Consider the following 56,022-nt stretch of genomic DNA (forward strand, 5'->3'; position numbering starts at 1 on the left):
CGCGGCCAGCGCGGCCTCGGTGTCGAACAGGATGGCCGTGTGGAACAGTCCCGCCGAGCGCGGTTCGGGGTTCCTCAGCTCGGGGGCGTGCTGCAGCACGACGGCCGGCACCCCGCCCCGGCCGAGCACCGCGGAGTCGCCCTGCTGCGCGATCACGTCGAGGGTGACGGCGTCGCGGTAGTACGCGATCATCCGGTCGAGATCTCCGACGCGGAGGGTCACCGCGCCCATGGCGGTGTCGGGGGCGAGCAGGTCTGCGGTCGTCGTCATACTCGGTGAAACGGTTGTACCGACAACCTTATTCCCCCGGCGCTAGGGTGGTGCCGACGATTGGTGGGAGCGATGGGGACTGACCTGCGCAACTGGCTCTTCCTGGCGGCGGCGATCGGGCTCGAGGTGACGGCCACGCTGTCGCTGCGCGCCGCCGTCGACGACCCGTGGTGGGTGGCGCTCGCCGCCGTCGGCTACTCCGGCGCCTTCGTCGCGCTCGCCCTCCTGCTGCGTCGGGGAGCGCCGATCAGCGTCATCTACGGCATCTGGTCGGCCGCGGGCGTGGCGCTCACGGCCGTGCTGGCTTCGCTCGTCTTCGGCGAGCAGCTCACGCTGACCATCGGGATCGGCATCGCCATCGTCATCGTCGGGGTGGTGCTGGTCGAGACCGGCTCCCCGCATCCGGTTCAGGATGCGCGGCCGACCGCCCCGGACGCCTCGTGATCTGGCTGCTGCTGGCCGGCGCGATCGTCACCGAGGTCGCGGCGACACTGGCCCTCCGCGCCTCGGAGGGGTTCCGCAAGAAGCGCTGGATCGCTCCCGTGGTGGTGTTCTACGTGATCGCGTTCACCCTGCTCGCGGTCGCGCTCGCCGGGGGACTGCAGGTGGGGATCGCGTACGGCATCTGGGCCGCGTGCGGGGTCGCGCTCACGGCGATCCTCGCGCGCATCCTGTTCAAGGAGAAGCTCACGCCCCGGATGATCGTGGGCATCGCCCTGATCGCGGTCGGCGTCTTCGTGATCGAGCTCGGCGCCGCCCACTAGGTGCTGGGCGCTAGCCGGCGGGGGCGGGGGCGGTCGGGTCGGTGGGGGCCGTGCCGTCGGTGGGGGCGGCGGGGTCGGTGGCCGGCGGGTCGGCGACCTCGGTGTAGGTCTCGGTGATGAACGTCGACAGCGCCTCGGCGTCGTCGAGCGCCCCCGTGTAGGCCTTGCCGTCCACGATCAGGAGCGGCGCCGCGGTCAGCGTCTCGACGTCGGCGTTCGGGATGCCCGCCTCCGCCCGCGCGGTGGCGTCGGTCACCCAGTCCGAGAACTCGTTCCCGCGGATGCACGAGGCGATCGAGTCGTCGGCGAGCCCCGCATCCGACACCAGGGTGACCAGCTCGTCGTTCGAGAGCCCGCCGTCGGGCAGGTCGGCGATCTTGGCGATCAGCGCGTTGTGGATCGGGAGCACCGCATCCGGAACCGCGTTCGCCACGCACGCGATCGTGTTCGCGGCCCGCGCCGAGTAGCTGTCGGGGCCGTCGAGGGCCACGGGGTGCAGCTCGAGGCTCGCGTAGCCGGCGCTGACGTAGTTCTGCAGCGAGGAGCCGTTCGTCGTCTCGAAGGTGCCGACGTCGGCACTGCCGTAGTCGACGTACTCGGTCAGCCGCAGCACGCTCGCCGTGTCGAGCTCGGACGGCACCGGCTGCTCACCCGGCTGGATGGCGTCGGTCGTGGTGGCGGTGACCGCCGAGCTGCTGCCCGTCAGGATCACGCCGTCGCTCAGCATGTTCGCCGGCCCCGTGAAGCTCGCCCGCACCGAGGAGTAGATCGCCCAGCCGGCACCGGCGAGGACGGCGATCGCCACCACGACGACGGCCACGATCGCGATGACGCGGTTGCGCCGACGCCGCTTCTGCTCCTCGATGCGCCTGAGGCGCGCCAGCTCCCGCGACAGCGCCTGCCGGTCCTTCTTCGACATGCCGTCGTAGATGCTCTTGTCGCTCGTGGCGGGGCTCATGCCGTGGGTGCTCCTCGTTCCGCGTTCCGCGCCGCACGGCGCCGCGCCTAGACCCTATCGAGTCGGGCTATGAGAGCAAACCGGAACCGCGGGGCCCTGCCGTAGAGTCGACCCAGCGAGGGGGCGGCCGGATGGCGACGAGCAGGGGCATCGACGACGCGACCGCCTTCCCGGCCGAGCACCGGGCCGCGCGTCGCGGGAGGCTGACCCGGCGGCTGCTCCTGGCCGCGCTGATCGCCGTGCTATTGGTGGCGGTGCTGCAGGCGACGCCGTGGCCGGCCGCGCTCCTGATCCGCGGCGTCTTCGCCCAGGGGGCCGCCGGCACCGTCGCCGAGATGACCCCCTACGTCCCCGCCGCCGGGGTCGACGACCTCGGCACCGTCGCCTACGCCGAGGGGAGCCCCGACACGACCCTGTCGGCGTACTCGCGGTCGGGTTCGGGTGCGCTCCCCGCCGTCGTGTGGATCCACGGCGGCGCCTGGATCTCGGGCGACTCCGGCAACGTCGATCCCTATCTGCGGATCCTGGCCGCCGAGGGCTACACGGCCATCGGGCTGAACTACACGGTCGGGCCCGAGGCGGTCTATCCGACCGCCGTCGGCCAGCTGAACGAGGCCCTCGCCTACATCGCCGCCCACGCCGACGAGCTGCGGGTCGACCCGACGCGCATCGTGCTCGCGGGCGACTCGGCCGGGGCGCAGCTGGCCAGCCAGCTCGCGGTGCTCACGACGAACCCCGAGTACTCGAGCCTCGTCGGCATCGAGCCCGCCCTCGACCCGGAGCAGCTGGTCGGCACGGTGCTGGACTGCGGGGTCTACGACCTCGACCGCATGGCCGACCTCTCGGGCGTCGTCGCCTGGGGCTTCGACGCCTCGCTGTGGGCCTACACCGGCACGAAGGACTGGTCGGCGACGTACGAGGGCGCGACCATGTCGACGATCGACTTCGTCACGCCCGACTTCCCGCCCACCTACATCAGCGGCGGCAACGGCGACGGGCTCACCTGGCTGCAGTCGGTGCCGATGGCCGAGGCGCTCCGGGCGCACGACGTCGAGGTCACCGAGCTGTTCTGGGCCGAGGACCACGAGCCGGCGCTGCCCCACGAGTACCAGTTCCACCTCGACTATCCCGAGGCGCAGCAGGCGCTGCAAAAGACGCTCGACTTCATGGCGGTCGTGACGACGCGCTGACCCGTCGGCCTTTTTGTACTGAGTACAAGTATGTAGGATCAGGGCATGACGGATGTTCTGAACGAGGGTGTCGGCCACCGGCTCGTGCCCTACCCCGAGGGGCTCGCCCTGCAGGCCCGGCTCCACGACGAGGTCGTCGCGGGCGCCGCGCCCGACACCCTGGTGCTGCTCGAGCACGAGGCGGTCTACACGGCCGGCAAGCGCACCGAGCCGTCCGAGCGTCCGGTCGGCGAGGCCGGCGGCGGCACGCCCGTGATCGACGTCGACCGCGGCGGCAAGCTCACCTGGCACGGCCCCGGCCAGCTGGTCGGCTACCCGATCGTGCGTCTGCCCGACCCGATCGACGTCGTCGCCTACGTGCGGATGCTCGAGCAGCTCCTGCTCGACGTCGTCGCGTCCCTCGGGGTCGGCGCGCATCGCGTCGAGGGACGCTCCGGCATCTGGACCACGGTGGACGGGCTCGAGTGCAAGCTCGGCGCCATCGGCATCCGCGTCGCCTCGGGCGTCACCACGCACGGCTTCGCGCTGAACTGCAGCAACGCGCTGGAGCCGTACGACGCGATCGTGGCGTGCGGCATCCGCGACGCCGGGGTCACCACGCTGAGCGAGGTGCTCGGCCGGCGGGTCGAGCCGCGCGAGGTGGTCGAGGCGGTGGTCAGCCGGTTCGTGTCGCCGCGGGAGGCCGCGGGCGGGCATCCGCCGATCTCAGTCGGCTCGGGCGTGGCGCCGGCCCTGGCGGTGGCGTCGTGACCGCGGCCCCCGACGGTCGGCGGATGCTGCGCCTGGAGGTCAGGAACGCCGAGACCCCGATCGAGCGGAAGCCCGAGTGGATCAAGACGAAGGCGCGCTTCGGGCCCGAGTACAAGGCGCTGCAGGCGCTCGTGAAGACGCAGGAGCTGCACACGGTCTGCCAGGAGGCGGGCTGCCCGAACATCTTCGAGTGCTGGGAGGACAAGGAGGCGACCTTCCTGATCGGCGGATCGCAGTGCACGAGGCGCTGCGACTTCTGCCAGATCGACACCGGGAAGCCCGCCGACTACGACCGCGACGAGCCGCGGCGGGTGGCCACCTCGGTGCAGGCGATGGGCCTGCGCTACGCGACCGTGACCGGCGTCGCGCGCGACGACCTGCCCGACGAGGGGGCGTGGCTGCACGCGGAGACGGTGCGGCAGATCCACGCGCTGAACCCCGGCACGGGGGTCGAGCTGCTCGCGACCGACTTCTCCGGGAACGCGGCGCTGCTCGACCTCGTCTTCGAGTCGCGGCCGGAGGTGTTCGCGCACAACGTCGAGACGGTGCCGCGCATCTTCAAGCGCATCCGGCCGGCGTTCCGCTACGAGCGGTCGCTCGGGGTCATCACCCGGGCTCGGGATGCGCGGCTGATCACCAAGTCGAACCTCATCCTCGGCATGGGCGAGACGCGGGCCGAGATCTCGTCGGCGCTGCAGGACCTGCACGACGCGGGCTGCGACATCATCACGGTGACGCAGTACCTGCGGCCCTCGCCGCGGCACCTGCCGGTGGCGTCGTGGGTGCGGCCGGAGGAGTTCGTCGAGATCCGCGAGGAGGCGGAGGAGATCGGCTTCCTCGGCGTGCTCGCGGGGCCGCTCGTGCGTTCGTCGTACCGGGCGGGCCGCCTCTGGGCGCAGTCGCTGCGCCGCAAGGGCTGGCCCGTGCCCGCGGGCCTCGCGACCCTCGCCGACGCCCCGGCCCCCTTCGCCCAAGCCGTCTGACCCGTCCCGGCGGACTTCGCCAAGCGAACCGGCAATCGGCGCCCACTGCGGCGGGCAGGCGGCGCGGCGGGCAGGCGGCGCGGCGGGCAGGGGGATGCACCGCGTTCCGGGGCGGCGGCAGGGCCACACGTGAGGTGGGGGACATGCACGGGAGGAGCCGCGGTGCACCCGGAACGCGGTGCGGGATCAGGATGACAGCCTCACGGCCGGGGGCGTGATGAGCAATTGCTACTCCACTTCCGAGCGGGCGGGCGGGGCCGAGTTCTGCGGCGGGCGAACGGCGCGCGGGAATCGTGGGACGCCCCGCCCGGTTGGCCCCTGCATGACTGACACCAGCTCGCAGAAGCCCGCCGCCGCATCCGGAACCTTCGCCATCGGGGGCGATCTCAGCGTCGACCGCCTCGGCTTCGGCACCATGCAGCTCACCGGCCCCGGAGTGTGGGGCGAGCCCGCCGACCGCGCCGGCGCCATTGCGGTGCTGCGTCGCGCCGTCGAGCTCGGCGTGACCCTGATCGACACCGCCGACGCCTACGGCCCCTACGTCACCGACGGCCTGATCCGCGAGGCGCTGCACCCCTACGCCGAGGGCGTCACCATCGCCACGAAGGTCGGCTTCACCCGCCAGGGCCCGAACGAGTGGATCCCGGTCGGCCGCCCCGAGTACCTCCGCCAGCAGACCGAGCTGAACCTCCGCCACCTCGGCGTCGACCGCATCGACCTGCTGCAGCTGCACCGCATCGACCCGAAGGTGCCCCTCGAGGAGCAGCTCGGCGAGCTCAAGGCCCTGCAGGACGAGGGCAAGGTGCGCCACATCGGCCTGTCCGAGGTCTCGATCGACGAGGTGAAGGCCGCGTCGGCCGTCGCCCCGATCGCCTCGGTGCAGAACCTGTTCAACATCTCCAACCGCAAGTCCGAGGCTCTGCTGGAGTACGCGACCGCCGAGGGCATCGCGTTCATCCCGTGGTTCCCGCTCGCCACCGGCAAGCTGAGCGGCGAAGGTTCGCCCCTCGCCTCGCTCGCCGCCCGCCACGGCGTCTCGCCGAGCCAGCTCGCGCTCGCCTGGCTGCTGCGCCGCTCGCCCGTGATGCTGCCGATCCCGGGCACCAAGTCGGTCGCGCACCTCGAGGAGAACGTCGCCGCCGCCGCGATCGAGCTGAGCGACGACGAGTTCGCCGAGCTCGACGCCCTGAAGTAGCGCGGGCGGGCATCCGCTCTGCCGGCTTCTCGCCCGAGCGAGCGGATGCCCGGCCTGAGCGCCACCCGCAAGCCCCGCCGTGCACCCCCGCGGCGGGGCTACGCTTTTCTGGATGCACCGCACCGAGATGACGCCCCGCCCCGCCTGGCGCGACCGCCTGGACGCGGTCGGCTTCAGCTTCTACGACCTCGAGTCGGAGGGCGGCCGGCCGTACTGGAACGAATCCGCGGCGTACGTCTTCACGATGCCCGAGATCGAGCTGATCGAGACCGCCACCGCCGAGCTCTTCGCCCGCTGCATGGACGCCGTCGAGCACGTGGTGCGCCAGGGCCGGTTCGAGGAGTTCGGGATACCGGGGCGGTACCACGAGCTCGTCCGCGCATCCTGGGACGACGACGACCCCACGGTCTACGGCCGCTTCGACCTCGCCTACGACGGGGCAGGCACCGTGACGATGCTCGAGTTCAACGCCGACACCCCCACTTCGCTGGTCGAGACGGCCGCCGCGCAGTGGCAGTGGCTCGACGAACGGCGCCGCGACGGCTCGCTGCCGGCCGGGGCCGACCAGTTCAACGGGCTGCACGAGCTGCTCGTGGAGCAGTGGACGCACATCCGTTCGGCCCGCTGGGGCCTCGCGCCGGGAGCGCGGCTGCACCTCGCCTCGCTGCACGACTCGGGCGACGGCTCGCTGATCGTCGAGGACTTCGACACCGTCGCCTACATGGCCGAGACCGCCGCGGCCGCCGGCTTCGACCCGAAGCTGATCTTCATGGAGGACGTGCGCTGGAGCATGGACCGGCAGATCTTCCTCGACGGCTCCGACGAACCGATCCGCCACATCTTCAAGCTCTACCCCTGGGAGTGGATGATCACCGAGCAGTTCGGCGGCTTCCTGCCCGTCAGCCGTGGCGCCACCCAGTGGGTCGAGCCCGCCTGGAAGCTGCTGCTCAGCAACAAGCAGCTGCTCGTCGTGCTCTGGGAGCTCTTCCCGGGGCACCCCCATCTGCTGCCCGCGTTCGCGACTCCGGATGCTCTGTCCGGCCGTCCTTTCGTGTCGAAGCCGCGGCTCGGCAGAGAGGGCGCGAACGTCTCGGTGCACGACGCCACGGGGGCCGTCGTCGCTGCCGCCTCCGGGGAGTACGGGTCGGAGGGCTTCGTGCACCAGGAGCTCGCCCGGTTCGCGCCGATCCCGGGGAAGACCGCGGTGATCGGGAGCTGGATCGTGGGGGAGACGCCCGCGGGCATCGACCTGCGCGAGACCAGCGGGCCGATCACCGGGGACCTCGCGGAGTTCGTGCCGCACTACATCGCTTCTGAGGAGACATCGTGAGATCTTCTGCGTCGACGTCGCTGTCGCTGACCGGGATCGCCGCGGCCAACCGGCCGGGCCTCACCTCCCTGTCGCCCGGGGTGGCCCGGGGTGTCGCGGTCGCATCGATCGCGGGGGCCGTGCTCGCCCTGTCGGGCTGCGCGCCGACGGAGGAGGGCGTCGTGCTCGAGGGTGCCGATGGTCAGAAGTACGTCGTGCCCTCCGACGCCGAGCGGCCGATGTACTCCTCGAAGGAGGACTGCATCGCCGACGTCACCGAGCAGATCGCCGTGCTCGAGAAGCAGGGCCAGGACATCGTCGACACCCCGGAGGAGCTCTGCGAGCCCTCCTCCCGCTACCCCACCGCCGGCTACGCCGGGCTCTGGCTCGGGCCGCTGCTGTTCGCGGGCTCGCGCTGGAACTCGCCCCGCGTCTCGGGCTGGGCCCCCGTGCCGTCGGCCGGCTTCGCCGCGCCGGGCACTCGCCTGCAGACCGACGTGGTCTCGCCCGCACCCGCCGGCGCCACCACGGGCGAACGCGCCCCCCTCAAGGCGGGCTTCGGCTCCTCGGGCAAGTCCGGCTTCGCCTCCTCCTCGGCCGGCGGCTGAGGCCGGCTGACCTCGGCTGACGCGGCTGCGCGCCCGGTGTCGGAGGTGGCTGCCACAGTGGGGGCATGAGCGAACAAGGGCCGGCGGGCGACGGGACGTGCGGGTGGGCCACCGGGTCGGAGGCGATGCGGCGGTACCACGATGACGAGTGGGGGCGGCCGCGGCGCGATGACGCGTACCTGTTCGAGATGCTCGTGCTCGAGGGGGCGCAGGCCGGGCTGTCGTGGGCGACGATCCTGGGGCGGCGCGAGGGGTATCGGGCGGCCTTCAAGGGGTTCGACGTCGAGGCCGTCGCGGGCATGGGCGACCAGGAGCTCGAGGCACTGATGAACGAGTCGGCGATCATCCGGAACCGTCTGAAGATCGTCGGCACCCGCAAGAACGCCCTCGCCTTCATCGCGGTGCAGCGCGAGTTCGGCGGCTTCGCCGAGTACCTGTGGGGGATGGCCGGCGGGGCGCCGATCGTGAACCACCCCGCGTCGACGGCCGAGCTGCCGGTGACGAGCGAGCTGAGCGACCGCCTCAGCAAAGAGCTGAAGAAGCGCGGCTTCACCTTCGTGGGCTCGACCATCGTGAACGCGTACCTCGAGGCCGTGGGGGTCTTCGACGATCACGTGGTGGGCTGCCCGGCGAAGACACCCGAGGTCGCTGTCGGAGGACAGGCCGCTGTCGGGGGAGAGGCCGCCGTCGGGGGAGAGGCATAGGCTCGAAACATGGTCACGACCGAATTCACCGTCGCCCAGGAGCGCAAGCTCGTCACCGAGCTGCCCGGCCCGAAGTCGCGCGAGCTGCACGAGCGCCGCCGCAAGGCCGTGTCCCGCGGGGCCGGCACGCTCGCCGACATCTACATGGACCACGGGTCCGGCGCCATCCTGGTCGACGTCGACGGCAACCAGATCATCGACCTCGGCTGCGGCATCGGGGTCACCACGGTCGGCCATGCCCACCCCGAAGTCGTCGCGGCCGCCGCCGAGCAGGCCGCGAAGCTCACCCACACGCTCTTCACGGTCACGCCCTACGAGCCCTACCTGAAGGTCGCCGAGAAGCTCGCCGAGATCACCCCGGGCGACTTCGAGAAGCACTCGATCCTCGTGAACTCGGGCGCCGAGGCCGTCGAGAACGCCGTGAAGATCGCCCGCAAGTACACGGGCCGCCGCGTCATCGCGACCCTCGACCACGCCTTCCACGGCCGCACCAACCTCACGATGGCGATGACCTACCGCCCCTGGCCCGAGCGCGCGGGCATGGGCCCGATGCCGGGCGACATCTACAGCGTGCCGATCAGCTACCCCTTCCGCGACCCCGAGGGCATGACGGGAGACGAGGCGGCCGAGCGCACGATCGACTACATCGTCACCCACATCGGCGCCACCGAGCTGGCCGCGCTCTTCGTCGAGCCGATCCAGGGCGACGGCGGCATCATCATCCCGGCGCCCGGTTACTTCAAGCGGCTCAGCGAGTTCTGCACCGAGAACGGCATCGTCTTCGTCGCCGACGAGATCCAGGCCGGCATCGCGCGCACCGGCGCCTGGTACTCCATCGAGCACCACGGCGTCGTCCCTGACCTCGTCACCAGCGCGAAGGGCATCGCGGGCGGCTTCCCGCTCGCGGCGGTCACCGGCCGGGCCGAGATCATGGATGCGGTGCAGCCCGGCGGCATCGGCGGCACCTTCGGCGGCAATCCGGTCTCCACCGCGGCGGCGCTCAAGGTCTTCGAGATCATCGAGCGCGACGACCTGATCGGCGAGGCGCAGCGCGTGGAGCGCGCGTTCCTCGCCCGAATCGGCGACTGGGCCGAGCGCTTCCCGATCGTCGGGGAAGTGCGCGGCAAGGGCGCGATGTTCGGCGTCGAGCTGGTGCAGCCCGGCACGAAGAAGCCCAACCCCGAGGCGCTGGCGGCGGTCATCGAGCATGCCACCTCGAACGGCGTGATCGTGCTCGACTCCGGCAGCTGGGACAGCGTGCTCCGCTTCCTCCCCAGCGTCGTCATCTCCGAGGCCCTCATCGACGACGCGGCGACGGTCATCGAGCATAAGCTCGCCGAGCTCTCGGCGTAGCACCGGGTCGGAGGCGCGCACATGTCGGCACGAACGAACCGCCTCGGCACGGGGCTGCTGCTCGTTCTCGCCCTCTCGGCGACGGTCTCCGGATGCGCGGGCGAGCGCGACCCGTCCACCGGCGCCGAGGCGCCGACCCCGCCCGCCGCCTCCGCCCCATCGAGCGGTGGGCCGGCGACCCCGACACCCGCGGGTACCGACGCCGCATCGTCGGAGCCCCCCTTCGTCGTGCCCTACGTCGGCGACTACGACCCCGCCGAGTACGGCTCGGGCGACGCCGAGGACGACATGGCCATGATCGGGCCGGAGCTCGTGGCCGGTGTCGAGGCAATCCGCGGATACGCGCCGGGCCGCTATCCCGACGTCTACACGGGCCTCGCCAGCGGAACCCGCGGCGACCCGAACGTGCTGCGCATCTACCTCACCGAGCTCGACCCGGCGATCGAGGACGACCTGGTGAGCGTCTCGGGCATGAAGCGCGATCAGGTGCTGTTCGAGCAGTCCTACGTCTCGGCCCGCGACGCGCAGGCCGCGTCCGACGCGGTGACCGCCGACGTCGACGCCGGCGACCTCGAGGGCGTCGACCTCGTGGGTTGGGGCAGCGGCGTCGACGGCCTGCTCGAGCTCTCGCTCGAGGGCCACGACCAGACGCAGATCGACACCCTGCTCGCCCGCTACGGCCCGGCGGTCCGCATCCTCACCGACGCCCCGCCGGCCTCGGCGACCGACGGCTCCGCCGACGGTCCCACCGACGGGGACGTCACCCGCTGACCCTCTCGCCCGCCCGCGGGTCCCCCTTCATCCTCCGCGAGTGGTCACTTCTGGCGCCATAACGGGGTGTTTCGCGCCGAAAGTGACCACTCGCCAGGGGAGAGGAGGGGTGGGTGCCCGCGGGTCAGCCCGCGGGGGTCGCGGCGGGGGTGGGCGCCGGGGCGTCCGGGACGGCCGGCGCGGGCGCCGGCGCGGCCGGGGCCGGCGCCGTGGGGGCCGGCACGGCAGGCGCCGGGGTGACCGGCGCCGGCGCCGTGGTGACGGTCGGCGACGGGGTGTCGTCCGAGTCCGAGTCGGACGAGTCCGTCGACGGGGAGTCGAAGCGCTCCGACGTGCCGTCGACGAGCGTCTCGTCGGGCTCCGGGAACTCGTCGCCGCCCAGCACGTCGTCGTTGACCGTCATCATCCCGTTCCAGATGCGGTGCCGCACCGTCGAGCCGAGGTACCCGTTCGGGTACACGTCGGTCATCGAGACGTCTCCGGTCACGTTGCCCACCCAGACCGCGGTGGCGGCCTTGGTGGAGGCGCCGACCATCCAGGTGTCCTTCTCGTTGTCGGTGGTGCCCGTCTTGCCGATGTGGGTGATGCCGTCGTCGGGGTTCGAGGCGACGGCGGTGCCGTTCTCGATCGGTCCGAGCATCGCGTAGGCGAGGGTCGAGGCGATCGCCGGGTCCATCGTCTGCTGGCAGTTCGCCTGCGGAGCCTGCACGTCCTGCCCGTCGGGCCCGACGATGCGGTCGATGGCGACGGGCGCGCAGTACACGCCGTTCGCCGCGATGGCCGCGTACGACGCCGCCATCGTCAGCGGCGCGATCTCGTTGGTGCCGAGCACCGAGGAGGGCTGCGTGTCGAGCGGGTTGCCGTCGGCGCGGTGCACGCCGAGCGACTCCGCCGTGGCCTTGATGGCGCAGAGGTCGAGCTGCTGCGCCATGGCGATGAAGGCGTTGTTCACCGAGTTGGTGAGGGCGTTCTGCACCGACATCGTCCCGGGGCGCGCGCTGCCGTCGTTCGCCGGCTCCCACGGGCCGCCGAGGGCCTGGCAGCTGTTCGGGAACGTCGACTGGTCCCACTCGCGCTCGTTGCCGCTGACCCGGTCGGAGAGGCTGTGCCCCTGCTTCAGCCACTCGGCCAGCGCGAACACCTTGTAGGTCGACCCGACCTGGAAGCCCGAGGAGCCGCCGTAGTCGATGTCGGTGTTGTAGTTCAGCGCGGTCGACCCGGCCACCGGGGTGTCGGGGTCGGAGGCGTAGTTCGTGTTCTGGGCCATGGCCAGGATGCGCCCCGTGCCCGGCTCGACCGTGACGATCGTCGAGCCGAGATCGGCCTCGTCGCTCGTGGCCGGCACGTACTCCTTCATCAGGGCGTCGGCGTTCCACTGCAGGTCGGTGTTCAGCGTCGTGTAGATCTTGTAGCCGCCGCGCTTGAAGTTCGACCAGCGCTCGTCGGAGGTGTCGCCGAAGGTGGCGTCGTTCCGCACGATGTAGGTGACGTAGTCGCAGAAGTAGGCGGCGCCGCTGGCGGCGGCCTGGCAGCCGGTGGTGGGCGCCGTGATCACGGGGGTGACCGGCGTGGCGATGGCCTCGTCGTACTGCTGCTGCGTGATGGCCTGGTGCTTCAGCATCGACGCGAGCACGTCCTCGTCGCGGCGGGCCTGATTGTCGGCGATGTTCTCGGGCTCGTCGATCCGCAGCCCGTTCGGCTCGTTCACCGTGGCGGCGAGCGAGGCGGCCTGGGCGACCGAGAGGTCTTTCGCGCTGACGCCGTAGTAGTACTCGGCCGCGGCCTGGATGCCGTAGACCGAGCCGCCGAAGTTCGCGATGTTGAGGTAGCCGAGCAGGATGTCGTTCTTCGAGTACTGCTTCTCGAGCGCGATCGCGAGCCGCATCTCGGTGAGCTTGCGGTCGACCGACTCGGTGGTCGCGGCCTCGTAGGCGGCGTCGCGCTCGGCCTTGGTGTCGAGCGACTCCGCCTGCTGCACGAGGATGTTGCGCACGTACTGCATCGTGATCGTCGAGGCGCCGCTCTCCACGCCGCCCGAGGCGACGTTGCCGAGGGCCGCCCGCAGCGTCGAGGCGATGTCGACGCCCGCGTGCTCGTAGAAGCGCGGGTCCTCGGTGGTGACCACCGCATCCTTCACATAGGGGGAGATGTCGTCCCAGCCCACCTCCTGGCGGTTCTGGTCGAACACCGTGGCGAGCAGCACCTGGGTGCCGTCGCTGTTGGTGGCGTAGATCTCGGAGTTCTGCGCGAGCGTCGACGGCCGGATGTAGTCGGGCAGCGTGTCGAGCACGTCAGCGGTGCGCGAGGCGTAGACCCCGGTGACGGCGACGGCGGGCACGGCCATCACCGTGACGAGCAGGGCAGACGCCACGCCGAGGGCGAGCATCATGCCGACGGGACGCTTGGTGCCGTCGATCAGGCGCTGGAAGGCGCTGGTGAGGCGGTGCGGTGCTTCGGGCATATCCGCCAGATTACGACGGATGCTTCGGAAGAGCCTGAAAGCGGGTCACGGCCCGCCGCGGCGGGTGAGGCGTCCCGTGTCTAGGGTGGTTCGCATGACGACGAGCATCGACATCCTCGACGACGGCTTCGGCCGCATCCGCGACACGGTGGCGGCCGCCCTCGACGGTATCGACCCCGGGCTGCTGACCGTCCGGGTCGACCCCGACGCGAACACGATCGCCTGGCTGGTGTGGCATCTCACCCGGGTTCAGGATGACCATGTGGCCGACGCGGCCGGCTCCGAACAGGTGTGGCACGCGGGCGGGTGGGCCGAGCGCTTCGCCTTGCCCTTCGCCCCGGATGCGACGGGCTACGGCCAGAGCTCCGCCGACGTCGGCCGGGTGGCCGGCCCCGGCGTCACGGCCGAGAGCCTGCTCGGCTACCACGACGCCGTGCGCGCGGCGACGGGCGCCTACCTCCGCGCGCTCGACGCCGCCGCCCTCGACCGCGTGGTCGACGAGAACTGGGACCCGCCGGTCACGCTCGCGGTGCGCCTGGTCAGCGTGCTCTCCGACGACCTGCAGCACGCCGGCCAGGCGGCCTACGCCCGAGGCGCCCTGGAACGCCGCGCCTAGAACTCGAAGCGGGCCGCGGCCTCGCCGGCGACCGCCGCGTCGATGCGCGCGCGCATCTCCGCACTCATCGTCGGCAGCGCGTCGAGCGCGAACCACTGCGCCTCCGTGTTCTCCCCGTCGGCCGGGAACGGCTCGCCCGAGACGTAGCGGAACAGGAAGCACAGGTCGAGGTACAGCGTGCGGTCGCCGTTGTCGTAGACCACCTCGGGAAGCGTGTGTACCCACGCGAGGCTGACCGGCTCGGCCACGACGTCGGCCTCCTCGAGCACCTCGCGGGCGCCCGCGACGGCCGGTTCCTCGCCGGGGTCGATGATGCCGGTCACGGGGGTCCAGGCTCCGTTGTCGCTGCGTCGCACGAGCAGCACGGAGGCCGGAGCATCCGGAACCGTCGACGGCCGCAGCACCACGGCGGTCACCCCGGTCAGCCAGAGCTGGTCGTGGCCGATCTTCTCGCGCAGCGACAGGACGAAGTCAGGGGTAGGCATGCGACAAGCCTAGGAGAGCTGGTTCTTCTCCACCCACGCGAGGTACTCCGGCGTGACCGTGCCGGTGACGTACTCGCCCGTGAAGCAGCTCATCTCGAGGTCGTGCACGTCGGGAGAGCCCTGCGTGATGGCCTTCCGCATGTCCTCCACCTCCTGGTAGATGAGGTGGTCGGCGCCGATGGCCGCCGCGATCTCGGGGATCTTGCGGTCGTGCGCGACGAGCTCGTGCCGCGACGGCATGTTGATGCCGTAGACGTGCGGGTAGCGCACGGGCGGCGCGGCCGACGCGAAGGTGACCTTGTTCGCCCCGGCCTGGCGGGCCATGTCGACGATCTCCTTCGAGGTGGTGCCGCGCACGATCGAGTCGTCGACGATCAGGATGTTCTTGCCCTTGAACTCGCTCGACATGGCGTTCAGCTTCTGACGCACCGACTTCTTGCGCGCCGCCTGCCCGGGCATGATGAACGTGCGACCGACGTAGCGGTTCTTGTAGAAGCCCTCGCGGTACTCGACGCCGAGCTTCTGCGCCACCTGCATCGCGGCGGGGCGCGAGGAGTCGGGGATCGGCATGACCACGTCGATGTCGCCCATCGGCGTGTAGCGGGCGACCGTGTCGGCGAGGTAGTCGCCGAGGCGCAGCCGGGCCTCGTAGACTGAGATGCCCGAGAGCACCGAGTCGGGGCGGGCGAGGTAGACGTACTCGAACGAGCACGGGATGAGCCGTGCGTTCGGGGCGCACTGCTTGGAGATGAGCTCGCCGTCGAGCGTGATGAAGACGGCCTCGCCGGGCTCGACGTCGCGCACGATCTGGTAGCCGAGGCTCTCCATCACGAGCGACTCGGAGGCCACGACGTACTCCATCTGGCCGCTCTGCAGCAGGCGGCTGCCGATGGTCAGCGGGCGGATGCCGAACGGGTCGCGGAACGCGAGCAGCCCGTGCCCGGCGATCATCGCGATGGTGGCGTAGGAGCCCTCGACGCGCTCGTGCACGCGCGAGACGGCGGTGAAGATCTGGTCGGGGTCGAGCGAGAGGCCGGTGATCTGCGACTGCAGCTCGTTGGCGAACACGTTCAGCAGCACCTCGGTGTCGCTGCTGGTGTTCAGGTGCCGGCGGTCGATGTTGTAGAGCTCGTTGGTGAGTTCGCGCGTGTTCGTGAGGTTGCCGTTGTGCACCAGGATGATGCCGTACGGCGCGTTCACGTAGAAGGGCTGCGCCTCCTGCTCCTGCGAGGCCTGGCCCTGGGTGGCGTAGCGCACGTGGCCGAGCCCCATGGTGCCGAGCAGCGACCGCATGTCGCGCGTGCGGAAGGCCTCCCGCACCTGGCCCTTAGCCTTCACGATGTGGAAGACGCTGCCCTCGGCGGTGGCGATTCCGGTCGAGTCCTGCCCGCGGTGCTGGAGCAGCAGGAGGGAGTCGTAGACGAGTTGGTTGACGGGCTCAGCCGAAACGATGCCCACGATGCCGCACATTGCAACGATTCTACCGGTCGTTCGGGGCCCTCGGGTCGGGCGGTTCCGTCGCCAGGGGGAGGGGGTTCCCCCGGCCGCCGGATGCGCATCCGGAGCCCCCTCGGAAGGCTGGGGTCATGCCCACCACACCGCGCACCGCCCCGGCCCGCACGGCGCTCGCCGCCCTCGCCCTCACGACCGCTGCCCTGCTCGCGGGCTGCACGGGGAGCGGAGGCACACCCAGCGGCACCCCGGCGGCCTCCGCCGCCTCGACCGGATCGCCCACCGCGGTCGCCCTGCCCGAGACCCCGGTCGGCGAGCACGCCGCCTGGGTGATCGAGTCGATCAGCGCCGAGCCCACCGAGCCCGACCAGATCGAGGGCCAGGTCGCCGAGCGCCTCTCGCCGTCGGTGGCCTCGCAGCTGACGCCCGCTCAGCTGGCCGAGGTGTTCACGGGGCTCCGCGCATCCGGCCCCTGGGTGCCAACCTCGGTGCAGTCGGCCGAGAGCCAGGCGCTCATAACGATCGTCGACCGCGACGGCCAGAAGCTCGACCTGCAGCTCTCGCTCGACGGCGAGGAGCTGATCAACGGCATCCTGTTCAGCCCCTCGGCCGCCGACCGGGTGCCGGCCGCCTCGTGGCAGGAGCTCGACGACACGGTCGCGCAGTTCGCGGCGGACACCACGCTCGTCGTCACCGACGTGTCGAGCGGCGAGCGCATCCTCGAGGCCACGAGCCCCGGCCAGAGCGACGCCGACCAGTCGAAGCCCTCCGGCTCGATGTTCAAGCTCTACGTGCTCGGCGCGGTCGCCGACGCGGTCGCGGCCGGCACCCTCGCCTGGGACACCCCGCTGACCCTCACCGACGCCGTGAAGAGCCTGCCCTCGGGCGACCTCCGCACCGAGCCGAGCGGCACGGTCATCACGGTTCAGGATGCGGCTGCCGCGATGATCTCGGAGAGCGACAACACGGCGACCGACCTGCTGATCGCGACGGTGGGGCCCGAGGCGGTGGAGCGCTCGTTCGCGGAGCTCGGACACCACGACCCCGCCGAGAACACCCCGCTGCTGACGACGCGGGCGCTGTTCGAGCTGGGCTGGGGCTCGCCCTCGTCGGCTTCGGACTGGGCCTCGGCCGACGCGGACGGCCGCCGCGCCCTGCTGGCCGGCCTCCCGACGGGGCTGCTCGACGTCGACGCCGCCGCCGTGACGACCCCGGTCTGGGAGCAGGGGCTCGACTGGTTCACCACGCCCGACGACCTGGTCGCCGTGCACCGCGGGCTGCAGCAGAAGGCGGAGACGCCGACGGGGGCGCCGGTGCGGGAGATCCTGGCGATCAACCCCGGGCTCGGCGAGGACATCACGGGCAGCGACGCCTGGTCGTACATCGCCTTCAAGGGCGGCAGCTCGGTCGGCGTGCTGGCGGGCTCGTGGTACCTGGAGCGCTCCGACGGGCGGGCGTTCACCATCAGCATCCAGGGTTCCTCCGACGACCCGGCCGAGCTCACCGACCAGGCGCTGTTCTTCGGGCAGGTGGCCGACGCGGCGGCGCTGCTCGAGTCGCAGGACTGACCCCGGGCTGACCCCCGAACTGGGACGTCGGGCGGCCCCGATCGCGGGCCGCGGCCGACATAGTATGAGCACGATCCGAGCCGGGGGACTCGCGACCGTCAGTGGCGGCACCCCGGATGGCGACGTCCGCTCTCGGCCCGATCGAGAGGCCTCCCGTGCACCTGCGCGCTCGCCGCCCCCGTGTCCGCCGTGCCGGCGTGCTCGGCACCCTGACCGTCGCCGCCCTCGCGGCCGGCACCCTCCTCGGTGCCCCCGTCGCCGCCGGCGCCGACGAGCAGCCCGCCCCCGCCCCCGTCGCGCCCGCCCCCGCGCCCGCCGACCGCCCCGTGATGCCCGACCTCCCGCTCGAGTCCTACACCGCGGCCGCCGCCGAGCTGCCGCCCGAGCTCGTCGAGGCGCTCTCGGCCGACCTCGGCTCGACCCCCGAGGAGTACCTCGCGAACGCCGACGCGGCCGCCGCGGCCACGCAGGTGGTCGACGCGCTCACGCTCGAGGGCGTCGCGGTGGCCTCGTCCCGCCTGGAGGGCACCCGGCTCGTCGTGACGGTCGAGAGCGCCGCCGACGTGCCCGCCGTCGAGGCGGCGAACGCCGTCGCCGAGGTGGGCTCGGCTCCCGGCCGCGACCGCTACGCCGGCACCGAGCTCGAGTCGTTCGCCGACCTCGTGGGTGGACAGGGCTACTACTTCGCCGACTCCACCGGCGGCTACGCCTGCTCGACCGCCTTCAACGGCATCGACCGGGCGAGCGGCCAGGCGCGCTTCGTCACCGCCGGCCACTGCTCGCTCCCCGGCGACGACGGCCGGGTCGACCAGATCATCGAGAGCCACCCGAACGACCCGAACGGCCGCCTCGGTGCCCGTCTGGGGCAGCAGGTCGCGGGCAGCTTCCGTTTCGGCGGCGAGTTCGACGGAGGCCTCGTCGACACCGCGTCCGGCTGGGACTCCCGCGGTGTGGTCGGCACCTACAACTCCGGCGCCAACAACGGTCCGGTGACCTCGGGCGCGTCCCAGCCCGTCCGCGACTACGGCGATGCCATCGAGGGCCAGAGCCTGTGCAAGTCGGGCCGCACGACCGGCTGGAGCTGCGGCACCGTCGACGCGGTCGACCAGCTGATCCCCGTGAGCGGCGAGAAGGTCAACGTCGACATCGTGCGCGGGCTCTGCAGCGACCACGGCGACAGCGGCGGCGCCGTCGTGTCGGGTCCGTACGCCCTGGGTCTCATCTCGGGCGGCACCGCCGACTCCTGCACGCCGTCGGGCGTCACCGCGGTCTTCCCCATGATCGGCGGCTCCGAGGGCGACCAGCCCTACGGCTCGATCGTGACCCTGGCGACGAACTGGTGGCTGAAGGTCGAGGCCCCCCGGCCGCTGGTCAACGCCGTGACCGCGGTGGGCAAGCCGATCACCGGCACGCTCCCGGGCGGCACCGGCAACTACGCCGTCACCATCAGTGTCGACGGCGGCCCGTCCTACCTCGCCGACGTGTTCGACAACCGCTCCTGGAACGTCTCGGTGGCCGGCCTCACGCCCGGCGCCCACAGCTACACGGCGTACTCGACCTTCGGTCCCGACGACGCGCAGTCGCGTTCGGCCTCCGTCTCGGGCACTCTGTTCGTCGGCGACGTGCAGCGGATCGCCGGCGCCGACCGGTTCGAGGGTGCCGTGAAGGTCGCCCAGGCGTCCTTCCCGACGACCGCACCGGTCGTCTACGTGGCGACCGGTCTGAACTACCCGGATGCGCTCAGCGCCGCCCCGGCGGCGGTCGCCGAGGGCGGCCCGCTGCTGCTGGTCACCCCGACCGCGGTTCCGGCCGCGGTGGCGGACGAGATCCGCGCCCTGGCCCCGCAGCGCATCGTCGTGGTCGGGGGCACGACGGCCGTGTCCGCGGCGGTGGTCTCGACGCTCCGCGGCCTGGTCGACGGGGTCACGGTCGAGCGGCTCTCGGGGGCCGACCGCTACGAGGCGAGTCGCGCGGTGGTCGCCGCCGTCTTCGACGAGGCGACGCACGCGTACGCGGCCACGGGCGGCAACTTCCCCGACGCCCTCTCGGCGGGTGGCGCGGCCGGCTCGGCGCTCGAGCCGGTGGTGCTGGTGAACGGCGGTGCGAAGGCGGCGGATGCTCCGACCCTGTCGCTCCTGCGCTCGCTCACGACGACGAGCATCACCGTGGTGGGCGGCCCCAACTCGGTGTCCGAGGGAGTGAAGACCTCCCTCGGGGCGGTTCCCGCATCCGTCGACCGGGTCTCGGCGGCCGACCGCTACCAGACGTCGATCGCGCTGAACCGCTCGGCGTTCACCGCGAGCGACACCGTCTACCTCGCGACCGGCACCAACTTCCCCGACGCCCTCGCCGGGGCCGTGCTGGCCGGCACGTCGGATGCTCCGCTCTACGTGGTGCCCGGCGACTGCGTGCCGCAGGGTGTGCTCGCCGACGTGAAGACGCTCGGCGCGACGCGGATCGTGCTGTTCGGCGGCGTGAACGCCCTGAGCCCGGCCGTGGCGGCGCTGGCCCCCTGCGGGTTCTGAGCGGGGCGGTCGCCGGGCCCGTGGGGCGCGGCGGCCGCCGACGCGGTCGGCCCGCGGGGTTGACCGGGGCCGGAGTGCGCCCCGTACGATGAAGGGGATCCGAGCCGGGGGACTCTGATCGACTGGGGCGCCCTCGGGCGGCGGCACGCGCCCTCGGTCGACCGAGAGGCAGAGTCATGACCGTCCGCACCGCCGTCACCGGGTCGCTGACCGCCGTCGCCCTGCTCGCGGGGGCCCTCCTCGGGGTTCCGGCCCCGGCCGCGCGCGCCGACGAGACGCCCGCGCCCGTCGATCCCGGCCCCGTGGTGATGGGCGAGTTCCCGCTGCAGGCCTACGCCGCCGAGGCCGCCGAGGCCCCGCCCGAGCTGGTCGAGGCGCTCCGGCGCGACCTCGGCATCACGCCCGAGCAGTTCTTCGCCCAGGCCGACGCGGCCGCCACCGCCGGCGGAGTCGTCGACGCGCTCGAGGCCGCGGGCACCGTCGTGCTGGGCTCGCGGCTCGAGGGCACCGAGCTCGTGGTGTCGGTGCCGAGCGACGCCGACGCCGACGCCGTCGAAGAGGCCGGCGCGGTCGCCGAGGTGAGCGAGCAGCCGGGCACGCCCGGCGCACCCGCCCGGCAGACGGCCGACCTCCCCGACGCCGAGCTGCTGCGCGACCTCGTCGGCGGTCAGGGGTACTACGACCACAAGGGCCTCTACGACTACTTCTGCTCCGTCGGCTTCAACGGCATCGACACCACGAGCGGCGCCGCCCAGTTCCTGACCGCCGGTCACTGCGTCACGCCCGGCGCCGAGTACGGCGGCCGCGTCTTCTCGCTCGAGCAGCAGGCCCCGGGTCAGGTGCCGCCCGTCGCCGGCACCCACCTCGGCTCGCCCCTGCCCGCCTCCCTGCGCTTCGGCGACTTCTACGACACCGCCCTCTACGCGACGGCCCCGGCCTGGACCCCGCTCCCCGCCGTCGGCAGCTGGGGCGGCAACCAGGGCCCGGCCGACGCGGGCGAGGGCGTGACCGTGCGCGACTACACGCGCGCCGTCGTGAACCAGAGCATCTGCAAGTCGGGCCGCAAGACCGGCTGGACCTGCGGCACGGTGAGCGCCGTCGACGTCGAGTCGACGATCGGCTCGACCGAGGTGAACGCGTTCCTCTCGAACGTCTGCGCCCTCAGCGGCGACAGCGGCGGCGCGGTCGTCTCGGGCTCCTACGCGGTCGGCGTGATCTCGTTCGGCGACTACAAGACCGGCTGCGGCGAGGCCGGTCGCACCACCGGCTCCTTCCCGATCGACTCGAAGTTCTTCCAGAGCGCCCTCGACGTGCAGACCTCGTGGGAGCCCCTCGTCGAGGTGCCCGTCCCCACCAGCGACACCCTGCTCGGCGGCGTGCCGCTCTACCGCGGCGAGGCGGCCACCGGCACGGTGCCGGGCGGCGGCCTGCGCAACACGGTGCACCTCTCCGTCGACGGCGGCCCCGAGAAGCTGGTGCCCGTCGGCGCCGACGGGCGCTGGTCGATCCCCGATGCGGCCGGCCTCACCCCCGGCAGCCACGGCGTCAGTCTGTACACCAGCTACGGCGCGGGCATCCAGCGCTCGCCGGCCGTCACCGGCACCGTGCTCGTGGCCGATCGCCCCGCGGTCGACCGGCTCGACGGCGCCACGCGCTTCGACGTGGCCGTGGCGGTCGCCGACGAGGCCTTCCCGGGTACCGCTCCCGTGGTCTACGTCGCCACCGGCACGAACTACCCGGATGCGCTGAGCGCCGGCCCCGCCGCCGTCGCGAAGGGCGGCCCGCTGCTGCCGGTGCTCCCCGACACGGTGCCCGAGGTCGTCGCGGCCAAGATCGCCGCGCTGAAGCCGGCGCGCATCGTGATCGTCGGCGGCACCGACTCGGTGCGCGACTCGGTGCGGGCGGCGCTCCAGCAGCTGGTTCCGGATGCGCGGGTCGACCGCCTGGCCGGCGCCGACCGCTACGAGGCGAGCCGGTCCGTCGTGGCCGACGCCTTCTCGGTGGAGCCCCACGCCTACGTCGCCACCGGCGGAGGCTTCGCCGACGCCCTCTCGGCGGGCGGTGCCGCGGGCTCGAAGGGCGAGCCGGTCGTGCTCGTGAACGGGCCGGCGGCGGCGGCGGATGCGCCCACCCTCGAGCTCTTCCAGACCCTGAAGAGCGGCTCGCTCACCGTCGCGGGCGGCCGCTTCAGCGTCTCGGAGGGCGTGCTCGACTCGCTCAGCGCGGGAGTGCCGGCCACCGTCACCCGGGTCAGCGGCGACGACCGCTACTCGACCTCCGTCGCCCTGAACGCCGACGCCTTCGACCAGGCGGACACGGTCTACCTGGCGACCGGGCTGAACTTCCCCGACGCCCTCGCGGGCGGGGTGCTCGCCGGGCTCCGGGACGCTCCGCTGTACGTGGTGCCCGGCACCTGCGTGCCCCGCGGGGTGCTGGCCGGCATCGCCGAGCTCGGCGCGACCGACGTCGTGCTGCTCGGGGGCGGAACAGCCCTGACGCCGGCGGTCGAGCAGCTCGCGCCCTGCTCGTTCTGATCCCGGCGCCCCGACCTGGGAGAATGAGCGCATGAGCAACAGTTACGCCGCCGCCGGAGTCGACACCGAGGCGGGCGACCGCGCGGTCGAGCTGATGAAGGCGGCCGTGCAGCGGACGCACGGCCCCGAGGTGCTGGGCGGCGTGGGCGGGTTCGCCGGGATGTTCGACGTGTCGGCACTGAAGCAGTTCGAGCATCCGCTGCTCGCCACCTCGACCGACGGAGTGGGCACCAAGATCGCCATCGCGCAGGCCCTCGACAAGCACGACACCATCGGGCAGGACCTCGTGGGCATGGTCGTCGACGACATCGTCGTCGTGGGCGCGCGGCCGCTGTTCATGACCGACTACATCGCCTGCGGCAAGGTGGTGCCCGAGCGCATCGCCACGATCGTCGCGGGCATCGCCCGGGCCTGCTCCGAGACCGGAACGGCGCTCGTCGGGGGAGAGACGGCCGAGCATCCGGGGCTGATGGGCGACGACGACTACGACGTCGCGGGCGCCGCGGTGGGCGCGGTCGAGGCCGATGCGCTGCTCGGTGCCGAGCGGGTGCGGGACGGCGACGTGGTGCTGGCGCTGGAGTCGTCGGGGCTGCACTCGAACGGGTACTCGCTGGTGCGCAAGATCCTCGCGGACGCCTCGCTGTCCTACTCCGACCACTCGGCCGAGCTCGGCGGGGTCGTGGGCGAGGTGCTGCTCGAGCCGACCCGGCTGTACTCGGGGCCGCTCGTGCGGGTGCTCGCGCAGCCGGCGCTCTCGGGCGCCATCCACTCGCTCTCGCACGTGACGGGAGGCGGCATCGCGGCGAACCTCGCGCGGGTGCTGCCGCGCGGCGCGTGGGTCGAGGTCGATCGCTCGACGTGGTCGCCGGCGCCGGTGTTCCGCGTGCTGTCGTCGCTCGCGGGCTCGACGCTGGAGTCGGCCGAGGGCACCTGGAACCTCGGCGTCGGCTTCTTCGCGGTGGTCTCGGCCTCGTCGGCGACGGCGGTCGCGGCGGCGATCGAGGCGGAGGGCATCCGCACCTGGCCGGTCGGCACGGTCTCGACGGCGGCCCGCGCGTTCGCGGCGGCCGACGGCTTCGAGCAGGGCGCCAAGGGCGTCGACGGCGGCGCGGTGCGGCTCGTGGGGGCCTACGCCTCCTGACCCCTCACCCCGGCGCTCGCATAGGCGGGCGGGGCGCGAAACACGCGCGCAACGCGGGTGGGGCAGGATGGCGCGGTGGATGCTGCGCTGAACGAGTACGACGCCTACGACCTGCTGGGGGCGCTGCGGCGCCGGGAGGTGTCGGCCGTCGAGCTGGTCGAGGAGCACCTCGCGCTGATCGGTCGGCGGAACCCCGGGCTCGTCGCCCTGGTCACCGTCGACGCCGAGGGCGCGCGGGCGCAGGCCGCCGAGACCGACCGCCGCCGGGAGGCCGGTGAGCCGCTCGGCCCGCTGGCCGGGCTGCCCGTCACGGTCAAGGACTCCTTCGACGTGCAGGGCCTGCGCACCAGCCAGGGCCGGCTCAGTGACTCGCGGATGCCCGCCCACGACGCCCCCGCGGTGGCCCGCCTCCGCCGCGCGGGCGCCGTGCTGCTCGGCAAGAGCAACGTGCCCCTTCTCCTCGCCGACAGCCAGTCGGCCAACGACGACTTCGGACGCACCGCCAACCCGTGGGATCCCGCCCGCACCCCCGGTGGCTCCTCCGGCGGCTCGGCCGCCTCCGTGGCCGCGGGGTTCGCGGCGGGCGAGCTCGGCAGCGACCTGGCGGGCTCGATCCGCATCCCGGCGGCCTGGTGCGGGGTGTTCGGGCACCGGCCGAGCACGGGCACCGTCTCCAAGCGCGGGCACCTGCCCTGGCCCGGCGGCGGGCTGCTCGAACCGCCGCTCTCGGCCTCGGGGCCGCTCGCCCGGTCGGCGCGCGACCTCGCCCTGCTGATGGACGTCGTCGCCGGCCCCGCCGAGCCCGACGCCGAGGGCTGGCGGCTGGCGCTGCCGGCGTCCCGGGTGTCCGGCCTCGGCGGCACGCGGGTGGCGCTGTGGAGCGATCCCGAGCTGCCGGTCGACGCCGAGACGGCCGAGGCGATCGGCGCCTTCGCCCGCCGCCTCGAGGAGGCCGGGTGCGAGGTGGTGGGGCTCGAGCATCCGCCCGTCGCCGGGGCCGAGGCGCTCGAGTTCTTCGCGCTGCTGCAGCAGATCGAGCTGGCGAACACGGTGACGGATGCCCCTGACGACCCCCTTCCGGGCATCGGCGACGTCTGGCGGGCCTGGGAGAGGCAGCGGACGGTCACCGAGCGGTGGAGCGCCCTGTTCCGCGGGCCGGGGCGGGCGGACGGCATCGACGTCGTGCTCGCCCCGGTCGTGCCGACGACCGCCCCGCTGCACTCGGACGTGCCCGCCGCCCGGCGCACGATCGACGTGGACGGGCAGGCGCAGCCGTCGTCGCTCGTCGGCGACTGGAGCCGCCTGGCGGCCATCGGGCGGAACCCCGCCACGGCGATCCCCGTCGGGCTCGGCCGCCGCTCGGGGCTGCCGGTCGGCGCGCAGCTGATCGGGCCCTACCTCGGCGACCGCACCACGCTCGCGGTCGCGGCGCTCGCCGAGCGGGCCGGGCTGCTGCTGTCGGAGCGCCCGCCCGCGGAGTAGCATTCCGGCATGGCGGCGCCGGTCAGCTCGCAGGAGGCCCTCGAGGCGCTCGATCTCGTGGTGGCCGAGCTCGGCGATCCGGGCATCGTGCGCTCGCGCATGATGGGGCGGCCCGTGCTCACCCTCGCCGGCACGATGTTCGCGGTGCTGAACGGCGACGCGCTGGGGCTGAAGCTCGGCGCAGGCACTCCCGTCTTCGTGGAGGCCCGGGCGCTCGAAGGCGCTGCGCTGCTCGATCCCGGGGGGAAGGGCCGCCCGTTCAAGGACTGGGTGGCGCTGCCGCTCGAGCACGCCGCGCTCTGGCCGCGCTTCGCGGCCGACGCCCTCGACGCGGCGCGCCCTCGCTGACGCCTACGAGTCGGCGTCGAGCGCCACGCGCAGCAGCAGAGTGACCCAGGTGCGGTACGGCGCCCACCCGGCCGAGAGCGCAGTCAGCTCCTCGGGCGTCGGCGGCCGCGGCAGCCGGTACGCGTGCTGCGCCGCGAGCGCGAGGCGTCCCTCGTGCACGGGGGCGTGGTCGGAGTCGCCCGCACCCCGCAGCAGGATCAGCTCGGCCGAGAACGGCCCGATCCCCGGCAGCTCCTGCAGCGCGGCCAGCGCCTCGTCGCGCGGAAGGGCCCGCAGCCGGGCGCTGTCGAGCACGTTCGCGGCCGCCGCCGCTCCGAGGGCGCGCAGCCGTTCGACCTTCGGGCCGGGCAGCCCGCGGAACGACTCCAGCCCCGCCAGCACGCGGGGCGCAGGGAACGCCTGCTGCGGCCGCCCGTCGACGACCACCGTCTCGCCGAGCTCGGCGGCCATCCGCTGCTTCAGCGCCGCGGCCTGAGTCATGCGGGTGCGCTGCCCGATGATCGCCCAGGCCGCCGCCTCGTACCACGACCAGAACGCCACGGGCCGGAGCCCGGGGTACCGCCGCTGCAGCGAGCCCACGACCTCGTCCCGCTCGCCCACGGCGGCGAATCCGCTCCCGTCGACGTCGAGCGACAGGATGCGCGTGAGCTGCGCCGTGGCCGCCGAGAGCTCGGCGCGGCCGAGCGCGCGCTCCGCGAACAGGCGCCCGCGCACGCCGCCGCCGTCGTCCTGGGTGGCCGAGACGCCGACCGTGCGCCACGACCCCTCGAGCGCGAAGGCGGCGTCGAGCGACTCGGCGCCCACCGCGTCCCGGGCCGCCGGCGTGAACCCCTCGAGGAATCGGATGCCCGCCGCCAGCGAGAACGGGCCCCTCGGCTCGATCCGCACCGTGCCGCGCACCTGCCCGCGCTCCTGCTCCGCGTGCTCCTGTTCCCCACCCACAGCGACCCCCTCGCTCGCGACCAGTGTGCCCGAGCGCACCCGAGCCCACACCGGATGCCCAGCCGACGCCCAGACGACGAGCGGCCGCCCCGGGCATCCGGGTACCCTGGTCGCATGACTACACCCGCACTCGCGCACCTCACCGGCGGCCCGCTCGACGACCAGACCATCCCGCTCGACGACGGAGCGCCCGAGGAGCTCGTGCTCCCCTACAGCGACGGCCAGGTCGTCTACACGCTCGTTCCCGACGCCCCCGAGGCCGAGGGCCCCGCGACGGCGCAGTACCGCTTCAACGAGGTCTCCGAGATCCTGAATCAGGACGAGTACGACGAGATCCGCCCCGAGTCGAACCTCTGAGCGGCTCCGCGGGCGCGTAATACGCCCGTAACGGCGGGCCGCTAGCCTCGATCGCACGAACCCGGGCTCGTCGAGCCCCGGCGAAGGAGGCCCGCCATGACGTTCCAGGTACCCGTCGTCGACATCGCGCCCTACGTGACGGGCGGCAGCGCCGGCGAGCGCGCCGCCGTCGCGCGGGCGATCGATGCGGCGTGCTCCGAGGTCGGGTTCATCCAGATCCTCGGTCACGGCATCGCGCCCGCCGTGCAGCAGGGCCTCGCCGACGCGCTCGACGAGTTCTTCGCCCTCGACCTCGAGACGAAGAAGACCTTCCGCACGCCGCCCGGGATCAACCGCGGGTACTCCGCGCCGAAGTCCGAGTCGCTCAGCCTCAGCCTCGGGGTGGAGTCGGCCAGCCGCATGAACGACTTCTTCGAGGCCTTCAACGTCGGCGCCGCGCAGAGCGACTACCCCGGCGTCGAGCTCGACGCCGAGAACTACGCCGAGAACCTCTGGCCGGGCGCCGCGGCCCCCGGCTTCGAGCCGCGCGTGCAGGCCTACTTCGCCGAGGCCCGCCGGGTGGCGAACACGATGACCGACATCTTCGCGGATGCCCTCGGCCTCCCCGCAGGGTTCTTCGACGCCTTCACGGGCCATTCTCTCGACGTGCTGCGGATGAACAACTACGCCCTCCCGCCCGGCACCGTCGACCTCGACGGCGAGCTCACCGGGATGGGCGAGCACACCGACTACGGCATCGTCACCGTGCTCTGGGCCGACCAGGTGCGCGGGCTGCAGGTGCTCGGCTCCGACGGCTCGTGGAACGATGTCAGCCCCGCCGACGGGGCCCTGCTGATCAACCTCGGCGACCTCACCGCCCGGTGGACGAACGAGCGCTGGATGTCGACCCTGCACCGCGTGAAGCCGCCCATCGTCGACGGCACGATCGAGCGCCGCCGCTCGGCCGCGTTCTTCCACGACGGCGACGTCGACGCGGTGATCGCGACGCTGCCGTCGTGCGTCTCGGCCGAGCATCCGAACCTCTACGAGCCCGTCACCGTCGGCGAGCACATCGCCGCGAAGCTCGCCGGCTCCCGGGCCGGCGTGAGCAACGCGGGGGCGGCCCGCGAGGCGGCCCGCGTCCTGGCGGCCGCCGCCCGCTGACCTCGGCCGCGACACGCTGACCCCGGGCCGCGTCAGGGCGCGGCGCTGCGGCCGGCCCGCCGCGTCTCGTCGGGGGTCTCGCCGAGCACCGCGGCGTAGCGACGCGAGAAGTGCGGGTAGTCGGTGTACCCGAGCTCGGCCGAGAGGTCGCTGAGCGGGGTCTCCGGATGCGCGTGCAGCCGTGTCGCCGCCTCCTGCAGCCTCCGGCACTCGATCAGCCACTTCGGCCCGACCCCCACCCGCTCGTGGAGCAGCCGTTCGAGCGTGCGCAGCGACACCCCAGCGCCCTTCGCCAGCTCGGCCGCGCGCAGGATCGAGGCGTCCTCCTCCGCCCGCCGGCACACCGCGTTCACCAGCCGGCCGCGCTCGTCCACCCCGGCGGCGAGCGGCAGCAGCCAGCGCCGCAGCGTGTCGACGAGGCCCTCGCGGGCCCGCTCGGCGGGCGCCTGCGTCATCAGCGCGCGCACCTCGCGCAGCGGACCCCCGGCGTAGGGGAGCTCTCGCCCGACCGCGTCCGCCGGCGGATCGTCGGAGAGCAGCACCGCGGCCGCGGGCCGGAACAGCACGCCGACCGCCCAGCCCGCTCCCGACAACCGCTGCACCGACAGCCGTGGATCGGGCCCCGCGAGCACCGTCCGGTGCGGTTCGACGACGACGTTCACGGCCGGGTAGCTCAGCACGCGCTGCGGCAGCTCCACGCCGTCGGGCAGGTTCCAGCGCACCACCCAGACGTGACGCACGAGCTCGCCGAGACCGGGGCCGAGCTCGAAGCGGTCGAAGGCGACGCCGGGCGCCCCGGGGTTCAGGTGACCCTTGGAGTGCGGTTCGGGCATCCGACCCCCTCCTGTCGCACTTGTACAAGACGCGGCCGGGCCGCAGTTCCTAGCATGGCGGCATGACCGATGAGACGACCACCCCGACCGCAGCCACCGGCGTGCACACCACCGACGGGCTGCCGCACGGCTCCACGTCCCTGACCCCGCACCTCGTGGTGTCGCCCGGCGAGGCGGCGCTGACCTTCTACCGAGACGTGCTCGGCGCGCGGGTCGTCGACGTCACCCGCTTCCCGACGGAGGACGGCACCGAGCTCGTCGCCCACGCCGTGCTCGACTTCGGCGCCGGGCAGCTCACCCTCAGCGACGCCCTGCCCGGCTACGGTCTCGTCGCACCCGACCCGGCCGCCGGGTCGTCGTTCTCGCTCGCGCTCTACCGGCCCGACGTGGACGCCGTGGTCGCCCGGGCGGAGGCGGCCGGGGCACTCGTGCGCGAGCATCCGGCTACCTTCGTCTCGGGAGACCGGTTCGCGTCGATCGTCGACCCGTTCGGCGTGCGCTGGTCGATCATGACCCGCGTCGAGGACGTCTCGCCCGAGGAGAGCGCCCGCCGGGTCGCGGAGTGGGCCGCGACGCAGTCGGCCTGAGCATCCGGCGGCGCCGGTCGTCGGCCCGGGTCCGCTGAGGGGTCACGGCAGACCCCCCGTCAGGAGCGCGGGTGCCCCGAGAGGGTGACATGCTGGAAGGGTCCCACCCGAACAGGAGACCCATGCTGACCGTCAACGCCTACGCCGCCCCCTCTGCCACCGAGCCGCTCGTCAAGACCACCATCGAGCGCCGCGACCTCGGCCCGAACGATGTGCTGATCGAGATCGCCTACTCGGGCATCTGCCACTCCGACATCCACACCGTGCGCGGCGACTGGGGCCCCCAGCAGTACCCGCTCACCGTCGGCCACGAGATCGTCGGAACGGTCACCGAGGTCGGCTCCGACGTCACCCTGCACCAGGTCGGCGACCGCGTCGGCGTCGGCTGCATGGTGAACTCGTGCCGCGAGTGCGAGAACTGCCTCGCCGGGCAGCAGCAGTACTGCCTGAAGGGCAACACCGGAACCTATGCGAGCGTCGACCGCGACGGCACCATCACGCAGGGCGGCTACTCGACCCACGTCGTGGTCGTCGAGGACTTCGTGCTGCGCGTGCCCGAGTCGATCCCCTTCGAGAAGGCCGCCCCGCTGCTGTGCGCCGGCATCACGACCTACTCGCCCCTCAGCCACTGGAACGCCGGCCCCGGCAAGCGCGTCGCCGTCGTCGGCCTCGGCGGGCTCGGCCACATGGCCGTGAAGATCGCCCACGCCATGGGCGCCGAGGTCACCGTGCTCTCGCAGACCCTGAGCAAGAAGGACGACGGGCTGAAGCTCGGCGCCGACCACTACTACGCCACGAAGGACGAGGCGACCTTCCGCGACCTGAAGAACTCCTTCGACCTGATCATCAACACGGTCAGCGCGGTCATCGACCTCGACGCCTACCTCTCGCTGCTCGCACTCGACGGCACCATGGTGAACGTCGGCGCCCCCGGCCAGGCCCTGCCGCTGCACGTGTTCACGCTGTTCGGCAACCGCCGCTCGTTCGCGGGCTCGGGCATCGGCAGCATCGGCGAGACCCAGGAGATGCTCGACTTCTGCGCCGAGCACGGCATCGCGCCCGAGACCGAGCTGATCTCGGCCGACTACATCAACGAGGCCTACGAGCGCGTGCTGAACTCCGACGTGCGCTACCGCTTCGTGATCGACGCGTCGACGTTCGCGTAGACCGCACTCCGGCCTCGGCCCGGTCGGCCCGCCGCCGCGGCGGCCGTCTCTCCCACCTCTGCCCGCTCTGGCGCCTCGTGCGCCGAGCGGGCAGAGTGGTCTGACGGATGCGCCCACCCGGGACGCACCCGCGACACGAGAGCGGGTGCCCCATGGGCCGGGTCGGCGACCTGATCGAGGGGCTCCGCGAGGCGCTGCGCGACCCGAAGGCCCCGCTGCTGCACGTGGCGATCGACACCGCCGAACCGGCGGTCGAGCATCCGGGGCCCGTCGTCGTGATGGTGCACGGCATCGCCTCGAGCGCCGCCACCTTCCACTTCGTGGTGCCGCTGGTCGAGCCGCAGCAGCGCGTGATCGCGATCGAGCTGCTGGGCTTCGGCGGCAGCCCCCAGCCCGAGGGCGCGGAGTACACGCTCGAGGAGCACGTCGCCGCGCTGGCGCGCACCATCCGCTCGCTGCACCTCGCCGAGCCGTTCGTGCTCGTGGGGCACTCGCTCGGCTGCCTGATCGGCGCGCGCTACGCCGCGACCCACCTCGAGCACGTGTCGAAGCTGGTGCTCGTGAGCCCACCGGTCTACCTCTCGCCGGCCGAGATCGGCGACCCGCGGGTGCGGCTCAGGATGGCGGGGTACCTGCAGGCGCTGCAGTTCTTCCGCGCGAACAAGGAGTTCACCATCGCGCGGGCCGCCTTCGTGGCGAAGCTGCTGCCGGTGGAGCACGTGATGGAGATCACCGAGCAGAACTGGACGCCGTTCGTGAAGTCGCTCGAGCACTGCATCGAGTCGCAGACGGTGATCAGCGACCTCGCCCGGGTCGAGCGGCCGATCGAGGTGGTCTACGGGCGGCTCGACGAGTTCCTCGTGCCGGGCAACCTGGCGATCATCGAGCGGATGCGCGGGGTCACCACGCACGTCGTCGCGGCCAGCGACCACATGATCCGCAAACCCATGGCCCGCGTGGTCGCGGCCGCCATCGCGTCGCCGCCCGCCCCGCCCGCCGCCTGACCTCGCCCGCCGCCTGATCCGCCCGAGCTCGTCAGTCGCGGGCGGCGTCCGCGAGGGCCGCGGCGAGGTCGGTCGGGCGGGTGAACTGGGGCCAGTGGCCCGTGGGGAGCTCGACGACCGTGAGGGACGCCAGGTGCGGGAGCTCTGCGAAGAAGGGGTGGCCGGCTGCGAGGTAGCCGTCGAGCTCCTCGCGGGTGAAGGTGCTCGCGACCAGGGTGACCGGCACGGCGTAGCGGCGCGGGTCGTGCAGCCGCTGCGGATCGCGCGCCACGTGCACCGGCTGCGGAATCGCGATGCCCCGGAACCACGCCCGCAGGTCGTCGGTCAGCCCCCGGAGGTCGGCCTCGCCGAACTCGCCCCAGCCGGGCAGCGGCACCTCGTCGCCCACCGCCTCGAGCTCCTCGTTGATCGCGACGCCGTCGGCCGTCGGCCAGCTGTCGACGTACACCGCCCGCCGGATGCGCTCGGGCCGCGCATCCACCACCGCATGGATGATCGAGCCGCCGCCCGAGTGCCCCACGAGCACGATCTCGCGCGAGGCGTCGACCGCGTCGACGAGCGCCACCACCTCGGCGACCTGCGAGGCCAGCGTGACACCGCTGCGGTCGTCGTCGACCGAGTGCAGCCCGCCGAGCGTGGGCGTGTGCACGGAGAACCCGGCGTCGCGCAGCGCGGGCGCCACGTCGTTCCACGAGTCGCCGTTCAGCCAGAAGCCGGGGATGAGGATGAGGTCCATGCAGCGACGCTACGCCCCACCGCCGACATCGGGAACCCCCGCTCGGGGAAGCCGGCGGCGGCTAGGCGGTGAGGCGCTGCAGGAGCTCTGCGTAGCGGGCCGCCGTGCGCTCCACGATCTCCTGCGGCAGCGTCGGCGGCGGCCCCACCTGGTCCCAGTTCGCCGCGAGCCAGTTGCGCACGATCTGCTTGTCGAAGCTGGCTGTGCGCTCGCCCGAGTCGTACGCCGCCGCATCCCAGTACCGCGACGAGTCGCTCGTCAGCACTTCGTCGGCCAGCGTGATCGCGCCGGTCTCGGGATCGCGCCCGAACTCGAACTTCGTGTCGGCCAGGATGACCCCGCGCGCCTCGGCGATCGCCGCCGCCCGCTCGTAGATCTCCAACGACAGCGAGCGCAGCGCCGTCGCGTCGGCCAGCCCGATCAGCTCCACGGTGCGCTCGAAGCTGATGTTCTCGTCGTGCTCACCGAGCGGCGCCTTGTAGGCGGGCGTGTAGATCGGCTGCGGCAGCCGGTCGCCGTCGTGCAGCCCGGCCGGCAGGCCGATGCCGCACACGCTCTGCGACGCCTGGTACTCCTTCCAGCCGCTGCCCGAGAGGTAGCCGCGCACCACGCACTCCACCGGGAACATCTCCAGCGACTTCACCACCATCGACCGCGCCTCAAGTTCCGGCGGCACCGGCGGCAGCCCGTCCCGCACGGCCACGAGGTGGTTCGGCACGGTGCGCAGCTGATGGAACCACCAGCGGCTCAGCTCGGTCAGCAGCTCGCCCTTGCCGTGGATGCCCGGCTCCAGCACGTGGTCGAACGCGCTCACGCGATCGCTCGCGACGACCAGGAGCGCCGCGGGACGCGCATCCTGAACCGTGTTCTCGGGCACGAACAGGTCGCGCACCTTGCCGCTGTAGACGTGCCGCCAGCCGGGCGCCACAGGGGCGGATGCACTGCTCACCGAAGCCATCACAGAACCTCCTCCGCGACCCGGGCCGCGATGTCGCGACGGTACTGAGACCCTTCGAGACGGATTCCCTCCAGCACCCCGTACACGCGATCACGCGCCACGGCGAACGAGGGCGCTGTCGCGACCACGTTGAGCACGCGCCCGCCGGTGGCCCGCAGGACGGGGCGACCCCCCGCATCCATCACCTCGTCGAGGTCGGTGGCCGCGTGCAGCACGCTCACGCCTTCGACGCCGACGGCGCCCTCGAGGCCGGTGATGCGGCGGCCGGTGACCGGCGAGCCGGGGTAGTTCTCGCTGGCGAGCACGACGGTGACCGCGACCTCGTCGGAGAAGACGGGGCGGGGCTGCGCCTCCAGCGTGCCCGTCGCGGCGGCGAACAGCAGGGTGCTGAGCGGCGTCTCGAGCCGGGGCAGCACGACCTGCGTCTCGGGGTCGCCGAAGCGCGCGTTGAACTCGATCACGCGGATGCCGCGCGGCGTGAGGATGAGGCCGCAGTAGAGCAGGCCGATGAACGGTGTGTCTTCGGAGGCGAGCTGCCGCACGGTCGGCAGCGCGATCGTCTCGATTACCTCGTCGACGAACGCGGTCTCGCTGCCGAAGCGGTCGGCGAGCCAGGGCAGCGGCGAGTAGGCGCCCATGCCGCCGGTGTTGGGGCCCTCGTCGCCGTCGCCGAGGCGCTTGTAGTCCTGCGCGGGGGAGAGGGGCGCGACCGAGTGGCCGTCGGAGAGCAGGAAGAGCGAGACCTCCTCGCCGTCGAGGAACTCCTCGATCAGCACGTCGCCGTGCTGCAGCCAGTGCCGGGCGTGCGCGGTGGCCGCCTCGAGGTCGCTCGTGACGAGCACGCCCTTGCCGGCGGCGAGACCGTCGGCCTTGACCACGTAGGGGGCGCCGAACGCGGCGAGGGCCTCCTCCGCCTCGGCGAGCGTCGAGGCCGTCGACGCGCCGCCGGTGGGCACGCCGGCCTCCTCCATCACGCGCTTCGCGAAGGCCTTGCTGCCCTCGAGCGCGGCGGCGGCCCGGCCGGGCCCGAAGACGGGGATGCCCCGCGTGCGCAGCGCGTCGGCCACCCCGGCGACCAGCGGTGCCTCGGGCCCGATCACGACGAACTGCACGTCGTTCTCGAGCACGTACGTCGTGACCGCCTGCGGGTCGTTCGCGTCAAGCTCGACGACCGGCACGTCGGCCGCGATGCCGGCGTTGCCCGGGGCGGCCACGATGTCGTGCGCCCCGCCCTCCGGCCCGTCGCCCTCGCGCCGCAGTGCCGTGATGATGGCGTGCTCGCGCGCGCCGGAGCCGAGTACGAGGATCTTCACGCCCACAGCCTACCGAGCACCGCCGACGGCCGCGGGGCGGGCTAGCTTGGAGGCATGGGCAAGGCACGCATTCCGGACGAGGTGGGGTCGGCGGCCGTCACGGCGGCCACGGGCGACTTCGAGGCGGCGAGCCGGGACACCCGCGCATCCGCTGTTCGCTGGCTGCTGCAGCGCCTCGCCGACGAGGCTCCGGGCAACTCGGTCGAGGTGCGGGTGCCGCCGTTCGGTGCCGTGCAGTGCATCGAGGGGCCGGGCCACACCCGGGGCACCCCGCCGAACGTGGTCGAGATGGATGCCCGCACCTGGCTGGAGCTCGCCACCGGCACGCTCGCGTGGGCCGACGGTCTCGCGACCGCGCGCATCCACGCGTCGGGGCAGCGAGCCGACCTGTCGGCGCACGTGCCGGTGCGCTGACCGTTCCCGGATCTGCGGTTTCGCGCCCGGCGCCCAGCCGGGTGGGGGACAATGGAGGGGTGAGTCAGCAGCCCGACGACAGCAGCGCATCCGCCCGACCGCCCGAGTCCTCGGTGAAGGTGCGGCGCGCACCGCGGTACTACCGCTTCATGCTGGTGGGGCTCGTGCTCGGTGTGGTCGTGGCGCTCATCCTCACGTTCGCGTTCCCCGAGTCGGAGCAGTTCACGCAGCTGCAGGTGTTCGGCTTCCTCGCCATCTTCCTCGCGGCCGTGTTCGTGGCCCTCGGGGCGCTGGTCGCCATCCTGCTCGACCGGGGCAGCTCGAAGCGGGCGCGCACCGTCGCGGCGGAGTACGAGGAGCACGACGCTCCCGAGCCGGGCGACGACGTGGAGTTCGTGCAGGTGCGCGACGAGGGCCCGCGGGCCTAGCTGCTCGCCGATCGCCCGCCAGGCCGGCGTGTTCGGCCCGCGAACAGAAGAAGGCCCGACTCGCGTCGGGCCTTCTGTCACGTCTACGGCGCTCTAGGCGCGCTTCTGCTCGTCGGGAGCGGTGGGTTCGAACGCGGTCGGCTCGAACGCATCATCGGAGTCGTCGTCCTCCTCGATCCACTTCGAGTAGTCGGGCTCACCGGCTTTGCCCGTGAGTTCGCGTTCCAGCGCCGAATAGTTCGTGTCGGGACTGAAGTACTTCAGCTCGCGAGCGACCTTCGTGTGCTTGGCTTTCTGACGGCCACGCCCCATGCGAGACCCCCTCACGAATCGGGCCGGGGGCTCTGCCGCCCGGATGAGACGAATAAACTACGAAATCGAATGTGAGTTTAGCACGCGGCCATCACCCATCCGGGCGGGCGACGGGTGCCGTCCAGCCGAAGCTCAGCCGCGCATCCGCTTGTGGGCCGTGGGCTCGCCCGCGTGCGGTCGCCGCGGCACCGGACGGACGGGCTCGCCGCGCCGCTCCTGGCCCGGCAGCGGGCGCGAGCGGCGGCCGTAGAGCAGCTCGGAGGAGTCGAGCAGCCAGGGCACCAGGGCGATCGTCACGCCGTGCACGAGCATCAGCTTCTTGCGGATGCGGCGGGCCTTGTGGTTGTGCAGCATCGACTCCCACCAGTGGCCCACGATGTAGATCGGGGTGTAGACGGTGACGACCTCGGAGCCGTGCTCGGCGCGGTGCTTCATGATGTACTTCGCCAGTGGCACGGCGACGTCGCGGTAGGGCGACTCGATGATGTTGAGCGGCACCTCGATGTTCATGTTCTGCCAGTCCTCCTCGAGCTGGCGGGTCTGCTCCTCGTCGATGGAGAGGTGCACCGCCTCGATCGAGTCGTGGCGGGCGGCGATCGCGTAGTCGAGGGCCTTCAGCACCGGCTTCTGCATGCGGCCGACCAGCACGATCGCGTGGTCGCCCGAGGAGCCGAAGGTGGTGGTCGGGTCGACCTCCACCTCCTTGTTCACGTCGCGGTAGTAGCGGTTCACGCCCATCATCAGGATGAACAGGATCGGCATGATCGCGAAGACGAGCCAGGCGCCGTGGGTGAACTTGGTGATCGTGACGACGATCAGCACCACGGCGGTGAAGACGGCGCCGACGGCGTTGATCGCGAGGGAGCGGTAGACGGCGCCGCGGTCCGCGCATCCGTTCTTCAGCATCGTCAGCCAGTGCTTCACCATGCCGGTCTGGCCGAGCGTGAACGAGACGAAGACGCCGATGATGTAGAGCTGGATGAGCTGCGTGAGGCTGGCCTGGTAGACCACCAGGATGGCGGTCGCCGCCAGCGCCAGCAGGATCATGCCGTTGGAGAAGACGAGGCGGTCGCCGCGGGTGAGCATGGCCTTGGGGGCGTAGGCGTCCTTCGCGAGCACCGAGCCGAGCAGCGGGAAGCCGTTGAAGGCGGTGTTGGCCGCGAGCAGCAGCACCGCCGCGGTGGCCGCCTGGATGATGAAGAACAGGATCGAGTTGTTGCCGAAGGTGGCAGCGGCGACCTGGGCCATCAGGCTCCGCTGCGGAGTCGTCGCGCAGTCGGCGAAGCCGATCAGGTGGCAGGCGTTCTCGGCGTAGTGCACGTTCGAGATCAGCGCCAGGGCGGTGAGGCCGGCGAACAGGCAGATGGCGATGGAGCCCATCAGCACCAGCGTGCGCTGGGCGTTCTTGATCTTGGGGGTGCGGAAGGCCGGCACGCCGTTGGAGATCGCCTCGACACCGGTGAGGGCCGAGCATCCGCTCGAGAAGGCCCGGAGGAGCAGGAGCACCATCGCGGCCTGGGTGAGCTGCTCGGCCTTGACGTCGAAGCCGGCCGACTCGGAGACCGGGGCGTCGCCGACGGCGGTGCGGATGAGGCCGGTGACGATCATCAGGGCGACGCTGCCGACGAAGATGTAGGTCGGGATGGCGAACGCCTTGCTCGACTCGCGGACGCCGCGCAGGTTCACCGCCATCAGCAGGATGACGAAGCCGACCGCGAGCTCGACCCGGAACGGGTTCAGCTGCGGGATCGCGCTGATGATGTTGTCGACGCCGGACGCGACCGAGACGGCCACCGTCAGCACGTAGTCGACGAGGAGGGCGGAGGCGACCACGAGTCCGGCCTTCTCGCCGAGGTTCTTGTGGGCGACCTCGTAGTCGCCGCCGCCGCTCGGGTAGGCCTTCACGAGCTGGCGGTAGGAGGCCACGACCACCACGAGCAGCAGGATGACCGCCGCCGCGACCCAGGGGGCGAGGGTGAGGAAGGAGAGGCCGCCGATGAGCAGGATCATCAGCAGCTCCTGCGGCGCGTAGGCCACGGAGGAGAGCGGGTCGCTCGCGAAAATGGGTAGGGCGAGCCGCTTGGGGAGCAGCTGGCCGTCGAGCTTGTCGCTCGGGAGCGGATCTCCGATCAGCCAGCGTTTCGCCGAGCGGGTTTCATTGACCACGAGTGAGAACACTACTCGTGGGCAACCCACTGTCAAGTCGGGGGAGGGGCGGGATATTCCCGCCCCTCGTTCTACGTCTTTTCTTCGTCGTTCTTTCTTCGTCGTTCTTTCGATGGTGCGGTGGGGCCGAGCGGCCGTCGTTCGGGCGGGTCTACTCGTCGCCGGGGATGACGCTGTCGGTGTACTCGCCCGACTCCGGCTCGGGCTCGATGACGTTCTCCTTGTCGGTGTCGGTGTACTCGCCGTCGCGCTCGCCGCGTGCCTCGTGCTTGTCGTGCTTCTCGGTCATGAGATCCTCCTCGATGTCGTTGCCGTGCGCGCTGGTGGGCGCGGTTCGACGCCCGACGGCGCCTGCTCGCGAAGCTACCACCACCGCTCACGCCGCGACCAGGATCCGCACATATGTGCGCGAGGCTACTTCACGAAGTCCCTCAGCTTCTCGAAGACGGGCTTACTGACGGCCTGCTCGCCGCCGAGCACGACGATGCGCGTGGGCTTCAGCCGCTGCAGCTCGGCGGCGATGGCGTCGGGCACCGCGTCGGGGCGCACCAGCAGCACCGGCCCGCCGTTCGCCGCGGCGGCCGGACCGCCGGCCAGCGCGTCGGCGAACCCTGCCCCGGAGGCCACGAACACGGTCTTCGCGCCGCCCGGGAACGTCGCGGCCGAGATGCCGGCCGAGACGACGAAGCGGTCGGCTCCCGTGATGCGCTCGGTCGGGGCGATCTCGCGGAGGGCCGCTGCCACGTCGGAGCTGACGGCGTTCTCGCCGCCGAGCACGACGATCTTCCCGGGCTTCAGCCGCTTCAGCTCGGTCGCGACCGGAACCGGGACTCCGTTCTTCGACACCAGCAGCACCGGAGCGTCGCCGTGCGCCGCGGCTGCGCCGCCCGACAGTGCGTCGGGGAAGTTCTCGCCCGACGCCACGTAGGCCACCGGCAGCCCCACCGGGAAGTTCGTCCTCGACACCGCGGCCGACACCGCGAACCGGTCGGCGCCGGTCAGCCGGGCGATCGGTGCGTACCCGCCCAGCTCGGTCTCGACGTCGGTGCTGACGGCCTGCGGCCCGCCCAGCACCACGATCCTCTTGGGCTTCAGTCTCGCGATCTCGTCCCCGACCCCCGGTGGCACGCTGTTCCTCCCCACGAGCAGCACGGGTACCCCCTGCGCGCCGGCCGCGGCCGACCCCGACAGCGCATCCGGGAAGTTCTCGCCCGACGCCACGTACACGGCCTCGACCCCCGGCGCGAACTCGGCCGCCGACACCCGCACCGCACTCGCGAACCGATCCCCGCCGCTCTGCCTGACCAACCCCCGCACCGACTCCAAATCCACCACCGCCACACTCTGCGACGTTTGTGCGGCGACGAGGATCTCGCCGCGGGCCGTGTCTACCGCCGCGCTGGCGATCCCCAGGCCGAAATTGCTGCCGCCGGTGTTGTCGAACGAGTAGAGGTGCTGACCGGTGCTGGTGTCGTAGACGCTGGCCTGTCGTGCTGACGAAACCCACAGCCGCTCGCCGATCTCATCGATCGCCATCGTCTGAGCGCCAAACGGTACGCCGGTTGAAATCGCCGAAACTCGGCTGTCGGTGGTGGTGTCCACGACGCTGACCCCGTTGAGCGTGGAGGCAACATACGCGCGATGAGTCTTGGGTGACAGAGCCAAACCCGTGGATCCCATCGTGGGATGGGCGGGTGGGATCACCTGGGTCACCGAAGCGGAGTCGCATGCGATCACTGACAGGCTCCCGTTGAAATTAAGCGCGTAGGCCTTTCCGAGTATCGAGTCGACCTCGATGGCTATCGGGAAGTCTCCGATGCCGGTCTTCGCGTCGTGCGCGATGACCCCGGAAACGGTATTGGTCGTGGCGTCGATGACGGAAACCGTTCCATCGCCGCTGTTCGTGACGAAGACCCTCTGGGTCGTCGCGTCGTAGGCGAGGGCTGAAGGGCGTGTGCCTATGCCAGGGGTGTCGTCCTTCGTGATCTCGGCAACCACATTGCCGCCTCTGATGTCGACGACCGAGACGCTCGAACTGTCGAAATTTGCGACATACAGCTGGTGATGATCCGTATCCAGAGCCAGAGCAGTCGGGCCTGGATTCGATCCATCGTTCCTCAGGAGGATCGTCGCCGAGATAGACCGCGACGTTGCGTCAAGCACAGACACTGTGCCGGCGCTGAAGTTCGAGACGTAAGCCTTCCCACTCGTCGAGTCGACGACGACGTCAGTCGGAACGGGTTCGGTATTGGACGGAGTGCGGAGGTCGATGAGGGCCGTGACGTGGTTGGTGGCCGCGGCGGGGGGTGCCGTGGGTGGGGCGAGGGTGGCGGCCGCGATCGCGGCGGTGGCCAGGGCCGCCGCGAGGGCGAGGCGGCGGCGGGGGTGGGGAGCGGCGGCGGGCTTCATCCGCCGAGATTAGCAGAGAAAAGCTCATGTTCGGTAGGGACTGCGGGGCGGGTCAGGTGGGGAGTTCGCGGGTGACGGCGGTGGGGGGCTTGTCGGAGCGGAGGCCTCGCCAGGAGGGCTGGCGGAGGCGGGACGTGGAGGTCCATTCCGCGAAGGAGACCTCGCCGACCAGGGAGGGCGTGACCCAGACGGCGTCTCGGGCGTCGGCTGCGGGCACGTCCGAGAGGGGCGAGGTCGTGCGCGTGAGGCGGGAGAGGCGGGCGGTCAGGGCGTCGAGGTCGCGGTCGGAGAAGCCCGTGCCGACGCGGCCGACGTACTGCAGGGTGCCCGAGGCGTCGGGCACGCCGAGCAGCAGCGAGCCGATCTGCGAGGCGCGGCGGCCCTGGCCGGGGCGCCAGCCGCCGATCACGACCTCCTGCGTCAGGTGGTGCTTGAGCTTCAGCCAGGCGCGCGAGCGGGTGGTCGAGTAGGTGCTGTCGCGGCGCTTCGCCATCACGCCCTCGAGGCCGAGGGTGCGGCTCGCGTCGAGCGCGTGCTCGAGGTCGCCGTCGAACGCGGGTGGGAGGTGGAGGGGGCCCTCGTCGGCGGGGAGGGTGTCGGCGAGCATCCGTCGCCGTTCGTCGTACGAGCGCGCGACGAGGGACGTGCCGTCGAGCTCGAGCAGGTCGAAGACCATGAGGTCGACGGGCACCTGCGCGCGGGCGGCCGCGACGTCGCGGGGCTTGGAGAGTCCCATGCGCTGCTGCAGGCGCCCGAAGCTCGGCCGGCCGGCCTTGTCGAGGGCGACGATCTCGCCGTCCAGCACGAGCGAGCGGTCGGGGTAGAGGGCCGCCAGGGCGTCGGTCAGCTCCGGGTAGGCGGGCGTGACGTCGTTGCCGTTCCGGGTGTGCAGGGTGACGGCGCCGCGGTCGATGCGGGCGATCGCGCGGATGCCGTCCCACTTCATCTCGAACGCGTACCCCTCCTCGTCCTCGAGGTCGGCCGGCGTAGCGAGCGTCGCGAGCATGGGCTTGATCGTCTTGCTCGCGGCCGACGCGCGAGAGGGGGTGGCGGATGCTCGCGCCGACGCCTTCCGAGGGGCACCCGTCTCCGGCCCATCGTCCTTCGGGAGCATCCGATGGATCAGCCAGTTGTTCTTCCCCGAGTCCCCTCGCCCGGTGTGGATCAGCACCACCTTCCGCGGATCCCCCAGCCCGCCCGACGGCTGCCCGTGCAGCGTGACGATGATCTCCTTGCCGTCGCGCCACTTCTCGAGCTCGTAGGTCCCGAAGTCCCAGATCGTCACCGTCCCCGCCCCGTATTCCCCGGCGGGAATACTCCCCTCGAAGGTGCCGTACTCGAGCGGGTGGTCCTCGGTCTGCACCGCGAGATGGTTCTGGCCCGGGTCGTCGGGCACGCCCTTCGGCAGCGCCCACGAGACGAGCACGCCGTCGTGCTCGAGCCGGAAGTCCCAGTGCAGGCGGCGGGCGTGATGCTCCTGCACGACGAAGCTGCGGCCGTCGGTCGAGACCGGCGCGGCGACCGGCACGGGCTCGGGCGTCTTCGCCTGGTCGCGCTTGGCGCGGTAGGTGGCGAGGCGGTCGGCGCCGGACGAGGAGGCGGCGGGATGCGCATCCGGCTGGTCATCGGCCCCTCTGTTCGAGTGCCACTCGCCCGCCGGCGCCTCGACCGAGCCGGGCGCATCGGCGCTCTCGGCCAGCGGGTCGTCCCGCTTCTTCATGCGCGCCAGCACCTCGTCGAGCTCGAGCTGCCGCAGCGACGGCGACGCGAGCTCCCGCCAGGTGCGCGGCACCGCGACGGTCGGCCGCGACCGCCCCCGCAGCGAGTACGGGCAGATCGTCGTCTTGTTGCCGTTGTTCTGGCTCCAGTCGACCAGCACCTTGCCCGTGCGCAGCGACTTCTTCATGTCGCTGACGACGAGCTCCGGATGATCGGCCTCCAGTGCCCGCGCGAGTTCGTGCGCCACGGCCGAGACCTGGTCCGAGGTCTGCGAGCCGTCGAGCGCGGCGTAGAGGTGGATGCCCTTGCTGCCGCTCGTCACGGGCACCGGCGAGAGCCCCATCCCGGTGAGGATCGTCCGCGCCAGCTTCGCCACCTCCACGCACTCCGGCAGGCCGGCGCCCTCGCCGGGGTCGAGGTCGATCACGAAGCGGTCGGGGTTCTTGCGGCGGCCGTGCGCATCCACCCGCCACTGCGGCACGTGGATCTCGAGCGCCGCGATCTGCGCCAGCCAGGCCAGCGTGGCCGCGTCGTTCACGAGTGGGTAGGTGTTGACGTGGTCGGAGTGCTGCACGTCGACCCGCTTCACCCAGTCGGGCGTGCCCTCGTCGAGGTTCTTCTGGAAGAACACCTGACCCGGATGCTCGTCGCTGCCCACCCCGTGCACCCAGCGCTTGCGCGTGGCCGGCCGGTTGCGGGAGTGCGGGACGAGCACGGTCGCGATCTCGGCGTAGTACCGCAGGACATCCGCCTTCGTCGTGCCCGTCTCGGGGTAGAGCACCTTGTCGAGATTGGAGATGCGCAGGCGGTGACCGCCCACCGTCACGGTCTGCTCGTTCGCGCTCGACGCCGCCATGGCTCCATCCTGCTCTGCGGGGCTCTAGCCGGAAAGGCCCGATCCACGGTCTAATTGGGTATGAGATCGATCTGGAAGGGCGCCATCACGTTCGGCCTCGTCAACGTGCCGGTGAAGGTCTACAGCGCGACGGAGGATCACGACATCGCGCTGCACCAGGTGCACGACGCCGACGGCGGTCGCATCCGGTACCAGCGGCGGTGCGAGATCGACGGCAAGATCATCGAGTACCAGAACATCGCGCGGGCCTACGACGACGGGGAGCGCACGGTCATCCTGACCAAGGACGACCTCGCGTCGCTGCCCGAGGAGAAGAGCCGCGAGATCGAGGTCGTGGAGTTCGTGCCGAGCGAGCAGATCGACCCGATCATGTTCGACAAGAGCTACTACCTCGAGCCCGACTCGAAGTCGCCGAAGGCGTACGCGCTGCTGCGGAAGACGCTCGAGACCACCGACCGCACGGCCGTGGTGCACTTCGCGCTGCGGCAGAAGACCCGGCTGGCGGCACTGCGGGTGCGCGGCGACGTGCTCGTGCTGCAGACGCTGCTCTGGGGCGACGAGGTTCGGGAGGCCGCGTTCCCCGCGCTCGACGAGCCGACGCGGGTGTCGTCGCAGGAGCTCGACATGGCGATGTCGCTGGTCGACCAGTTCGCGGGCGACTTCGAGCCCGAGAAGTTCACCGATGACTACCAGGAGCAGCTGCGCACGCTGATCGACGCGAAGCTCGCCCAGGGCGACTCGGTCGACACCGACGAGACGTTCGGGCGCGAGCCCGGCGAGAGCGACGGCGGCGAGGTGCTCGACCTGATGGAGGCGCTGCGGCGGTCGGTCGACAAGAGCCGTGGCTCGGGTTCGTCGTCGGGAGCTTCCGGCACGACCGCCGAGAAGGCTTCCGGCACGACCGCCGAGAAGAAGGACGAGAAGGCTCCGGCGAAGAAGAAGCCGGCGGCGAAGAAGAGCACCAAGGCCTCGTGACGAGAGGGGACGACGGCGCCCCGGTAGAATTCGGGCATGCCTGCATCCCGTCTCGATTCCGTCATCGCCCTCGCCAAGCGCCGGGGGTTCGTCTTCCCGACCGGAGAGATCTACGGCGGCACCAGGTCGGCCTGGGACTACGGCCCCCTCGGCGTGGAGCTGAAGGAGAACATCAAGCGCCAGTGGTGGAAGTTCATGGTGCAGTCGCGCGACAACGTCGTGGGGCTCGACTCGGCGGTCATCCTGCCGCGCCAGGTGTGGGAGGCCTCGGGCCACGTCGAGGTCTTCTCCGACCCGCTGGTCGAGTCGCTCCACACCCACAAGCGCTACCGCGCCGACCACCTGCTCGAGCAGTACGAGGAGAAGCACGGGCATCCGCCGGTCAACGGCCTCGCCGACATCCGCGACCCCGAGACGGGCCAGCCCGGATCGTGGACCGAACCGCGCCAGTTCTCGGGGCTCCTGAAGACCTTCCTCGGCGTGGTCGACGACGAGTCGGGGCTCGCCTACCTGCGGCCCGAGACCGCGCAGGGCATCTTCGTCGACTTCAACGCGGTGCTGAACAGCTCGCGGCAGAAGCCGCCGTTCGGCATCGGCCAGATCGGCAAGAGCTTCCGCAACGAGATCACGCCCGGCAACTTCATCTTCCGCACCCGCGAGTTCGAGCAGATGGAGATGGAGTTCTTCGTCAAGCCGGGTGAGGACGAGGAATGGCACCAGTACTGGATCGACCAGCGCTTCCAGTGGTACACCGACCTCGGCATCGATCCCGAGAACCTTCGGCTCTACGAGCACCCGAAGGAGAAGCTGTCGCACTACTCCAAGCGCACGGTCGACATCGAGTACAAGTTCGGCTTCACCGGCAGCAAGTTCGGCGAGCTCGAGGGCGTGGCGAACCGCGGCGACTTCGACCTCACCACGCACTCGAAGGCCTCGGGCACCGATCTGTCGTACTTCGACCAGACCACCGGTGAGCGCTGGACCCCGTACGTCATCGAGCCCGCCGCCGGTCTGACCCGCTCGCTGATGGCGTTCCTCGTCGACTCGTTCCACGAGGACGAGGCGCCCAACACCAAGGGCGGTGTCGACAAGCGCACCGTGCTGAAACTCGACCCGCGCCTGTCGCCGGTGAAGGCCGCCGTGCTGCCGCTGTCGCGGAACGAGGCCCTGTCACCGCTCGCGCGCACCCTCGCCGCCGACCTGCGCAAGAACTGGAACGTCGACTTCGACGACGCCGGCGCCATCGGCCGCCGCTACCGTCGCCAGGACGAGATCGGCACCCCGTTCTGCATCACCGTCGACTTCGACTCGCTCGAGGACAACGCGGTGACCGTGCGCGAGCGCGACTCCATGGCGCAGGAGCGCGTCTCGCTCGACCGCCTCACGGGCTACCTCGCCGAGCGCCTCGTCGGCGCGTAGCCCGCCGTCCCCCACCTCCTGGCGATCCGCAAGCGAGCGGATGCGCGTCAGGACGTGGGGGAGGGGGACGGCGTCGGGCGGGGGGTGCCGTCGACCCCGTCGAGGGTGCCGAAGAGCTGGCCCTGGGCGTTCTGCGTGTTCATGAGGGTGGCGTACGCCTCGGCGTAGGTCTGCGGCTCGGCCTCGCCCTTCACGCCGAACTTCGCGATGAGGAGCCCGAGCAGCCCCTTCGCGGGGTTGCTGATCGGCTTGATGCGCTGCGCCTGGGACGTTCCGTCGAAGCTCACCTCGGGGTTCGGCGGCGAGTACTGCGGCATGGTCTGCGGCCAGTCGGACGCCGGGCGCGGCGCCTTCAGGTTCACCGCGTCGAACATGTCGCGGGAGGCGGCGTCGCGCCGCGTGAGCGGCTTGAGGCCGTGCAGCTTGGTGAGCGTGGCGATGACCGACCCGTGGTCCATCTGCTCGTTCACGATGGTGTTCTTCGCCGTGTAGGCCGAGATGGCGATCGCCGGCACTCGGCAGCCGAGGCGGTCGAAGGTGAAGTCCATCTCGCCCGGGTCGCCCGTCGACGGCGGCACGGCTGAGGGCGGCGGCACGTGGTCGAAGGTGCCGCCGTGCTCGTCGAAGGTGACGAAGAGCATCGTGTTCAGGGCGTTCGACCCCGAGGGGGTGTCGCTCGTGCGGATGGCCGAGTAGACGGCGTGCAGCAGGGCGTCGGCGGCCCGCGCATCCGACAACGCACCGTCGATCACCACGTCGCCGTCGTCGGTGACGTCGTCGCTCTCGCGCAGGGTGCCGTGCGGCGGGTGCATGTCGTTGTGGTTGTAGACCATGCGCGGCTCGATGAACGCGTAGTCGGGCAGGTCGCCGTTCGCGACGTCGTCGTAGAACTGCTCCATCACGCGGAAGTGCGACTTCCAGTACGGCTCGAGCACGGGCGCGTGCAGCACCCCGGTCATGGAGACCAGCTGCGCGGCGTCGTAGTAGACGCGCCAGGTGAGCCCCGCATCCTGAAGCCGGTTGAAGATGGTGGGCGCCTCGGCCTTCGAGGCGTCGAGCCACTTGTCGTAGCCGCCCTCGCCCTTGTTCGTGACGAAGCCGTGCGAGGTGGAGGCGTGGAAGAACAGCCGGTTGCAGAAGGTCTGCGAGGGCACCGCGCTGTGCCAGTGGTCGAAGACGGCGAAATTCTTGGCGAGGGTCGAGAACACCGGGAGCATCTCGGGCGTGAAGCCGCCCATGGCCGTCTCGTACTCCTTGCGGCCCGGCTCCTTCTTGTTCTTGGTGATCTCGCGGTAGTTGATGATGTAGTCCTCGACGAAGCCCTTCATGGTGGGCTGGTCGTTCGGACCGGGCGCGTTGAACGGGTACGAGAGCCCGTTCGCGTGCAGGTCGCGGTTCTCCTCGGGGTCGACACGCTGGAAGAGCTGCGTGTTGACGTGCGGGTACTCCTCGCCCGGGTCGGGGTTGGGGCTCTGCATGATCTCGTCGGTCGAGCCGGAGTAGGGGCGGGCCTCGACCTCCTCGTCGGTGCCGGGCACCGGGTTCGACCGGCGGCCCTGGTGCAGGCCCTCGAACTTCTGGCCGGCCTTGAGCTCTTCATTCTTGTAGAGCCAGCCGAGCACGTTGTCGAAGGAGCGGTTCTCGTACATCAGCACGACGAGGTGCTCGAAGCCGGGCTTCTGCTCCTTCGCTTCGGGCGCGAAGTCGAGGTTCGACTCCTGGGCGTAGACGCCGGCGCCGATGGCCGCCCCGCCGAGGCCCGCGGCGGCTGCTCCGGCGGCGCCCACGGCGGCGGCCTTGAGGAAGGCGCGGCGCGAGGCGACGGCACCCGCCGCATCGGGGGCTGCGGGGCTCGGATGCAGGGGCTCACGCTGATCGTCGTCACGTCGACGGCGGCGGAAGGGGGCCATATCCCGACGTTACCGCCTCCGTCCGACAGTCGGCAGCGGGGGTGCAGGGCATTCGCGTCACGATCTCGTCTCGGGCGCTTGACCTTGACGCGGCGTCAACTCGTACAGTCGGTTCAACCGAGACGTGGAGGGAGCATCCCATGGACAGATCGATCACCGAGGTCGCCCGCCTGACCGGCATCACGAGCCGGGCTCTGCGGCACTACGACCGCATCGGCCTGCTGCCGCCGAGCCGCATCGGCGCGAACGGCTACCGCCACTACGACGAGGCGGCCCTGGTGCGGCTGCAGCGCGTGCTGCTGCTGCGCGGGCTCGGCGTCGGGCTCGGCGACGTGGCCCGGCTGCTCGACGGGGCGACGGATGCTCCCGCCGACCTGCGCCGCCATCTCGACCACCTGCGCCGCGAACGCGACCGGCTCGACCGGCAGATCGCGTCGGTGCAGCACACCATCCGCACGCTGGAAGAAGGAGGAACGCTCATGGCCGAGACGATGTTCGACGGCTTCGATCACACGCGCTACGAGGAGGAGGTGGCGGAGCGCTGGGGCCGAGAGGCGGCCGAGCGCAGCGGCGACTGGTGGGCCTCGATCAGCCCGGAGGCGCGCACGGCCTGGCAGGAGCGGCTCGCCTCGCTGAACGCCGACTGGCGCGTCGCGGCGGGGGCGGGCCTCGACCCGGCGGGGCCGGAGGCGCAGGAGCTGGCGCGGCGGCACGTCGCGTGGCTGGCGGGCATCCCGGGCACGCCCGGGGCCGGAGGGGACCCCGACCCCGACTACCTGCGGGGGCTCGGCGAGATGTACGTGGCCGACGAGCGCTTCGCGGCGAACTACGGCGGCGCGACCGGTGCCGCCTTCGTGCGGGACGCCCTGGCGGCCCACGCGGCGACCCTCGGGTAGGCGCCGCGGCCCGGCGCGGCCCGGCCCGCGCCGCCGCCTCCGGGTGGTCGCGCGAGCGGTGAGGCGCCCTACTCCGCCAGCAGCGTCGCGATGCGCTCGGCGAGCCGGCGGCGCAGGGCCGGCGGCAGCTCGTCGCCGCTGATGGCGTCGTAGGCCCAGAGTCCGTCGGCCGCGAGCCGCAGCACGAAGCGGTCGAGGGCCGCGGGGTCGGCCTCCGCCTCGGCGGGGGTGGGCGTCCAGCGGCGCTGCACCTCGTCCCAGAGGGCGCTGTCGGTGGGGTTCTTCGACGCCTCCAGGATGAGCGCGAGCTCCGCGGGGTTCGTCTCCTCCGACGAGGTCACGAGCGTGTAGGCCGCGATGCGCTCGTCGGGGGTGCACGCGCCGGCGGCCTTCCCCGCGGCGGCCTCGAGGCGGGCGTCCCACTCGCGGGCGAGGTGCTCGTTGAGCGCGTGCACGAGGGCGCCGCGGTCGCGGAAGTGGTACATCATGCCGCCGCGGGTGAGGCCGGCCTCCTCGGCGGTGGCCTCCAGCGTCAGGCCGCGCAGGCCGTCGCGCGTGACGACCCGCACGGCCGCGTCGAGGATCGCGGTGCGGTTGTTCGGGCGCATGGTCCCTCCAGGGTAGACGTCGGGTTCAGGATGCGCGGCCACCGCGCCACGGTCGCCGCCCGGTGCGGCCCGATGCCGACCGCCCGGCCGCCGCTGCTCAGTGCCCCGAGAGCGCCGAGGCCGGGGTGTCGCGCAGCAACCGCCCCGTGGCGAGCGCGCTGACCGCGAGCACCCCCGCGATCACGAGCATCACCGTGGTGAACGCCGGATCGGCCCCCGTCGCCGAGACCGCCCCGACCGCCGACGGCGCATAGGTCGAGGTGATCAGTCCGCCGAGCACCGCGATCGCCACGAGCCCGCCGAGCTCGTACGACACCTCCTCGACCGACGACGCCATGCCGGCGCGGTGGGCGGGCGCGCTGCCGATGATCGCGGCCGAGGCCGACGCCATCACGAAGCCGAGCCCGACGCCCGCGACCACGAGTCCCGCGACGACCCCGCCCCAGCCGAACGCCAGCAGCGGCGGCGTGATCGCGGCGCCGACGGCGGCGAGCCCGAGCCCGCCCGCGATCAGCGGCCGCGGACCCACCCGGTGCAGCAGCGCCCCGGCCGTGAGCGCGCTGGGCAGCGAGCCGAGGGCGAGCGAGGCCACGACGAGCCCCGCGTTCAGCGGGCTGAAGCCCTCGACGCCCTGGAAGCGCTGCGCCGTCACGAGCTCCGCTCCCGCGATGGTGAACAGCGCCACACCCGCCGCGAGCACGCCGGCGGCCAGCGCGGGCCGCCGGAACAGCGCCAGGTCGAGCAGCGGGTACGGCAGGCGCCGCTGCCGCCGCACGAACAGCCAGAGCCCGGCGATGCCGACGACCAGGGCGAGCGCGACGACGACCCACGACGGCCCCGCCTTGGTGACCTCTTTCAGCGCCACGACGACTCCCGCGAGCCCGACCATGGCGAGCAGCGACGACACCAGGTCCCACGGCCGGCTGCGGTCGCCCGGGGTGTGCGGCGCCACGAACGGGGTCGCCACGAGGGCCGCGAGCACGATCGGCACGTTGATCAGGAAGACCGAGCCCCACCAGAACCACTCCAGCAGCAGCCCGCCGAGGATCGGCCCGGCGGCGGCGCCGACCACCGAGACGCTGCCCCAGATGCCGATCGCGATGTTGCGCTCCCGCACGTCGGCGAAGCCGAGCCGGATGAGCGCGAGCGTCGCCGGCATCATCGCGGCCGCGCCGACGGCGAGTAGCGCGCGCGCCGCGATCAGCACCGCGGGAGTGGGCGAGAACGCGGCCAGCAGCGAGGCGGCCCCGAACACGACGAGCCCGATCAGGAACAGCCGCCGGTGCCCGACGCGATCGCCGAGCGTGCCGGCGCCGAGCAGCAGCCCGGCCATCACGAGCGGGTAGGCGTTGACGATCCACAGGCTCTCGGTGCCGGTCGCGCCGAGCTCGCGGGTGAGCGTGGGCAAGGCCGTGTAGAGCACGGAGTTGTCGATGGTGATGAGCAGCAGCCCGGCCGAGACGACGGCGAGCAGGATCCAGCGCCGCGACGACGAGGTGCGCGCGGGCGTGATGACAGACATGGAGACCTCCGGGTGAGGCTCCTAACTATACATTCATGAATGTTTAGTTTCAACCATCCGCGGCAGCCACCACAGCAGCCCCCCGGCGACCAGCGCCCCGAGCCCGCCCACCGCCATGTCCCCGATCGTGTCGTCGTAGGCCACGAAGATCGACGAGCTGATGTAGGTCTTGCCGAGCCACTCCACCATCTCCCACACGGCGCTCGCCGCGAGCCCGAGGGAGGTGCAGAGCACCAGGGCGGTGCCGAGGGTGAAGCTGCGCGAAGACGGCTCGACGAGCATCCGGAGTCGTGCGAAGAAGAGGTACGCCATCACGGCCACGACCCCGGTCGCCACGAGGTGCACGGCGATGTCCCACCACCAGATGCGCGTGTAGAGGTCGAACACGTTGCTCCACGCGGCCACGAGCAGCACCAGGCCGTAGACGATGTCGAAGAGCGGATGCACGCCCACGAAGCGGGGCAGCACCACCCCCGGGAGCACCAGCGCCAGCACCCCCGCGTCGGTCGGCTCCCACCAGAGGAAGGCGGCGACGACGCTGAGCAGGGCGAGCACCCGCACGGCGTCGGCGGCCCACTCGGCGGCGCCGTGCGGGGGCCGGAGGAAGTTCCGGATCACGGGGCGGCGGCCGGCACGGGCATCCGGAGCACGGCCTGCACGGGCAGGTGGTCGGAGCCGAAGCCGCCGGCGTAGCGGTGCGGGTTGATGCCGCCCTCGAGCACCTCGATGTCGGGGGTGGTGGCGATCCAGTCGATGCGCTTGCGGTCCAGGCGCGGGGTGCCGTAGTTCGGGAAGCTGCCCCACTCGGGCGTCAGCCGGGACTCCGCCACGGCGTAGGCGTCGAGCAGTCCGCCGTCGCGCAGCAGCTCCTGCAGCGGTGTCGTCCCGGCGCCGCTGTTGAGGTCGCCCGTGACCACCGCGGGCAGGCCGCGTTCGGCCACCAGGGCGCGCACGGCGCCCGCGGCGAGCACGCGCGAGCGCCGGGACAGGTGGTCGAAGTGCGTGTTCACGGCGAGGAAGTGCGCCGACGTCGCGCGGTCGTGGAAGATGGCCGCCACCAGGATGCGCGGCACACGATTGCCCCAGCCCGTGGAGCCCGGCACGTCGGGGGTGGGCGAGAGGGCCTGCTGCGACCAGTCCAGCAGTTCGAGCCGCTCGGGGTCGTAGAACAGCGGGCAGCCCTCGCCGCCCCCGTTCGCCGACCGCCCGTGCCCGACCGAGCGGTAGTGCCGGCCGAGGCTGTGGCGCACGAAGCCGGCCGTCTGGGGCATCGCCTCCTGCGTGCCCAGGATGCTCGGCCGCTCGGCCTCGAGCAGCGCGGCCAGATGGGGCCGGCGCGTCTCCCAGCGGTCGGGGCTCCGCTGCATCACGTGCCGGATGGGCCGGCGCACGTTGTAGCTCATCACGTGCAGGCCGGGCGGCTCGATCGGCCCGACGAGCACCTCGCCGAACGGGCGTGCGCCGCTCACGCGCGGAGGTCCTTGCGCATCTCGAGCTCGCGACGGCTCGGGTCGAGCGGGTACGGCAGCGTCACCCCGGTCTCCACGAAGCCGCGCTTGCGGTAGGCGGCGATGGCGCGGGCGTTGTCCTCGTGCACCTCGAGGGTGAGGGTGTCGCCGCGCCCGAGGGCCCACTCCTCGATGCGCGTGAGCAGCGCATCCGTCACCCCGGCCGCGCCGCGGTGCGAGGGCGCGACGTACACGCCGAACAGGTACGCACCGGATGCTCCGGGCGGCACCGACGAGAGCATCGTGGCCACGAAACGCCCCTCGGCCGTCTCGGCGACCACGGTGATCGCGCGGGTCGACGAGCCCTCACGGGCCTTCGCGCGCCACTCGGCCTCGCTGCGGCGGTGCGCGTGCGCGAGGGTCTCGAGGTAGGCCAGCGGGGTGTCGGCGAGCATCTCGAGGCGGAGCCGGCGCACCTCGCGCCAGTCGGCCTCGTCCGTGCGGCGGATCGTCAGGCCGGCGGGCACGGCGACCGCGGTGGTGATCATGCTCCGACCCTAGGGCGTTCGGGCGGCGACGGCTCGCGGCTCGCGCGTACGGCCGTCATGATGGAGGCATGAGCCCCGCACTGCACATCACCGGAGACGCCGCCGCCGACGAGCTGCTCTCGACCGACCCGCTCGCCCTGCTCGTGGGCATGCTGCTCGACCAGCAGATCGCGATGGAGGCGGCCTTCGAGGGGCCGAAGAAGATCCGTGACCGCATCGACGGGCCGTTCACGGCGAAGAACCTCGCGTCCTACGATCCGGATGCCCTCGTCGAGGTGTTCCGCCAGACCCCCGCCGTGCACCGGTACCCGGGATCGATGGCCGGGCGGGTGCAGGCGCTCGCCGCGGCGCTCGTCGACGACTGGAACGGCGACGCCGCCGCACTCTGGGCCGATGTGTCCGACGGGAAGGCGCTGCTGAAGCGGCTCGAGGCGCTGCCCGGCTACGGGGCGCAGAAGGCGCGAATCTTCGTGGCGCTGCTGGGCAAGCAGTACGGCGTCACGCCCGAGGGCTGGCGCGAGGCCGCCGGGCCCTATGGGGAGGAGGGCTCGCACCGCTCGGTCGCCGACATCGTCGACGCCGACTCGCTCACGCGGGTGCGCGAGACGAAGCGGGCCGCGAAGGCGGAGGCAAAAGCGGCGAAGGCGTCGAAGGGCTGACCGGCCCGGCCGCAGCGGGCCCGGCGGCGTCCGCCACCTCCAGCGCGGCGCCGGCCGCCACCGGCGCATTCCGCGCCGGCGCCTTCCGCCCCGCGAGCAGCGGCAGCGTCACCCCGCAGAGCGGTCCGATCAGCAGCGCGAACGCGAGCGTGCCGAGCCCCACGTCGCCGCCGAGCAGCCAGCCGGCGCCGAGCACGGTGGCCTCGACCAGCGTGCGGCCGAGCCAGATCGGCCAGCCGAGCCGGGCGTGCAGCCCCGTCATCAGCCCGTCGCGCGGGCCCGGCCCGAACCGCGCCCCGATGTAGAGCCCGCTCGCCACCGCGAGTAGCAGCAGCCCGGCCGTGAACGACAGCACCTGCAGCGTCAGCGAGCCGGGCACGGGCAGGAGCCACAGCCCGAGCTCCATGAACGGGCCGAGCAGCAGCACGTTCAGCACGGTGCCGAGGCCGGGGCGCTGCCGCAGCGGGATCCACAGCAGCAGCACCGCGAGCCCGATCAGGTTCGTCAGCAGGCCGATCGACAGCCCGGTGCTGCGCGAGATGCCCTGCGAGAACACCGTCCACGGGTCGATGCCGATCGCGCCCCGGATCATCAGGGCCTCGGCGAAGCCGTAGAGGGCGAGGCCGACGAGGAGACGGAGCAGGCGAAAGGTCATGAAGAGATCCAATCGCATGATTGGCCTCGACCCGCCATGCCAATCGCGCTAAAGTGGCGCCATGACTGACCCGCGCATCGGTACCCGTGGCCTCATCTCCCTGCTCGGCGACTGGCGTGGCACCTCGGCCGGTCCGTCCTATCTGGCGCTATTCGACCGCATCCGCCTGCTCGTGCTCGACGGCCGGATCGCCACCGGCACCCGGCTCCCCGCCGAGCGCGATCTCGCCCAGGCGCTCGGCGTCAGCCGCACGATGGTCTCGGGCGCCTATCGCGAGCTGCGCGACGCCGGCTACACCTCGAGCGTGCGGGGCTCGGGCAGCGTCACCCGGCTGCCGGGCCGCGCGCCCGTGGCGGGCACCGACGAGTCGGGTGACTTCATCGACTTCTCCAAGGCCACCGCCCCCGCGCATCCGGCCCTGCACGGCGCCACCCTGCGGGTGATGGACGAGTTCGCCCGCGAGCTCGGCGGCACCGGCATCGACCCGTTCGGCTCGATGACCCTCCGTCAGGCGGTCGCCGACCGCTACACGGCGCGCGGTCTGCCCACGAGCGTCGAGCAGGTGATGATCACGATCGGCGCCCAGCACGCGATCTCGCTGCTCGCCCGCACCCTGCTCTCCCGCGGCGATCGCGCCGTCGTCGAGCTGCCGAGCTATCCGCACGCCTACGAGGCGCTGCGGGCCGCCGGCGCGCGCTTCGTGCCCGTGACGGTCTCGGCCCGCGGCAGCGGCGCCGCCCCCGAGGGCCTGCACGGCTGGGACGCCGCCGGCCTCGAGCAGGCCTTCGCCCGCACCAGCCCGACGCTGGCCTACCTGATGCCCGACTTCCACAACCCGACGGGCGAGTCGATGCCCGCCGAGCTGCGCACGACGGTGCTGGCCGACGCCTCCCGGCAGGGCACCCTCGTGCTGGTCGACGAGACCACCGCCGAGCTCGACATCGACCGCGCCGAGTCGTTCCTGCCGTTCGCGGCCTACGGCGACGCCGGCACCGCCGCCTCGGCCGTGCTGATCGGGTCGGTCGGCAAGACGGTCTGGGCCGGGCTCCGGGTGGGCTGGGTGCGGGCCGAGCCGGCGATCATCCGCAAGCTGGCGGGCGCGCGCTTCGCCGGGGACCTCGGCACCCCCGTGCTCGAGCAGCTGATCGTCGCGGACCTGCTGCGCGACTTCGACCAGGTGCTCGCCGGGCGCTCGGCGCAGCTGCGCGAGGGCCGCGAGACCCTGCTCCGGATGCTCGCCCAGAACTTCCCCACCTGGCAGGTGCCGCCCGTCGACGGCGGCCTCGCCGCCTGGGTGAACCTCGGCGCCCCCGTCAGCTCGCAGCTCGCCCTCGCCGCGCGCACGGAGGGGCTGCTCATCACGGCGGGCCCCCGCTTCGGCCTCGACGGAGCGTTCGAGCGCTTCCTCCGCGTGCCGATCATCCACCGCCCGGGCGACATCGAGCGCGGCGTGCACGCGCTCCGCGCCGCGTGGGGCGCGGTCTCCCGCGCCCCCCACTACGCCCCCGCCGACCTCTACTCCGAGGTCGTCTAGGCCGGGTCGCGCAAAGGGCCCTTCCGCCGCGCGCGAAGGGCCCTTTGCGCGACCCGGGCGGCGCGGACGTGCGGGTGCGGGGGTGGGGAGTGTGGGTGCGCGGGTCAGTGCGCGGTCACGCGCAGCACGAGGGACTGCTCGGGGGCGAGCAGGGGCATGGGCAGGCCCACGAGGGCGAGCTGGCGGCCGGTGGCCGTGACGCCGCCGTCGAGCCACCAGGGCGGCGGAGCATCCTGGATCAGGCGCGGACCGCCGCCGAGCAGCACCGGCTCGACCCGGTAGCTCAGCGAATCGTCGAGCCCGGGCAGCGTCACCGGGGCGGGGACGGCCTCGCGGGTCGCGGCCACCGTGACGACCGCGAACAGCCCGTGCGAGCGGTCGGGCGCCACGACGCCGTGCGTCCAGAGCGCGGGGTCGGGCCCGTCGGCGCGCACGGTCGTTCCGGTGCGCAGCAGCTCGCGCGAGGCCTTGTAGACCTCGATCCAGTGGGCGACGGCCGCGCGCTCCTCGGCGCTCGCGCGGGTGAGGTCCCACTCGATGCCGGCGTGGCCGAAGAGCGCGGTCGCCAGCCGGAACGACAGCTCGTGCGTGCGCCCGGTGGTGTGCGCGGTGGCGGCGCCGAGGTGCGCGCCGAAGCACTCGGGCGGCACCACGAGCGAGGTGAAGCGGTGGATGCCCTGCCGCTCCAGCGGGTCGTTGGTGTCGCTCGGCCAGACGCGGTCGGTGCGCGCCATCACGCCGAGGTCGACGCGTCCGCCGCCGGAGGAGCACGATTCGATCTCGAGTCCCGGGAAGCGCTCGCGCAGCGCGTCCATCAGCCGGTAGCTCGCCGCGGTCTGCCGGTGGGCCGATCCGCCGAGCAGGTCGCGGTTCTGATCCCACTTGAGGTAGGCGATCGGGTACTCCCGCAGCAGCGTGACGAGCTGGCCGAGCACGTGCTCGAAGGCCGCCGGGTTCGCGAGGTCGAGCACGTGCTGCCAGCGCCACGAGACGGGCGCGGGCGCGGGCGCGGGCGAGGCGGGGTCGCCGGCGGCAGCG

Annotated in this window: 53 protein-coding genes (2 of these 53 running past the window's edge); 30 read left to right on the plus strand and 23 right to left on the minus strand. The window is 72.2% G+C overall.

Annotated features, from left to right (window positions below):
• Nucleotides 1-270, minus strand: partial view of a VOC family protein gene (locus ITJ64_RS08920; protein WP_194680292.1) — the start only. Its footprint begins 600 nt before the window's first position; only the first 270 of its 870 coding nucleotides appear in the window; it begins with the start codon at nt 268-270; its stop codon lies off the left edge, out of view.
• Between the two features lie 72 nt (nt 271-342).
• Here ITJ64_RS08920 and ITJ64_RS08925 point away from each other — a divergent pair, with 72 nt between their 5' ends.
• Both ITJ64_RS08925 and ITJ64_RS08930 read left to right on the plus strand, forming a co-directional pair.
• Nucleotides 343-714, plus strand: a complete 372-nt coding sequence (locus ITJ64_RS08925) for a multidrug efflux SMR transporter (RefSeq protein ID WP_228507764.1) — start codon at nt 343-345, stop codon at nt 712-714.
• Nucleotides 711-1,034, plus strand: coding sequence for a multidrug efflux SMR transporter (locus ITJ64_RS08930; protein WP_370545107.1), 324 nt, complete (start codon nt 711-713; stop codon nt 1,032-1,034). Before ITJ64_RS08925 ends, ITJ64_RS08930 begins: the two co-directional genes overlap by 4 nt.
• A 10-nt stretch (nt 1,035-1,044) precedes the next feature.
• On the opposite strand, the gene ITJ64_RS08935 is transcribed toward ITJ64_RS08930, so the two are convergent.
• Nucleotides 1,045-1,992 (minus strand): thioredoxin domain-containing protein, encoded by a 948-nt coding sequence (locus ITJ64_RS08935; protein ID WP_194680293.1) that lies wholly within the window; start codon nt 1,990-1,992, stop codon nt 1,045-1,047.
• 131 nt (nt 1,993-2,123) lie between these two features.
• On the opposite strand from ITJ64_RS08935, the gene ITJ64_RS08940 reads away from it, so the two are divergent.
• The 9 genes from ITJ64_RS08940 to ITJ64_RS08980 all read left to right on the plus strand — a co-directional run bounded on the left by ITJ64_RS08940 (nt 2,124) and on the right by ITJ64_RS08980 (nt 10,855).
• Nucleotides 2,124-3,182: an alpha/beta hydrolase gene (locus ITJ64_RS08940; protein ID WP_194680294.1), complete on the plus strand. Its 1,059-nt coding sequence runs from the start codon at nt 2,124-2,126 to the stop codon at nt 3,180-3,182.
• Nucleotides 3,183-3,227: 45 nt separating this feature from the next.
• Nucleotides 3,228-3,932: a lipoyl(octanoyl) transferase LipB gene (gene lipB, locus ITJ64_RS08945; RefSeq protein WP_194680295.1), complete on the plus strand. Its 705-nt coding sequence runs from the start codon at nt 3,228-3,230 to the stop codon at nt 3,930-3,932.
• The gene (gene lipA, locus ITJ64_RS08950) at nt 3,929-4,915 is read left to right on the plus strand and encodes a lipoyl synthase (protein WP_194680296.1); all 987 of its coding nucleotides are present in this window, start codon (nt 3,929-3,931) and stop codon (nt 4,913-4,915) included. Before lipB ends, lipA begins: the two co-directional genes overlap by 4 nt.
• 322 nt (nt 4,916-5,237) lie before the next feature.
• Nucleotides 5,238-6,110, plus strand: coding sequence for an aldo/keto reductase (locus tag ITJ64_RS08955; protein ID WP_194680297.1), 873 nt, complete (start codon nt 5,238-5,240; stop codon nt 6,108-6,110).
• A 112-nt stretch (nt 6,111-6,222) separates the two neighbouring features.
• Entirely contained in the window at nt 6,223-7,440 is a 1,218-nt protein-coding gene (locus tag ITJ64_RS08960; RefSeq protein ID WP_194680298.1) for a glutathionylspermidine synthase family protein, read from the plus strand.
• The gene (locus tag ITJ64_RS08965; protein WP_194680299.1) at nt 7,437-8,027 is read left to right on the plus strand and encodes a hypothetical protein; all 591 of its coding nucleotides are present in this window, start codon (nt 7,437-7,439) and stop codon (nt 8,025-8,027) included. Before ITJ64_RS08960 ends, ITJ64_RS08965 begins: the two co-directional genes overlap by 4 nt.
• Nucleotides 8,028-8,092: 65 nt before the next feature.
• On the plus strand, nt 8,093-8,731 hold the full coding sequence (locus tag ITJ64_RS08970) for a DNA-3-methyladenine glycosylase I (protein ID WP_194680300.1): 639 nt from the start codon (nt 8,093-8,095) through the stop codon (nt 8,729-8,731).
• 9 nt (nt 8,732-8,740) lie between these two features.
• Nucleotides 8,741-10,084 carry an aminotransferase class III-fold pyridoxal phosphate-dependent enzyme gene (locus ITJ64_RS08975; RefSeq protein WP_194680301.1) on the plus strand — a complete coding sequence of 448 codons (1,344 nt, stop codon included), beginning with the start codon at nt 8,741-8,743 and terminating at the stop codon, nt 10,082-10,084.
• Nucleotides 10,085-10,105: 21 nt separating this feature from the next.
• Nucleotides 10,106-10,855, plus strand: coding sequence for a hypothetical protein (locus tag ITJ64_RS08980; protein ID WP_194680302.1), 750 nt, complete (start codon nt 10,106-10,108; stop codon nt 10,853-10,855).
• Nucleotides 10,856-10,979: 124 nt separating this feature from the next.
• Here the strand turns inward: ITJ64_RS08980 and ITJ64_RS08985 are convergent, their stop codons facing one another.
• A complete protein-coding gene (locus ITJ64_RS08985) occupies nt 10,980-13,316 on the minus strand; it encodes a transglycosylase domain-containing protein (RefSeq protein ID WP_194680303.1) in 2,337 nt (778 codons plus the stop codon).
• Between the two features lie 94 nt (nt 13,317-13,410).
• Between ITJ64_RS08985 and ITJ64_RS08990 the strand changes: the two genes are divergently transcribed.
• Nucleotides 13,411-13,932, plus strand: a complete 522-nt coding sequence (locus ITJ64_RS08990; RefSeq protein WP_194680304.1) for a DUF664 domain-containing protein — start codon at nt 13,411-13,413, stop codon at nt 13,930-13,932.
• On the opposite strand, the gene ITJ64_RS08995 is transcribed toward ITJ64_RS08990, so the two are convergent.
• Together ITJ64_RS08995 and purF are read right to left on the minus strand one after the other, a co-directional pair.
• On the minus strand, nt 13,929-14,417 hold the full coding sequence (locus ITJ64_RS08995) for an NUDIX domain-containing protein (protein ID WP_194680305.1): 489 nt from the start codon (nt 14,415-14,417) through the stop codon (nt 13,929-13,931). The genes ITJ64_RS08990 and ITJ64_RS08995 overlap by 4 nt on opposite strands.
• A 9-nt stretch (nt 14,418-14,426) precedes the next feature.
• The gene (purF, locus tag ITJ64_RS09000) at nt 14,427-15,887 is read right to left on the minus strand and encodes an amidophosphoribosyltransferase (RefSeq protein WP_194680306.1); all 1,461 of its coding nucleotides are present in this window, start codon (nt 15,885-15,887) and stop codon (nt 14,427-14,429) included.
• Between the two features lie 116 nt (nt 15,888-16,003).
• Here purF and ITJ64_RS09005 point away from each other — a divergent pair, with 116 nt between their 5' ends.
• From ITJ64_RS09005 to ITJ64_RS09030, 6 genes are all read left to right on the plus strand, one after another.
• Nucleotides 16,004-17,437 carry a serine hydrolase gene (locus ITJ64_RS09005; protein ID WP_194680307.1) on the plus strand — a complete coding sequence of 478 codons (1,434 nt, stop codon included), beginning with the start codon at nt 16,004-16,006 and terminating at the stop codon, nt 17,435-17,437.
• 155 nt (nt 17,438-17,592) lie between these two features.
• On the plus strand, nt 17,593-19,962 hold the full coding sequence (locus ITJ64_RS09010; protein ID WP_194680308.1) for a cell wall-binding repeat-containing protein: 2,370 nt from the start codon (nt 17,593-17,595) through the stop codon (nt 19,960-19,962).
• Between the two features lie 176 nt (nt 19,963-20,138).
• Nucleotides 20,139-22,496: a cell wall-binding repeat-containing protein gene (locus ITJ64_RS09015; protein ID WP_194680309.1), complete on the plus strand. Its 2,358-nt coding sequence runs from the start codon at nt 20,139-20,141 to the stop codon at nt 22,494-22,496.
• A 31-nt stretch (nt 22,497-22,527) separates the two neighbouring features.
• Nucleotides 22,528-23,637, plus strand: coding sequence for a phosphoribosylformylglycinamidine cyclo-ligase (gene purM / locus ITJ64_RS09020; RefSeq protein ID WP_194680310.1), 1,110 nt, complete (start codon nt 22,528-22,530; stop codon nt 23,635-23,637).
• Between the two features lie 75 nt (nt 23,638-23,712).
• Nucleotides 23,713-25,119, plus strand: coding sequence for an amidase family protein (locus tag ITJ64_RS09025; protein ID WP_194680311.1), 1,407 nt, complete (start codon nt 23,713-23,715; stop codon nt 25,117-25,119).
• Between the two features lie 9 nt (nt 25,120-25,128).
• A complete protein-coding gene (locus tag ITJ64_RS09030; protein ID WP_194680312.1) occupies nt 25,129-25,467 on the plus strand; it encodes a hypothetical protein in 339 nt (112 codons plus the stop codon).
• A 3-nt stretch (nt 25,468-25,470) separates the two neighbouring features.
• On the opposite strand, the gene ITJ64_RS09035 is transcribed toward ITJ64_RS09030, so the two are convergent.
• Nucleotides 25,471-26,409 carry a DNA-3-methyladenine glycosylase gene (locus tag ITJ64_RS09035; protein ID WP_228507767.1) on the minus strand — a complete coding sequence of 313 codons (939 nt, stop codon included), beginning with the start codon at nt 26,407-26,409 and terminating at the stop codon, nt 25,471-25,473.
• Between the two features lie 114 nt (nt 26,410-26,523).
• Between ITJ64_RS09035 and ITJ64_RS09040 the strand changes: the two genes are divergently transcribed.
• Nucleotides 26,524-26,766 carry a response regulator gene (locus ITJ64_RS09040; RefSeq protein ID WP_194680313.1) on the plus strand — a complete coding sequence of 81 codons (243 nt, stop codon included), beginning with the start codon at nt 26,524-26,526 and terminating at the stop codon, nt 26,764-26,766.
• Nucleotides 26,767-26,862: 96 nt separating this feature from the next.
• Nucleotides 26,863-27,909: an isopenicillin N synthase family oxygenase gene (locus ITJ64_RS09045; protein ID WP_194680314.1), complete on the plus strand. Its 1,047-nt coding sequence runs from the start codon at nt 26,863-26,865 to the stop codon at nt 27,907-27,909.
• 32 nt (nt 27,910-27,941) lie between these two features.
• Here ITJ64_RS09045 and ITJ64_RS09050 read toward each other — a convergent pair whose 3' ends face one another.
• Complete coding sequence (locus ITJ64_RS09050) at nt 27,942-28,742, minus strand: helix-turn-helix domain-containing protein (protein ID WP_194680315.1); 801 nt, start codon at nt 28,740-28,742, stop codon at nt 27,942-27,944.
• Between the two features lie 62 nt (nt 28,743-28,804).
• On the opposite strand from ITJ64_RS09050, the gene ITJ64_RS09055 reads away from it, so the two are divergent.
• From ITJ64_RS09055 to ITJ64_RS09065, 3 genes are all read left to right on the plus strand, one after another.
• Entirely contained in the window at nt 28,805-29,329 is a 525-nt protein-coding gene (locus ITJ64_RS09055) for a glyoxalase/bleomycin resistance/extradiol dioxygenase family protein (RefSeq protein WP_194680316.1), read from the plus strand.
• A gap of 122 nt (nt 29,330-29,451) precedes the next feature.
• Nucleotides 29,452-30,495: an NAD(P)-dependent alcohol dehydrogenase gene (locus tag ITJ64_RS09060; RefSeq protein WP_179546549.1), complete on the plus strand. Its 1,044-nt coding sequence runs from the start codon at nt 29,452-29,454 to the stop codon at nt 30,493-30,495.
• Nucleotides 30,496-30,647: 152 nt separating this feature from the next.
• On the plus strand, nt 30,648-31,499 hold the full coding sequence (locus ITJ64_RS09065) for an alpha/beta fold hydrolase (protein WP_194680317.1): 852 nt from the start codon (nt 30,648-30,650) through the stop codon (nt 31,497-31,499).
• Between the two features lie 31 nt (nt 31,500-31,530).
• On the opposite strand, the gene ITJ64_RS09070 is transcribed toward ITJ64_RS09065, so the two are convergent.
• From ITJ64_RS09070 to purD, 3 genes are all read right to left on the minus strand, one after another.
• Nucleotides 31,531-32,235, minus strand: a complete 705-nt coding sequence (locus ITJ64_RS09070; protein ID WP_194680318.1) for an alpha/beta fold hydrolase — start codon at nt 32,233-32,235, stop codon at nt 31,531-31,533.
• Between the two features lie 61 nt (nt 32,236-32,296).
• The gene (locus ITJ64_RS09075) at nt 32,297-33,193 is read right to left on the minus strand and encodes a phosphoribosylaminoimidazolesuccinocarboxamide synthase (protein ID WP_194680319.1); all 897 of its coding nucleotides are present in this window, start codon (nt 33,191-33,193) and stop codon (nt 32,297-32,299) included.
• Complete coding sequence (gene purD / locus ITJ64_RS09080) at nt 33,193-34,506, minus strand: phosphoribosylamine--glycine ligase (protein WP_194680320.1); 1,314 nt, start codon at nt 34,504-34,506, stop codon at nt 33,193-33,195. The genes ITJ64_RS09075 and purD overlap by 1 nt, the downstream gene beginning before the upstream one ends.
• Nucleotides 34,507-34,560: 54 nt before the next feature.
• On the opposite strand from purD, the gene ITJ64_RS09085 reads away from it, so the two are divergent.
• On the plus strand, nt 34,561-34,920 hold the full coding sequence (locus ITJ64_RS09085) for a sterol carrier family protein (protein WP_194680321.1): 360 nt from the start codon (nt 34,561-34,563) through the stop codon (nt 34,918-34,920).
• A 59-nt stretch (nt 34,921-34,979) separates the two neighbouring features.
• Nucleotides 34,980-35,348, plus strand: a complete 369-nt coding sequence (locus ITJ64_RS09090; RefSeq protein WP_194680322.1) for a hypothetical protein — start codon at nt 34,980-34,982, stop codon at nt 35,346-35,348.
• 93 nt (nt 35,349-35,441) lie between these two features.
• Here the strand turns inward: ITJ64_RS09090 and ITJ64_RS09095 are convergent, their stop codons facing one another.
• From ITJ64_RS09095 to ITJ64_RS09115, 5 genes are all read right to left on the minus strand, one after another.
• Nucleotides 35,442-35,660, minus strand: coding sequence for a DUF3073 domain-containing protein (locus ITJ64_RS09095; protein WP_194680323.1), 219 nt, complete (start codon nt 35,658-35,660; stop codon nt 35,442-35,444).
• A gap of 132 nt (nt 35,661-35,792) precedes the next feature.
• Nucleotides 35,793-37,826 (minus strand): APC family permease, encoded by a 2,034-nt coding sequence (locus ITJ64_RS09100; protein WP_370545108.1) that lies wholly within the window; start codon nt 37,824-37,826, stop codon nt 35,793-35,795.
• Between the two features lie 151 nt (nt 37,827-37,977).
• Entirely contained in the window at nt 37,978-38,115 is a 138-nt protein-coding gene (locus ITJ64_RS09105) for a hypothetical protein (RefSeq protein WP_173182492.1), read from the minus strand.
• 125 nt (nt 38,116-38,240) lie between these two features.
• Nucleotides 38,241-40,235 (minus strand): cell wall-binding repeat-containing protein, encoded by a 1,995-nt coding sequence (locus ITJ64_RS09110; protein WP_194680324.1) that lies wholly within the window; start codon nt 40,233-40,235, stop codon nt 38,241-38,243.
• Nucleotides 40,236-40,287: 52 nt separating this feature from the next.
• Entirely contained in the window at nt 40,288-42,810 is a 2,523-nt protein-coding gene (locus tag ITJ64_RS09115; protein WP_194680325.1) for an ATP-dependent DNA ligase, read from the minus strand.
• A gap of 60 nt (nt 42,811-42,870) precedes the next feature.
• On the opposite strand from ITJ64_RS09115, the gene ITJ64_RS09120 reads away from it, so the two are divergent.
• On the plus strand, nt 42,871-43,785 hold the full coding sequence (locus ITJ64_RS09120; RefSeq protein WP_194680326.1) for a Ku protein: 915 nt from the start codon (nt 42,871-42,873) through the stop codon (nt 43,783-43,785).
• 36 nt (nt 43,786-43,821) lie between these two features.
• Complete coding sequence (locus ITJ64_RS09125; RefSeq protein WP_194680327.1) at nt 43,822-45,204, plus strand: glycine--tRNA ligase; 1,383 nt, start codon at nt 43,822-43,824, stop codon at nt 45,202-45,204.
• 47 nt (nt 45,205-45,251) lie between these two features.
• On the opposite strand, the gene ITJ64_RS09130 is transcribed toward ITJ64_RS09125, so the two are convergent.
• On the minus strand, nt 45,252-47,114 hold the full coding sequence (locus ITJ64_RS09130; protein WP_194680328.1) for an alkaline phosphatase family protein: 1,863 nt from the start codon (nt 47,112-47,114) through the stop codon (nt 45,252-45,254).
• A 140-nt stretch (nt 47,115-47,254) separates the two neighbouring features.
• Here ITJ64_RS09130 and ITJ64_RS09135 point away from each other — a divergent pair, with 140 nt between their 5' ends.
• Complete coding sequence (locus ITJ64_RS09135; protein ID WP_194680329.1) at nt 47,255-48,010, plus strand: TipAS antibiotic-recognition domain-containing protein; 756 nt, start codon at nt 47,255-47,257, stop codon at nt 48,008-48,010.
• Between the two features lie 68 nt (nt 48,011-48,078).
• On the opposite strand, the gene ITJ64_RS09140 is transcribed toward ITJ64_RS09135, so the two are convergent.
• From ITJ64_RS09140 to ITJ64_RS09160, 5 genes are all read right to left on the minus strand, one after another.
• The gene (locus tag ITJ64_RS09140; RefSeq protein ID WP_194680330.1) at nt 48,079-48,618 is read right to left on the minus strand and encodes a TetR/AcrR family transcriptional regulator; all 540 of its coding nucleotides are present in this window, start codon (nt 48,616-48,618) and stop codon (nt 48,079-48,081) included.
• A gap of 97 nt (nt 48,619-48,715) precedes the next feature.
• Nucleotides 48,716-50,140: an MFS transporter gene (locus tag ITJ64_RS09145; protein WP_194680331.1), complete on the minus strand. Its 1,425-nt coding sequence runs from the start codon at nt 50,138-50,140 to the stop codon at nt 48,716-48,718.
• Between the two features lie 33 nt (nt 50,141-50,173).
• Nucleotides 50,174-50,758 (minus strand): hypothetical protein, encoded by a 585-nt coding sequence (locus tag ITJ64_RS09150; protein ID WP_194680332.1) that lies wholly within the window; start codon nt 50,756-50,758, stop codon nt 50,174-50,176.
• Nucleotides 50,755-51,609, minus strand: coding sequence for an endonuclease/exonuclease/phosphatase family protein (locus ITJ64_RS09155; protein WP_370545109.1), 855 nt, complete (start codon nt 51,607-51,609; stop codon nt 50,755-50,757). The genes ITJ64_RS09150 and ITJ64_RS09155 overlap by 4 nt, the downstream gene beginning before the upstream one ends.
• Nucleotides 51,606-52,136 (minus strand): GNAT family N-acetyltransferase, encoded by a 531-nt coding sequence (locus tag ITJ64_RS09160; protein ID WP_194680333.1) that lies wholly within the window; start codon nt 52,134-52,136, stop codon nt 51,606-51,608. The genes ITJ64_RS09155 and ITJ64_RS09160 overlap by 4 nt, the downstream gene beginning before the upstream one ends.
• 68 nt (nt 52,137-52,204) lie before the next feature.
• Here ITJ64_RS09160 and ITJ64_RS09165 point away from each other — a divergent pair, with 68 nt between their 5' ends.
• Nucleotides 52,205-52,795 carry an HhH-GPD-type base excision DNA repair protein gene (locus ITJ64_RS09165; RefSeq protein WP_194680334.1) on the plus strand — a complete coding sequence of 197 codons (591 nt, stop codon included), beginning with the start codon at nt 52,205-52,207 and terminating at the stop codon, nt 52,793-52,795.
• On the opposite strand, the gene ITJ64_RS09170 is transcribed toward ITJ64_RS09165, so the two are convergent.
• On the minus strand, nt 52,725-53,450 hold the full coding sequence (locus ITJ64_RS09170) for a YitT family protein (RefSeq protein WP_228507769.1): 726 nt from the start codon (nt 53,448-53,450) through the stop codon (nt 52,725-52,727). The two genes, ITJ64_RS09165 and ITJ64_RS09170, sit on opposite strands and share 71 nt — an antisense overlap.
• Before the next feature lie 61 nt (nt 53,451-53,511).
• Between ITJ64_RS09170 and ITJ64_RS09175 the strand changes: the two genes are divergently transcribed.
• Nucleotides 53,512-54,984 (plus strand): PLP-dependent aminotransferase family protein, encoded by a 1,473-nt coding sequence (locus ITJ64_RS09175; RefSeq protein WP_194680335.1) that lies wholly within the window; start codon nt 53,512-53,514, stop codon nt 54,982-54,984.
• Between the two features lie 104 nt (nt 54,985-55,088).
• On the opposite strand, the gene ITJ64_RS09180 is transcribed toward ITJ64_RS09175, so the two are convergent.
• Nucleotides 55,089-56,022, minus strand: partial view of an alpha-galactosidase gene (locus ITJ64_RS09180; protein ID WP_370545110.1) — the 3' end only. 1,223 nt of this gene lie beyond the right edge of the window; the window shows 934 of its 2,157 coding nt (coding positions 1,224-2,157); the start codon falls outside the window, past its right edge; it ends in the stop codon at nt 55,089-55,091.

It is taken from the genome of Herbiconiux sp. VKM Ac-1786 (assembly GCF_015350805.1).
Classification (GTDB): Bacteria; Actinomycetota; Actinomycetes; order Actinomycetales; family Microbacteriaceae; genus Herbiconiux.

Bases quoted from the DNA above. Each gene is read 5' to 3' on its own strand.
- ITJ64_RS08955 (WP_194680297.1), top strand. From the start codon at position 5,238: ATGACTGACACCAGCTCGCAGAAGCCCGCCGCCGCATCCGGAACCTTC.
- ITJ64_RS09130 (WP_194680328.1), bottom strand. From the start codon at position 47,114: ATGGCCCCCTTCCGCCGCCGTCGACGTGACGACGATCAGCGTGAGCCC.
- ITJ64_RS09120 (WP_194680326.1), top strand. From the start codon at position 42,871: ATGAGATCGATCTGGAAGGGCGCCATCACGTTCGGCCTCGTCAACGTG.
- ITJ64_RS09135 (WP_194680329.1), top strand. From the start codon at position 47,255: ATGGACAGATCGATCACCGAGGTCGCCCGCCTGACCGGCATCACGAGC.
- ITJ64_RS09160 (WP_194680333.1), bottom strand. From the start codon at position 52,136: ATGATCACCACCGCGGTCGCCGTGCCCGCCGGCCTGACGATCCGCCGC.
- ITJ64_RS09070 (WP_194680318.1), bottom strand. From the start codon at position 32,235: ATGGACCTCATCCTCATCCCCGGCTTCTGGCTGAACGGCGACTCGTGG.
- ITJ64_RS08925 (WP_228507764.1), top strand. From the start codon at position 343: ATGGGGACTGACCTGCGCAACTGGCTCTTCCTGGCGGCGGCGATCGGG.
- ITJ64_RS09030 (WP_194680312.1), top strand. From the start codon at position 25,129: ATGGCGGCGCCGGTCAGCTCGCAGGAGGCCCTCGAGGCGCTCGATCTC.
- ITJ64_RS09170 (WP_228507769.1), bottom strand. From the start codon at position 53,450: ATGACCTTTCGCCTGCTCCGTCTCCTCGTCGGCCTCGCCCTCTACGGC.
- ITJ64_RS09060 (WP_179546549.1), top strand. From the start codon at position 29,452: ATGCTGACCGTCAACGCCTACGCCGCCCCCTCTGCCACCGAGCCGCTC.
- ITJ64_RS09045 (WP_194680314.1), top strand. From the start codon at position 26,863: ATGACGTTCCAGGTACCCGTCGTCGACATCGCGCCCTACGTGACGGGC.
- ITJ64_RS08975 (WP_194680301.1), top strand. From the start codon at position 8,741: ATGGTCACGACCGAATTCACCGTCGCCCAGGAGCGCAAGCTCGTCACC.
- ITJ64_RS09145 (WP_194680331.1), bottom strand. From the start codon at position 50,140: ATGTCTGTCATCACGCCCGCGCGCACCTCGTCGTCGCGGCGCTGGATC.
- ITJ64_RS09140 (WP_194680330.1), bottom strand. From the start codon at position 48,618: ATGCGCCCGAACAACCGCACCGCGATCCTCGACGCGGCCGTGCGGGTC.
- lipB (WP_194680295.1), top strand. From the start codon at position 3,228: ATGACGGATGTTCTGAACGAGGGTGTCGGCCACCGGCTCGTGCCCTAC.
- ITJ64_RS09165 (WP_194680334.1), top strand. From the start codon at position 52,205: ATGAGCCCCGCACTGCACATCACCGGAGACGCCGCCGCCGACGAGCTG.
- purM (WP_194680310.1), top strand. From the start codon at position 22,528: ATGAGCAACAGTTACGCCGCCGCCGGAGTCGACACCGAGGCGGGCGAC.
- ITJ64_RS08960 (WP_194680298.1), top strand. From the start codon at position 6,223: ATGCACCGCACCGAGATGACGCCCCGCCCCGCCTGGCGCGACCGCCTG.
- ITJ64_RS08940 (WP_194680294.1), top strand. From the start codon at position 2,124: ATGGCGACGAGCAGGGGCATCGACGACGCGACCGCCTTCCCGGCCGAG.
- ITJ64_RS09085 (WP_194680321.1), top strand. From the start codon at position 34,561: ATGGGCAAGGCACGCATTCCGGACGAGGTGGGGTCGGCGGCCGTCACG.
- ITJ64_RS08970 (WP_194680300.1), top strand. From the start codon at position 8,093: ATGAGCGAACAAGGGCCGGCGGGCGACGGGACGTGCGGGTGGGCCACC.
- ITJ64_RS08990 (WP_194680304.1), top strand. From the start codon at position 13,411: ATGACGACGAGCATCGACATCCTCGACGACGGCTTCGGCCGCATCCGC.
- ITJ64_RS09015 (WP_194680309.1), top strand. From the start codon at position 20,139: ATGACCGTCCGCACCGCCGTCACCGGGTCGCTGACCGCCGTCGCCCTG.
- ITJ64_RS09115 (WP_194680325.1), bottom strand. From the start codon at position 42,810: ATGGCGGCGTCGAGCGCGAACGAGCAGACCGTGACGGTGGGCGGTCAC.
- ITJ64_RS08980 (WP_194680302.1), top strand. From the start codon at position 10,106: ATGTCGGCACGAACGAACCGCCTCGGCACGGGGCTGCTGCTCGTTCTC.
- purF (WP_194680306.1), bottom strand. From the start codon at position 15,887: ATGTGCGGCATCGTGGGCATCGTTTCGGCTGAGCCCGTCAACCAACTC.
- ITJ64_RS08985 (WP_194680303.1), bottom strand. From the start codon at position 13,316: ATGCCCGAAGCACCGCACCGCCTCACCAGCGCCTTCCAGCGCCTGATC.
- ITJ64_RS09175 (WP_194680335.1), top strand. From the start codon at position 53,512: ATGACTGACCCGCGCATCGGTACCCGTGGCCTCATCTCCCTGCTCGGC.
- ITJ64_RS09095 (WP_194680323.1), bottom strand. From the start codon at position 35,660: ATGGGGCGTGGCCGTCAGAAAGCCAAGCACACGAAGGTCGCTCGCGAG.
- ITJ64_RS08935 (WP_194680293.1), bottom strand. From the start codon at position 1,992: ATGAGCCCCGCCACGAGCGACAAGAGCATCTACGACGGCATGTCGAAG.
- ITJ64_RS09055 (WP_194680316.1), top strand. From the start codon at position 28,805: ATGACCGATGAGACGACCACCCCGACCGCAGCCACCGGCGTGCACACC.
- ITJ64_RS09075 (WP_194680319.1), bottom strand. From the start codon at position 33,193: ATGGCTTCGGTGAGCAGTGCATCCGCCCCTGTGGCGCCCGGCTGGCGG.
- ITJ64_RS09005 (WP_194680307.1), top strand. From the start codon at position 16,004: ATGCCCACCACACCGCGCACCGCCCCGGCCCGCACGGCGCTCGCCGCC.
- ITJ64_RS09105 (WP_173182492.1), bottom strand. From the start codon at position 38,115: ATGACCGAGAAGCACGACAAGCACGAGGCACGCGGCGAGCGCGACGGC.
- ITJ64_RS09110 (WP_194680324.1), bottom strand. From the start codon at position 40,235: ATGAAGCCCGCCGCCGCTCCCCACCCCCGCCGCCGCCTCGCCCTCGCG.
- ITJ64_RS09040 (WP_194680313.1), top strand. From the start codon at position 26,524: ATGACTACACCCGCACTCGCGCACCTCACCGGCGGCCCGCTCGACGAC.
- ITJ64_RS09065 (WP_194680317.1), top strand. From the start codon at position 30,648: ATGGGCCGGGTCGGCGACCTGATCGAGGGGCTCCGCGAGGCGCTGCGC.
- ITJ64_RS09125 (WP_194680327.1), top strand. From the start codon at position 43,822: ATGCCTGCATCCCGTCTCGATTCCGTCATCGCCCTCGCCAAGCGCCGG.
- ITJ64_RS09050 (WP_194680315.1), bottom strand. From the start codon at position 28,742: ATGCCCGAACCGCACTCCAAGGGTCACCTGAACCCCGGGGCGCCCGGC.
- ITJ64_RS08995 (WP_194680305.1), bottom strand. From the start codon at position 14,417: ATGCCTACCCCTGACTTCGTCCTGTCGCTGCGCGAGAAGATCGGCCAC.